This window comes from Pseudomonas sp. ICMP 10191 (genome assembly GCF_001467335.1).
Lineage (GTDB): Bacteria > Pseudomonadota > Gammaproteobacteria > Pseudomonadales > Pseudomonadaceae > Aquipseudomonas > Aquipseudomonas cerasi.
The window spans coordinates 115,344-173,014 of record NZ_LKGW01000013.1 but is presented as its reverse complement, the minus strand read 5'-3'; the positions used below and the strand labels follow the sequence as shown (position 1 = coordinate 173,014).

Genomic DNA, 57,671 nt, shown 5'->3' with positions numbered 1-57,671 from the left:
ACCCGGTGCTCGACGAGCTGTCGAAGGTCAAGGTCGACGATATGACCCCGCGGCAGGCGCTGGATTTGCTATACACATTGCAAACTCGCCTGTGACGCGAAGCGTTACATACTGTTAGAATCCCGCGCGGTTTGGGACGCTCTCGGCTTTTAGCCTGGTCGAGGCGTTTTTCGAGCCGCGTGAAAATGCAGCGAACCATCGGTAGGTAGCAGGGACAGGTAGCAGACGCCGCAGTCTTACCGCTTCAAGGCCACCCACCAAAAGCACGTGTTTTCATAGGGCCGGGAAACCTCCCGAACCTGGCACCCCTGTCTGGAAGGGCTCTGCCGCAGCCGCCTGAGGAGAAAATTAGAAATGACCTTCGTCGTCACCGACAACTGCATCAAGTGCAAGTACACCGACTGCGTAGAAGTCTGTCCGGTGGACTGCTTTTACGAAGGCCCGAATTTCCTGGTGATCCACCCGGACGAGTGCATCGACTGCGCGCTCTGCGAGCCAGAGTGCCCTGCCGTAGCCATTTACTCGGAAGACGAGATCCCTGCCGGCATGGAAAACTTCATCGAGCTCAACGCCGAGCTTGCCGAAGTCTGGCCCAATATCACCGAAAAGAAAGACGCTATGCCGGAAGCGGCAGAGTGGGATGGCAAAACCGGCAAGATCGCTGATCTGGAACGCTAGATTCCAGACAGACAAAAGGCCCTCAAGAGGGCCTTTTTTATTGAATGCGCTTTTCTGCAGACAAAAAAAGGGGCGGTATGACCCGCCCACGTTTTTCCCTGATCCCTGTATTCCCTTGTCATCATCCTGATGAATCGCATCCCGCGATGTCCTTGACCGTCATCCTTGATGGCCCGTGCCTGTCCGTTGGCACAGCTTCGATATTAGAGATTTAACCCTGGAGAGCAACACCCGAAACGCTCCAGAATATTTCCCGGTCGATTGTCTTACAGGATTAAACCTTTTCAAAAACAAAGCCTTGCAACGAAAAAACCGTGAAATTGGCGACTAGCCTTACTCCGATTACCTGAATGACTTACAGCAAGCGTGCGCAATGACTTACAGGCTTTGAACCTTCCAAGTACACCGACCGCGAGATTGAACAGGCAAAACCGTATTGGCGGGTCCCGTGAGCAGCAATATTGAAATGACGAAAGACATATAAAAAGGCCGATATACACACACTGTGTTATATCGGCCCTGGATGGATGCTGCAGAGGGGGGATTACTGGAAGAGGGATTCGCTGGACAGACCATTTTTCTCGAGGATCTCACGCAGACGCTTGAGTCCTTCAACCTGAATCTGCCTTACACGCTCACGCGTCAGGCCGATCTCAAGCCCTACATCTTCAAGCGTGCTGCTTTCATGCCCGCGCAAACCGAAGCGGCGAATCACCACCTCGCGCTGCTTCTCGGTCAGTTCAGACAGCCATTGATCGATACTCTGTGAGAGATCGTCGTCCTGCAGCAACTCGCAGGGGTCTGTCGGACGGTCGTCGGTCAAGGTATCGAGCAGCGTCTTGTCCGAATCCGGGCCCAGCGAAACGTCCACTGACGAAACACGCTCGTTCAAGCCCAGCATGCGCTTGACCTCGCCTACCGGTCTTTCCAGCAGGTTGGCGATCTCTTCAGGAGAAGGTTCGTGATCCAGCTTCTGGGTCAGCTCTCTGGCCGCACGCAGATAAACGTTCAGCTCCTTGACCACATGAATCGGCAGTCGGATGGTCCGCGTCTGATTCATGATCGCGCGTTCAATGGTCTGACGAATCCACCAGGTGGCGTAGGTAGAGAAACGAAAACCGCGCTCCGGGTCGAACTTCTCAACCGCCCTGATCAACCCCAGGTTGCCCTCCTCGATCAGATCAAGCAATGACAGCCCACGATTGACATAGCGTCTGGCAATTTTCACTACCAGCCGCAGATTGCTTTCAATCATGCGTTTGCGCCCGGCCGGATCTCCACTTTGCGACAGACGCGCAAAATGCACTTCTTCTTCCGGGGACAATAGAGGAGAAAAACCGATTTCATTGAGGTACAGCTGGGTAGCATCAAGCGCCCGCGTGTAGTCAATGTACTTGTGTTGTTTGAGCGATGTTGATTGCTTGACCTTGGTACGTCCCGAGACAGCGGCTGGCTGCTTCTCGTTTGACGCTTCCTTCAGGACAATGCCGGCTTCCATAAGGAGCACTTCATCATCGATGTCAAACTCCGGCGCTTCGTTGCCAAGAGCCATTGTTTTAGTCCTTTGGTGAGTTCGACCTCAAGCTCCAGCATCGCCTGGTTCCATGGCAACGCTTGAGCCTGTTCCTATTACGCCTGGAACAGGCTGGCAACTATCAACGACGTGGCAAGAATCCTAACGGATCTACAGGTTTCCCTTGGCGGCGAATCTCAAAATGCAGTTTCACCCGGTCAGTTCCTGTTGACCCCATTTCGGCAATCGTCTGCCCTGCCTTGACCTGTTGTCCTTCCCGTACCAAAAGCCTGCGGTTATGACCGTAGGCACTGACGTAGGTATCGCTGTGTTTGATGATGATCAATTCGCCGTAGCCCCGTAATCCACTTCCGGCGTAAACAACTGAACCATCAGACGCTGCCAAAACAGGCTGTCCCAAATCACCAGCGATATCAATTCCTTTATTCAAACTGCCGTTTGAGGAAAATTTTCCTATCAAAATGCCACTCGAAGGCCAGGTCCAACCTGTCGGGGACTTGCCGGCCGGGCCTGTCCCGGTGGTCGCCGAGGGAGGTATAACCACAGGTACAACCGCAACAGGTTTGGACATAACCGTGGTTTTGACGGATCCGGAACTGCTGGTCGTGGTTGACGTGGACGTCACTGGACGCCCGGCGCCCGACGTTGAAACCACGCTCGGTGTTGAAGAGGAGCGTCCGTCAAAGCGAATTGTCTGACCAGGCTTGATGGTAAACGGCTCCGGGATCTGGTTACGGGCAGCCAGCGCCTTCCAGTCCCAGCCGTAACGAAATGCAATGGAAAAAAGTGTGTCACCGCGCCTGACCACGTATTGGCCAGTGGTCACCGTCGGACGCTGGGCCACGGCATTGCCGTTGCGATCAACGACGCGAACGCCGCCTGAGGGCGAGCTGGAGCAGCCGACCAAAAGGACACTGAGAGCAATGCCAATCACCAGACGCTGATAACTTCTTGAAGACCTGAGCTGCTGAATGACTGTGAGACTCACCCGCCACTCCCTTTACTGGTGACTGAATTCAAAAAAGATGCCTATTGTGCCGTAATAGCGACGGGCAGCCAGTGATATCCGCTGAAAAACGCTGTTAAGTATCAATCAGCTGCATGGAAATGATGCCATCAGGCCATTCAACATTCCGGGCCGCGCGCTGTAGACAGATGACTGACGCCAGAATTCATTGTTTACCGCAGACAATCTTCAAGCGATGGGTCCATTGAGCAATGGCACGAAGCGCACAGCCCCCAGCACGTGCCGGGAAAAACCGTGTTCTTCACGGATGATCAGCATCAACTGCTGAACCTCCCCCGAGCCCACGGGAATGACCAGACGGCCTCCCGGTGCCAGCTGATCGAGCAATGCCTGCGGTACATCGGTTGCCACGGCCGTGACGATGATGCCGTTATAGGGCGCCAGGGCTGGCCAGCCTTCCCAGCCGTCACCCCAGCGGAACACCACGTTGCGCAGATTGAGCTCGACCAGACGTTCCTTGGCGCGATCCTGAAGCACCTTGATGCGCTCGACCGAGAACACTCGTTCTACCAGCTGCGCCAGCACAGCAGTCTGATAGCCTGACCCCGTACCGATCTCCATGACCTTGTCCAGCGGCCCGGCTGCCAACAGCAGCTCACTCATCCGCGCGACCATGTAAGGCTGGGAAATGGTCTGGTTATGACCGATGGGCAATGCGGTGTCTTCGTAGGCGCGATGCGCCAGCGCTTCATCGACAAACAGATGCCGTGGCGTCTTGCGAATGACGTCCAGTACCCGCTGGTTGGAAATGCCCTCTTCACAGAGGCGCTGAATCAGACGCTCGCGGGTACGCTGCGATGTCATTCCGATCCCTCGACGCAATAAATCATCCTGCTCGCGTGACATCAACGAAGTCCCTCCAGCCAGGTGTTCAGGCTGCTGAATCCGTCCTGATAGGTTCTATCCAGCTGCAACGGCGTGATCGATACATAGCCTTGTACGACCGCATGAAAGTCGGTCCCGGCGCCGCCGTCCTCGACATCACCGGCAGCAGCGATCCAGTAGCCAGCGCGGCCACGCGGGTCGACGACCTTGATCGGCGCCGCAGCGCGGGCACGATGCCCCAATCGGGTCAGTTGAATGCCGCGGATGTGCTCGAGCGGCAGGTTGGGAATATTCACGTTCAATACCGTGCGGGGTGGCAGGTCGAGTTGCTCATGGGCCTCGACCAGCAAGCGCGCGTAATGCGCCGCCGTCGCCAGATTATCCGGCTGACGTGACAGAAACGAAAAGGCAAACGACGGGCGCTGCAGAAAACGCCCTTCAAGCGCTGCGGCGACCGTTCCGGAATACAGTACATCGTCGCCCAGATTGGCCCCCAGGTTAATGCCTGAAACCACCATGTCCGGTTGCCGCTCCAGTAGCCCGTGAATGCCCAGATGCACACAATCGGTGGGCGTACCGTTGACACTGATGAAGCCGTTTTCCAGGGTGTGCGGATGCAAGGGCCGGTCGAGTGTCAGAGAACTGCTGGCACCACTTTTGTCCTGATCAGGCGCAATCACCACGCAGTCGGCGTAGTTCGCCAACGCCGCATGGAGCGCGACAAGACCGGGCGCATTCACCCCGTCATCATTTGATATCAGAATACGCATGAGCTGTCCGTCTGCCCAACCGGCACCAGATCGATGAGTTCGCGTACCAAGACGGTCGCAAAGCATCCGGGCGGAAGGACGAATTCCAGTTGCAGAATGTCAGACTCGGGATAATGCCACGTCAGCCGCCCAATGGGCAGTCGCAGGATGCGACGTTCGTGCTCCATGCCCGCTCTGACCAGCCAGTCACGCAACACGGATTCGTCATCGGCAACGGTATTTTCCAGCGCTGCCGTCGCACCGCCAGCTGGCGAAGGGCCTTCACCCCACTGAGGACCGGTGGGGTGCAGATCGAGGATCGCCAGACGAGGATCGCTGCATTCATCCAATCCGGCCGGGAAAAAACTGCGACTGTCGGTGAACGCAAGCAAATCCCCGACCTGAGCCTTCTGCCAGCTGCCATCGGCAACCCGGGCGGCCAACACCCGGTTGAACAGGTAACTGCGCGCCGTGGACAACAGTCGCGAACGCACGGCGCGCTGCTCAGGCAGCGCCTTGCGGGCGGCGTAATCGCGTGCCTCGCCAAGATTTCCGCCCTGATAGCCAAAACGCTGCGTGCCGAAATAATTGGGGATGCCCTGCCGGGCAATGGTTTCAAGGCGCTGATTCAACGCGCCCTGGTCTGCCTCCAGCTGAGTCAGACGCAGGGTGAAGCCATTGGCCGCATGGGCGCCACGCTGCAGCTTGCGTTTGTGACGACCGCTTTTGAGAATCTTCAGCGTGTCGTCCTGCGCAGCAGACAGATCAGGATCGGCCTTGCCCGGCAGTTGAATACTGAACCACTGTCGGGTCAATGCCTGGCGATCCTTGAGACCGGCGTAGCTGACTGTGCGCAACTGAACGCCCGCAGCCCGGGCCAGCCGGCGCGCCGCCTCTTCCGTGTTCAGGCCGCGTTTCTCGACCCATAGCCACAAGTGCTCGCCATCCCCGGAAAGCGGAATGTCCAGCACTTCATCGACCTGAAAGTCTTCGGCAATCGCCTTGAGCACTGCACGCCCCAGTGCATCGCCGTAAGCTCGCGGGCCCAGCAGTTCAAGTTCATTCATGCGCGCAGCAACAACGCAACGGCATGCACCGCGATGCCTTCTTCACGCCCGGTAAAGCCAAGCTTTTCGGTCGTTGTGGCCTTGACGTTGACCTGATCCAGCTCAACCTGAAGGTCTTCGGCGATCAATGCACGCATGGCATCGATATGCGGCGCCATTTTCGGTGCCTGAGCGACGATGGTCGCGTCGACATTACCGACCTTCCAGCCTTTGCCATGGATCAGCGTGAGGACATGACGCAGCAGCACGCGGCTGTCGGCGCCCTTGAACTGCGGGTCGGTGTCAGGAAAGTGCTTGCCGATATCGCCCAGCGCTGCGGCGCCCAGAAGCGCGTCGCTCAAGGCATGCAGCAGGACATCGCCATCGGAATGGGCCAGCAGGCCGAACCCGTGTGCAATCCGCACGCCGCCCAAGGTAATGAAGTCGCCTTCAGCGAAACGGTGCACATCATAGCCATGGCCAATACGCATAAAAAAACGCCCTGAAAAAAGTCAGGGCGTGATTCTACCTGCTTTGGCGCGCGTTAGCTGTTCAAGGCTGCAGCGTGATGCCTGAGATGGTCTTCGATGAAGCTGGCGATGAAGAAATAGCTGTGGTCGTAACCTGGCTGCATGCGCAGGGTCAGCGGGTAATCCGCAGCCTTGGCCGCCTGAACCAGCACCTCGGGTTTGAGCTGGTTGACCAGAAAATCATCACGATCGCCCTGATCGACCAGGGTCGGCAGTTTTTCGGACGCCTGCGCAATCAGCACGCTGGCATCCCACTCGCGCCAGCGAGAACGGTCTTCGCCCAGATAACGGGAGAATGCCTTTTGCCCCCAGGGGCAATCGATCGGATTACTGATCGGCGAAAACGCCGACACCGAGCGATAGCGGCCAGGATTGCGCAATGCGCAGACCAGCGCGCCGTGACCGCCCATCGAGTGGCCGCTGATACTGCGCACCTGCGACGCCGGGAAATGCCCCTCGATCAGCGCCGGCAGTTCCTTGACCACGTAATCATGCATTTGGTAATGCCGCGCGTAAGGCTGCTCGGTAGCGTTAAGGTAGAAGCCCGCGCCCTGACCGAAGTCCCAGGCGCCGTCAGGGTCATCTGCCACGTCGGCACCGCGCGGACTGGTATCAGGCGCCACGATGATGATGCCCAGCTCGGCTGCCAGTCGATGGGCCGCTGCTTTCTGCATGAAGTTCTCATCCGTGCAGGTCAGGCCGGACAGCCAGTACAACACCGGCAGTTTGCCGCCCTGCTCCGCCTGTGGCGGCAGGTAGACGGCAAACACCATGTCGCAACCGAGCACTTGAGAATGATGCTTGTAGCGCTTGTGCCAGCCGCCGAAACTCTTTTGGCAGGAAATATTTTCCAAAGGCATAGGGTTTCCTCCAGTTGCAGGCGTCAAGCCTCAGGCTGCAGGCATGGACCAGAGCATCCTGCTTGCTGCTTGAAGCCGAGCGCCTGCCGCTGCTCCTTAAAAATGAATGACCGTGCGGATGCTTTTGCCTTCATGCATCAGGTCGAATGCCTTGTTGATGTCTTCCAGGCCCATGGTGTGGGTGATGAACGTATCCAGCGGGATTTCACCGGTCTGCGCCATGTCCACGTAGCTTGGCAATTCGGTACGACCACGCACGCCACCAAATGCCGAACCGCGCCAGACGCGCCCGGTCACCAGCTGGAACGGACGAGTAGCGATTTCCTGACCGGCACCGGCCACGCCGATGATGACCGACTCGCCCCAGCCCTTGTGGCAGGATTCCAGCGCTGCACGCATCAGTTGCACATTACCGATGCACTCAAACGAGAAGTCGACGCCGCCATCGGTCATGTCGACAATGACTTCCTGGATCGGACGGTCGAAATCCTTCGGGTTGACGCAATCAGTCGCGCCCAGCTGTTTGGCGATTTCGAACTTGGCCGGGTTGATGTCGATGGCAATGATTCGAGCTGCCTTGGCTTTGACCGCACCGATCAATGCCGAAAGGCCAATACCGCCCAGGCCGAAGATGGCCACGGTATCGCCAGGCTTGACCTTGGCGGTGTTGAGCACCGCACCGATACCGGTGGTGACACCGCAACCCAGCAGGCAGACCTTTTCCAGCGGTGCCTGCTTGTCGATTTTGGCCACCGAGATTTCCGGCAGTACGGTGTACTCGGAGAAGGTCGATGTGCCCATGTAGTGGAAAATCGGCTCGCCCTTGTAGGAAAAGCGCGTGGTGCCATCCGGCATCAGGCCCTTACCCTGAGTGGCACGAATCGCCTGACACAGGTTGGTCTTGCCCGAGCGGCAGAACTTGCACTGACGGCATTCCGGGGTGTACAGCGGAATCACGTGGTCGCCGACCATCACCGAGGTCACGCCCTCTCCCACCGCTTCGACAATCGCACCGCCTTCGTGACCGAGGATCGACGGGAAAATCCCTTCAGGGTCAGCCCCGGACAGGGTGTAGGCATCGGTGTGGCAGACGCCGGAGGCTACTACTCTGAGCAGCACTTCTCCCGCCTTGGGCATGGCGACATCGACTTCAACGATCTCCAATGGCTTTTTGGCTTCAAAAGCGACAGCAGCGCGCGACTTGATCATCAATCTTCTCCGACGGGTAAAAACAAGGATTGCAGTGTAGTACAGTGCCAATTGACGAGTAATGCGGCTAAAAGCAAAACATTAATGCTGTACAGGGATAATCGATGTACACCAATCGCTGGGAAGGTCTGGATGAGTTCGTTGCCGTTGCAGAATGCGGGCAGTTCACGGCGGCAGCTCAGCGGCTCGGGGTCTCCTCGTCGCATGTGAGCCGTCAAATCGTTCGTCTTGAAGAGCGCCTGCAGACCCGTCTGCTCTACCGCAGCACACGCAAGGTCGCGCTGACGGAAGCCGGGCAAACCTTTCTGCACCACTGCCAGCGCCTGCAGGACGGCCGCGAAGAAGCTCTGCGCGCCGTGGGCGATCTGGCCAGCGAACCGAAGGGTTTGTTGCGCATGACCTGCGCGGTGGCCTATGGCGAGCGCTTCATCACGCCGCTGGTCACGCGTTTCATGGACGTTTACCCGCACCTGCGGGTCGATATCGAGCTGAGCAACGACACGCTGGACCTGGTTCATGAAGGCATGGACCTGGCGATTCGGCTTGGCCGGTTACAGGACTCGCGTCTGGTCGCGACCCGCCTCGCGCCACGGCAGATGTACCTGTGCGCTTCGCCGTCCTACATCGAGCGTTACGGCAGACCGCACAGCCTTTCGGAACTGAATCGCCATAATTGCCTGATAGGAGGCAGCGATACCTGGCAGCTTCAGCAGAACGGGCGTGAGTTTTCCCAGCGTGTACAAGGCAACTGGCGCTGTAACAGCGGCCAGGCCGTGCTGGATGCCGCGCTGCACGGAGTCGGTTTGTGTCAGTTGCCGGATTACTACGTGCAGAAACATCTCAACGACGGCACGCTGGTTTCATTGCTGGAGGCGCATCAACCGCCTAACACTGCAGTATGGGCGCTCTATCCGCAGCAAAGGCACCTGTCACCCAAGGTGCGCAAGCTGGTGGATTATCTTAAGGAGGGGTTGGCGATGAGGGATGAGTATCGCCAGTAGCGGAAACCTGGCGCCCGAACTTGCTGCGGCGCTGGCGCAGCCACTCCAGGTCTTCGGGACGCGTGACCTTGATGTTGTCGGAACGTCCCTCGATCAGGCGTGGCGACTGCCCCGCCCACTCGATGGCCGATGCCTCATCGGTGATGCTGACGTTAGAGACCAGGCTGTCCGCCAGGGCGCGATGCAGGGCACCAAGACGAAACATCTGCGGCGTGAAGGCTTGCCAGATCAGGCTGCGATCCACTGTTTCCAGCACGCGACCGCTGCTGTCGGCACGTTTGAGCGTGTCGCGGGCCGGCACGGCCAGCAGGCCGCCGACAGGGTCATCGGCCAGTTCGCCGAGCAGATTGTCCAGATCGCTGCGCGCCAGGTTCGGACGCGCAGCGTCATGAACCAGCACCCAGTCATTGTCACTGGCGCCCTGCGCATGCAGGTGCAGCAGCGCATTGAGTACCGAGCCTGAGCGCTCGCTGCCGCCGTCCACGCGCTGAATGCGAGTGTCATGCGCGCAGGGCAATGCAGCCCAGTAAGGGTCGTCCACAGCCAGACTGATCACCAACCCCTTGAGCCGGGGATGATCGAGAAAGCAAAGCAGGCTGTGTTCCAGAATTGTCAGGCCGCCCAGTGGCAGGTACTGCTTGGGACGGTCGGCTGCCATGCGAGCACCAATGCCCGCTGCAGGTATCACTGCCCAGAAGGCAGGAAGAAAGTCTTTCATCGCACCAACTTGATTATTGCGCGAGCTGGTAAAGGGTTTCGCCGTCCTTGACCATGCCCAATTCATGTCGGGCACGCTCTTCGACGGTTTCCAGACCTTTTTTCAATTCCATGACCTCGGCATCAAGCACGCGGTTGCGCTCCAGCAGCACCTGATTTTCAGCATGCTGGTCGGCAATCTGCTGAGTCAGGCTGGCCACTTGCGCAAGGCTTCCGTTACCGACCCAAAGGCGGTACTGCAAGCCAGCCAGCAACAGGAGCAGGACGAGGAACAACCAGTTAGGACTGCGCATTGAAATATCAGGTACCCAGTAAAAAAGACAGCAGAGCCAACGTGAACAACAAACGACTGAGGGCATTGAGCCTGACATAAGCCAGGCTCAATCACTCCAGATTACCGCGGAGCGTCAGCATCGGAGCTGCACGGGCAAGTCAGGGGACTCGAATCCGTGCAGCACTCTGCGTCTTTTTACCATCTATGGCTCAGCCGCGAAACTCGGCACGACCACGATACACAGCCTTGGAGCCCAATTGCTCCTCGATGCGCAGCAATTGGTTGTACTTGGACACGCGGTCGGAGCGGCACAGCGAACCGGTTTTGATCTGACCGGCAGAGGTGCCCACAGCCAGGTCGGCAATGGTCGAATCTTCGGTCTCGCCGGAACGGTGAGAGATGATCGCCGTGTAACCGGCAGCCTTGGCCATCTGAATGGCTTCCAGGGTTTCGGTCAGCGTGCCGATCTGGTTGAACTTGATCAGGATCGAGTTGGCGATCTTCTTGTCGATGCCTTCCTTGAGGATCTTGGTGTTGGTCACGAACAGGTCGTCACCCACCAGCTGGGTTTTCTCGCCGATCTTGTCGGTGAGGATTTTCCAGCCATCCCAGTCGGACTCGTCCAGACCGTCTTCGATGGAAATGATCGGGTGCTTGCGAGTCAGCTCGGCAAGGTATTCGGCGAACTCGGCAGAGCTGTATTCGCCCTCTTCGCTCAGTTTGTACTTGCCGTTCTTGTAGAACTCGCTCGCTGCGCAGTCCAGCGCCAGGGTCACGTCGGTGCCCAGCGTATAACCCGCATTGGCAACAGCCTCGGCGATAGCGTCGAGCGCTTCCTTGTTGGATGCCAGGTTAGGCGCGAAGCCACCTTCGTCACCCACTGCGGTGTTCAGGCCACGCGCCTTGAGGACCGCCTTGAGGTGATGGAAAATCTCGGTGCCCCAGCGCAGGCCTTCAGCGAAGGACTTGGCGCCGACAGGCTGGATCATGAATTCCTGGATGTCGATGTTGTTATCGGCATGCTCGCCACCGTTGATGATGTTCATCATCGGCACCGGCATGGAGTACACACCCGGGGTGCCATTGAGGTTGGCGATATGCGCGTACAGCGGCAGGTCCTGATCCTGTGCCGCCGCCTTGGCAGCTGCCAGGGAGACCGCGAGGATGGCGTTTGCGCCCAGGCTTGCCTTGTTTTCGGTGCCGTCCAGCTCGATCATCGCGTGATCCAGCGCCTTCTGGTCGACCGGATCCTTGCCCAGAAGCAGGTCACGGATAGGGCCATTGATGTTGGCCACAGCTTTCAGAACGCCCTTGCCCATGTAACGGCTCTTGTCGCCATCACGCAGCTCCAGCGCTTCGCGCGAGCCGGTTGAAGCACCGGACGGCGCGCAGGCGCTGCCGATGATGCCGTTATCGAGGAGCACATCTGCTTCCACGGTGGGATTGCCACGGGAGTCGAGAACTTCACGACCTTTGATGTCGACGATTTTTGCCATTGTTGTAAACACTCCAAGATTGACGAAAACGACGCAGCTGGGAAAACAATGCTCGCAATCAGACGCAGGAAAAGGCAGGTCTGAATGCGACAACCCCGTCACGGATGACGGGGAACGGCACTTTACCGGAGAACCCTGTTCAAGCGGTCTCTACGATCGGAAAACTCTTTACAAGTTCATCCAGGGACTTGAGTTGGGCCAGAAACGGCTCGAGCTTGTCCAGACGCAGGGCACATGGCCCGTCGCATTTGGCGTTGTCAGGATCCGGATGGGCTTCAAGGAACAGACCGGCCAGATTCTGACTGATACCGGCCTTGGCAAGATCCAGCACCTGGGCGCGGCGCCCGCCCGCAGAATCGGAACGACCGCCCGGCATCTGCAGGGCATGGGTCACGTCGAACAGGATCGGGTACTCGAACTGCTTCATGATGCCAAAGCCAAGCATGTCCACGACCAGATTGTTGTAACCGAAGCTGGAGCCCCGCTCACAGAGAATCAACTGATCGTTCCCCGCCTCTTCGCACTTGGTCAGGATGTGTTTCATTTCCTGGGGTGCAAGGAACTGGGCTTTCTTGATGTTGATGACTGCACCGGTTTTCGCCATCGCGACGACCAGATCGGTCTGCCGCGACAGGAAAGCCGGCAGTTGAATGATGTCGCAGACTTCGGCCACCACGGCGGCCTGATGAGGCTCGTGAACATCGGTGATCAGCGGCACGTTGAAGGTGCGCTTGATCTCTTCGAAAATACGCATGCCTTCTTCAAGGCCCGGCCCACGGTAGGAGTTCACCGAAGAGCGGTTGGCCTTGTCGAAGCTGGCCTTGAACACGTAAGGGATACCGAGCTTTTCGGTGACCTTTACGTATTCTTCACAGACCTGCATGGCCATATCCCGGGATTCGAGTACGTTCATGCCGCCGAACAGCACCATTGGCTTGTCGTTGGCGATCTCGATCGAACCTACGCGGATGATTTTCTGAGCCATGTCTGCAGTCCCTGTCAGGAATTTTTCTGATGTTGAGCCAATGCCGCCTTGACGAAGCCGCTGAACAGCGGATGACCGTCACGGGGCGTTGAGGTGAATTCCGGGTGGAACTGGCAAGCGACGAACCATGGATGATCCGGTGCTTCGACCACTTCAACCAGTGCGCCATCGCCCGAGCGGCCGGAGATCTTCAGGCCCGCCTCGATCAGTTGCGGCAACAGGTTGTTGTTCACTTCATAGCGATGACGATGACGTTCGACGATCACGTCCTTGGTGTAGCAATCGTGGACCAGCGAACCGGCTTCAAGCTGGCACTCTTGCGCGCCCAGACGCATGGTGCCGCCCAGATCGGAGCTTTCGGTACGGGTTTCGACTGCACCGGTGGCGTCTTCCCATTCGGTGATCAGACCCACTACAGCGTGTGCGCTGGTACGGTCGAACTCGGTGGAGTTGGCGTCTTTCCAGCCCAGCACGTTACGCGCGAACTCGATGACCGCGACCTGCATGCCCAGGCAGATGCCGAGGTACGGAACCTTGTTCTCACGGGCGAACTGAACGGCAGTGATCTTGCCTTCGACGCCGCGCAGACCGAAGCCACCCGGAACCAGGATCGCGTCCACGCCTTCCAGCAGGCCGGTGCCCTGGTTTTCAATGTCTTCAGAGTCGATGTAGCGCAGGTTGACCTTGGTGCGATTGGTGATACCGGCGTGGCTCATGGCTTCGATCAACGACTTGTAGGCGTCGAGCAGCTCCATGTACTTGCCGACCATCGCGATGGTCACTTCGTGTTCCGGGTTGAGCTTGGCGTCGACGACCTTGTCCCATTCGGACAGGTCGGCACCACCACATTGCAGACCGAAGCGCTCGACCACAAAATCGTCCAGGCCTTGCGAATGCAGAATGCCCGGGATCTTGTAGATGGTGTCCGCGTCTTCGAGGGCGATGACCGCACGCTCTTCGACGTTGGTGAACTGAGCGATCTTGCGACGCGAGGAAACGTCGATCGGGTGATCGGAGCGGCAGACCAGCACATCAGGCTGCAGGCCGATGGAGCGCAGTTCCTTCACCGAATGCTGGGTCGGCTTGGTCTTGGTCTCGCCGGCAGTAGCGATGTACGGCACCAGCGTCAGGTGCATCAGCATTGCGCGGCGTGCGCCGACTTCGAAACGCAACTGGCGGATGGCTTCAAGGAACGGTTGGGACTCGATGTCGCCTACGGTACCGCCGATCTCGACCAGCGCCACATCGGCATCGCCTGCACCCTTGATGATACGGCGCTTGATTTCATCGGTGATGTGCGGGATGACCTGAATGGTCGCGCCCAGGTAATCACCACGGCGCTCTTTGCGCAGGACGTGCTCGTACACACGGCCGGTGGTGAAGTTGTTGTTCTGGGTCATGGTGGTGCGGATGAACCGCTCGTAGTGACCAAGGTCCAGGTCGGTCTCGGCGCCGTCGTGAGTGACGAACACCTCACCGTGCTGGAACGGGCTCATGGTGCCTGGGTCCACGTTGATGTAGGGATCCAGTTTGAGCATGGTGACCTTGAGTCCCCGCGCCTCCAGGATGGCCGCCAATGAAGCCGAGGCAATGCCTTTCCCCAATGAAGAAACAACACCGCCCGTGACGAAGATGTAGCGCGTCATGAAAAACCCTAGAAGTCTGCGTTAAAGCGGTCAGAGCCGCCGGGGATAGCGAAGGAAGGCCGAAGCCCCCGATTACCGACAAAATTCACGGTGCACTCCCGAAACTGCTGCGTTGAAACCGACCGGCCGAAGCCAGTGTGGTGTGCGCTACATTTTAAGAATTACCCAGTAAATACTGGTTGGTAACCGGCAACTCATGTCGTTTCAAAAGAACCGACAGAAGCTGTATCAAGAAGGGAGCGTAGTCTACCTGAAAGGGCCTTTCAGCTCAAACTTTGGTCGCCGGTCGGCGCAACCCAGCGCAAACGCCAGTTTTCATTGGGCGAACCGTCCAGTCCAGGCAGGTTGGCGACGGCCAGCAGCACGTTATCGAGGTAGAGCAGCGGCAATCTGCCGCGCAGAAACGCCGGTACTGACTGCTCGTTGAGCAGGCGCTTGAGATCACGGCTGCCACGCCCGTCCAGGCGTAACACTTCACCGCCCTGCCGATAGCGGACTTGCAGACACCCCGACGGCGCCTCGCCTTCCAGAACCACGCGGCCATTGCCGGGCAAGTCCAGCGCCACACCAGGGTCCGTCCAGTCCATTGCCTGATGACAGAGCCGCTCCCAGGCAGCCGGCACCCACCAGATGCAGCCCTGCGCCCTGTGCAACGTTCCATCGGCGAGCCGCCACAGCGGACCCGTGTCCTGCGCCGCATCGCGCAACGCCTCCCAGCCAGCCCAGTGATCGGTGTCCGGCAGACGCGTCAGTGGCGCAAGCCAATGACGCACTGCATTGCGCTGCCGGGCTGCGGACAAAGCGGCAATCGGCCCGAGACTCAACACCGGCAGGCCAACCCAGCCGAACGACGTAGCCGCCTGAGCATTGGCAATATCCTGCAGCGCAAGCTCATCGAGCAATTGCTGCGCTTCGCCGAGGTGGTGTGCGGTACGTGCCAGGCTGGCGGCTGCCTGCGGCCATCTGGAGGTCAGCAACGGCAGTACCTGATTGCGCAGAAAATTGCGCGAAAACTGCTGATCGTCATTGCTGGGATCTTCGATCCAGTTCAGTCCATGTCGACGCGCGTAATCTTCCAGTTGCATACGCGATACATCCAGCAGCGGCCTCAGCAGATGCCCACGGCCCAGCACCCGCTGATCGGGCATGGCAGCCAGACCACGCACGCCTGCGCCGCGCAGCAGACGGAACAGCAGGGTCTCGGCCTGATCATCGCGATGCTGCCCGGTCAGCAGCACCTCACCCTCACCCAGCCGCTCAGTGAAGGCGCCGTAACGCGCCTGACGGGCAGCCTGCTCGAGACTTGCAGCGGGCTCGACCTGAACGCGAACAGACTCGAATGCCACGCCGAGCGCCTTGCAGACCTGCTGACAATGCTCTGGCCAGGCATCGGCAGCGGTCTGCAGACCGTGGTGCACATGGATTGCGTTGAGCGCAGGCAGGGTTTCGCGGCCGGCGAGTTCAGCCAGAAGATGCAAAAGCACGGTTGAGTCGAGGCCGCCGGAGAAACCGACATGCCAGACAGGCGCATTGCGCCAGGGGGCCAGAACTTGAAGAAGCCTGACAGAAAGATCATGACCGGCGCGTGATGGAGTGGTCATGGGTGTTTTTCACCGGTCTGGCGGGTTCGCACACTAAACGCTTCAGTGCTCAAGCCAGTCCTTTCGCGAACAGGTTCGCTCCCACGCCTTCCGGGCAGAAGCCCGCAAGACGTGGAAGCAATCGGGCGACGCAGCTTACAGACCGTAGCTCATCAAGCGGTCATAACGGCGGGCCAGCAGCTCATCGTTATCGAACTCCTTGAGCATCGCCAACTGACTGCTCAACTCTTCGCGAATCAAGGCAGCGGCGGCGACCGGATCACGATGCGCGCCACCCAGTGGCTCGGCGATGACCTTGTCGACGATACCCAGGCCTTTCAGGCGGTCAGCGGTGATGCCCATGGCTTCAGCAGCATCCGGTGCCTTCTCGGCGGTTTTCCACAGAATCGACGCGCAGCCTTCCGGAGAGATTACCGCGTAGGTCGAATACTGCAGCATGTTCAACTGGTCGCATACGCCAATCGCCAGCGCACCACCGGAACCGCCTTCACCGATAACAGTAGCGATGATCGGGGTCTTGAGACGGGCCATCACACGCAGGTTCCAGGCAATTGCCTCGCTCTGGTTGCGCTCTTCCGCGTCGATACCAGGATAAGCGCCCGGCGTATCGATAAAGGTCAGGATCGGCATCTTGAAGCGCTCGGCCATTTCCATCAGGCGGCAGGCCTTGCGATAGCCTTCGGGGCGCGGCATGCCGAAGTTGCGACGAACCTTCTCGCGCACTTCCCGGCCTTTCTGATGACCGATAACCATGACTGGCTGGTTGTCGAGACGGGCAATACCGCCGACGATCGCCGCATCATCGGAGAAATGACGATCACCGTGCAGCTCATCGAACTCGGTAAAGATGTTTTCGATGTAGTCCAGCGTGTAGGGACGACGCGGATGGCGCGCCATGCGCGCGATCTGCCAGCTGGTCAGGTTGCCGAAGATGCTTTCAGTGAGCGTCTTGCTCTTGTCTTGCAGCCGGGAGATCTCGTCGCCGATGTTCAGCGAGTTGTCATTACCCACCAAGCGCAGTTCTTCGATTTTGGCCTGCAAGTCAGCGATAGGCTGTTCGAAATCAAGAAAATTCGGGTTCATAGGCATCCGTCTTGGGTCGACGGCCAAGAGGCCGGCCGGTTGATCCGTCTGCGCCGTTCCTGTTCGGAACCGGCGCGTTCAGGTCGAAATTAAAATTCAGGGTTGAGCGCAAGTCGAGCCTGCGACGTTCAACGATACTGGAGAAAGACGTTCTCACGTCCGAACTGGTCACGCAGAGCTTGAATCAAGCTGTCCGCAGGATCAATCCGCCATGCTTCTCCCAATTGCAGCAATGCGCGGGCGTCCTGCCCCGTGTAGTCCACCGTGATCGGACAGGCACCGCGATGGCGCTTGCACAGATCGCCCAGCCAGCGCAGCCGGTCGCCCTTGAGCGCTTCGGCACGCACCGTCACACGCAGGCTCTCGGCCAGATTGGTGCGGGCATCCTCGATACTCATGACACGCTTGGCCCGCAGGCGCAGCCCGCCGGAGAAGTCATCATTACTGACTTCGCCCTCGACCACCACCATAGCATCGGTCTGCAACAGTGACTGAGCCGAGTGAAACGCTTCGGCAAACAGCGACGCCTCGATGCGCGCCGAGCGATCGTCCAGGGTAATGAACCCCATCTTGTCGCCCTTCTTGTTCTTCATGACGCGCAGGGCAATGATCAGGCCTGCGACCGTCTGGGTGTCTCTTGCGGGCTTGAGATCGATGATCCGTTGCCGGGCGAAACGGCGGATCTCGCCTTCATATTCATCGATCGGGTGCCCGGTCAGGTACAGCCCCAGGGTTTCCTTTTCACCACGCAGACGATCCTTGAGGCTCAGCTCACGGGTCTTGCGATGATTCGCATAAACATCGGCGTCCGCTTCGACGAACAGGCCGCCGAACAGGTCCGAGTGACCACTGTCGCGACTGCGCGCTGTCTGCTCGGCAGCCTGAATGGCCTCTTCCAGCGCCGCAAGCAACACCGAACGGTTACGATCGATATTGGCCTGATAAGCTTTGGGCTCGAGTTCGAAGTACGGCCCGAGACGATCCAGCGCACCGCTGCGAATCAGGCCATCCAGCGTTCGCTTGTTGACGCGCTTGAGGTCGACGCGGGCGCAGAAGTCGAACAAGTCCTTGAACGGCCCGTTCTGGCGCGCATCGGTAATCGCCTCGACCGGCCCCTCGCCTACGCCCTTGATCGCGCCAAGGCCATAAAGAATGCGGCCATCGTCACTCACCGTGAACTTGAACTCCGAGGTGTTCACGTCCGGCGCGTCGAGGCGCAGCTTCATCGTGCGCACTTCTTCGATCAAGGTCACGACCTTGTCGGTGTTGTGCATATCCGCCGATAACACCGCCGCCATGAACGGCGCCGGGTAGTGAGTCTTCAACCAGGCAGTCTGGTACGACACCAGCCCGTAGGCCGCGGAGTGGGACTTGTTGAAACCGTAACCGGCGAACTTTTCCACCAGGTCGAAGATGTTACCGGCCAGGTCCGGGTCGATGTTATTGGTCTTGCAGCCATCGATGAAACCACCGCGCTGCTTGGCCATTTCCTCGGGCTTTTTCTTGCCCATTGCGCGACGCAGCATGTCCGCACCGCCAAGGGTGTAACCGGCCATGACCTGAGCGATCTGCATCACCTGTTCCTGATACAGGATAATGCCGTAGGTCGGTGCCAGTACCGGCTTGAGGCCTTCGTACTGGTAATCGACGTGCGGATAGGACAGCTCGGCGCGACCATGCTTACGGTTGATGAAGTCGTCCACCATGCCCGATTGCAGCGGGCCGGGGCGGAACAACGCCACCAGTGCGATCAAGTCTTCCAGACAGTCGGGCTTGAGCTTTTTGATCAGCTCTTTCATGCCGCGCGACTCGAGCTGGAACACCGCCGTGGTCTCGGCGCGCTGCAGCAACTGATAGGTCGGCATGTCGTCGAGCGGGATGAACGCGATGTCCAGCGGTTCTTCGTTGACCTTGGCGCGGTCGCGGTTGATGGTCTTGAGTGCCCAGTCGATGATGGTCAGGGTACGCAGACCGAGGAAGTCGAACTTCACCAGCCCCGCAGCCTCGACATCGTCCTTGTCGAACTGGGTCACCAGACCGTCACCGGCCTCATCGCAATAGATCGGCGAGAAGTCGGTCAGCTTGGTCGGGGCAATCACCACACCACCGGCGTGCTTACCGACGTTACGCACAATGCCTTCGAGCTTGAGCGCCATCTCCCAGATTTCCGCAGCTTCCTCATCCACCTTGAGGAAATCGCGAAGAATCTCTTCCTGCTCGTAGGCTTTTTCGAGGGTCATGCCGACTTCGAACGGGATCATCTTCGACAGACGATCCGCCAGCCCGTAAGACTTGCCCTGCACACGCGCTACGTCACGCACCACCGCCTTGGCGGCCATGGAACCGAAGGTGATGATCTGGCTCACCGCGTTGCGACCGTACTTCTCGGCCACATACTCGATCACCCGGTCACGACCATCCATGCAGAAGTCGACGTCGAAGTCGGGCATGGAGACCCGTTCCGGGTTCAGGAAGCGTTCGAACAGCAGGTCGTATTCCAGCGGGTCGAGGTCGGTGATCTTCTGCACATAGGCAACCAGCGATCCGGCCCCCGAACCACGACCCGGCCCCACCGGTACGCCGTTGCTCTTGGCCCACTGGATGAAGTCCATCACGATCAGGAAGTAACCGGGGAAGCCCATCTGGATAATGATATCCAGCTCGAAATTCAGCCGATCGACATACACCTGACGCCTGGCTTCGTAATCTTCGGTCGTGTCCTTGGGCAGCAGGACTGCAAGACGCTCTTCGAGACCGTCGAAGGAGACCTTGCGGAAATACTCATCGATGGTCATGCCATCGGGAATCGGGAAGTTGGGCAGGAAGTGCGTGCCCAGCTTGACGTCGATGTTGCAGCGCTTGGCAATCTCGACGGTGTTTTCCAGCGCTTCCGGCAGGTCGCTGAACAGCTCGGCCATTTCTTCCGGGCTTTTCAGGTATTGCTGATCGCTGTAATTGTGCGAGCGACGCGGGTCGTCCAGCGCACGGCCTTCACCGATGCATACGCGGGTTTCGTGGGCTTCGAAATCGGCCTGTTTGATGAAGCGCACATCATTGGTCGCCACCAACGGCGCGCCGTGACGCTCGGCCAGGGCCACCGCAGCGTGCAGGTGTTCTTCGTCATTGGCGCGGTTGGTACGCTGCACTTCGATGTAGAAGCGGTCAGGAAAGACTTCCAGCCACTCGCGCAACAGTTCGTCGGCCTCCCCCGGATTGCCGCCGAGCAAAGCCATGCCGATCTCGCCTTCCTTGGCCGCGGAAAGCGCAATCACGCCTTCGCTGGCCTGCGCGACCCACTGGCGCTGAATGACGATCTGACCGTTGCGCTGGCCTTCGATAAAGCCTCGGGAAATCAGCTCGGTCAGGTTGCGGTAGCCCTGGGCATTCATGGCCAGCAGGCTGATGCGGCTGAGCGCGGCATCTTCGTCCCTGCCTGCCAGCCATAGGTCGACGCCACAGATCGGCTTGATGCCGGAGCCTTGAGCGGCCTTGTAGAACTTGACCAGCGAACACATGTTGTTCTGGTCGGTCACCGCCACGGCGGGCATGTTCATGCCGGTCAGCGCCTTGATCAACGGCTTGACCCGGACCAGACCGTCAACCAGAGAATATTCGGTGTGCAGGCGTAGATGAACGAAAGAAGCCGGCATGGTGATCCTATAAAACGCGAAAATACAAAAAACGAAGGGCAGGATTGTAGCTGGCCCGGAGTGAAACGTCAGTCCTGCAGCAAACCGGCTGACAACGGAAGCGAGCCGCCGAGCATCAGCGTGGCGCGCGCTTCATGGGCTGCACGCACCGGAGCGAAGGAACGCCGATGAATGGGCGTAGGCCCAAGCCGGGCCAGTGCTTCCAGATGCACCGGCGTAGGATAACCCTTGTGCCCACCGATGCCATAACCCGGATAGATGAGTTCAAACGCCGCCATTTCCCGGTCCCGGCTTACCTTGGCGAGAATCGATGCGGCGGCGATGGCGGGTACCTTGGAGTCACCCTTTACCACCGGCGCCGAAGGCACCGACAACTGCGGGCAGCGGTTGCCGTCGATAAGCGCCAGTCTGGGCGTGATACTCAACCCTTCGACGGCGCGCTGCATGGCCAGCATCGTGGCGTGCAGGATATTCAACTGGTCGATCTCTTCGACTTCAGCCCTGGCGATGAACCAGCACAGGGCTTTCTCCTGAATTTCGACGTAGAGCTTTTCGCGCCTGGCTTCGGTCAGTTTCTTAGAGTCATTGAGACCGAGAATGGGCCTGGTCGGATCGAGAATGACGGCGGCGGTTACCACTGCACCGCACAGCGGACCGCGACCCACTTCATCGACACCCGCCACCAGGTCCTCGACGAGGGTAAAATCCAGACCTGTTTGCATCATGGGCGACCTCACAGTGAAGGCGACCGTCCGAGCAGGCTCAATACCGCATCGGCGGCCTGATTGGACGCATCGCGGCGCAGAACCCGGTGAATAGCGTCAAAACCGGCGGTTTGCTCGCGACCGTCTTCGATCAATGGCAGCAGCGTACGCGCCAGGGCTTCTGGCGTAGCGTCGTCCTGCAGCAGTTCAGGCACCAGCAGACGCTGGGCCAGCAGGTTCGGCAGCGACACATAAGGGCTCTTGACCATTCGCTTGAGTATCCAGAAGGTCAGCGGCGCCAGGCGGTAGGCAACCACCATGGGACGCTTGTAAAGCAGCGCTTCCAGGGTCGCCGTGCCGGAGGCGATCAGTACCGCATCGCAGGCGGCCAGAGCAACGTGCGACTGGCCGTCGAGCAGCGTGACGGGCAAATCACGACCCTGCAGCAACTGTTCCACCTGAGCCCGCCGCTGCGGGCTGGCGCACGGCAGTACGAAGCGCAGGCCCGGGCGCCGGGCAAGCAACAGTTCGGCCGTGTCGAAAAACAATGCGCCCAGACGCCCCACTTCACCGCCCCGGCTGCCCGGCATCAATGCCACAACCGGCGTATCCTGCGCGAATCCCAGGCCAGCGCGAGCACCTGCACGATCGGACTCCAGGGGGATGGTGTCTGCCAGCGGATGCCCGACGAAGCGCACCGGTACGCCCTGCTCTTCGTAGAAACGCGCCTCGAACGGCAACAGGGTCAGCATCAGATCACAGCCTTCACGAATCTTCAGCACACGCTTCTGGCGCCAGGCCCAGACTGAGGGGCTGACGTAGTGCACGGTCTTGATGCCGGCGCGACGCAGCTGAAGTTCGATATTGAGCGTGAAATCAGGGGCGTCGATGCCGATGAAGACGTCCGGCTTTTCAGTGATCAGGGTCTGGACCAGCAGCTTGCGCCGGGCCAGCAGCTCGCGCAGTCGCCCGAGCACTTCAACCAGCCCCATCACCGACAGGCGTTCCATCGGGAAGAAGGACTGCATGCCTTCGGCTTCCATCAACGGACCACCGACACCAATGAAGCGGATATCGGGATGGCGCACCTTGAGGGCACGCATCAAACCGGATCCGAGGATATCGCCGGATGCTTCACCCGCGACCAGAGCGATACAGAGTGGACTGGTCATGATTAGCGAATGATGCCGCGAGTCGACGTCTGAATGGACTGAAGAAATATGGCCACTTCAGGAAACTGCGCCGCAGGCTCTGCCAGATCGGCCAGCGCCTGGCCGATGGTCAGCCCCTGGCGATAAACCGTCTTGTAGGCTCTGCGCAGCGCATGAATGGCTTCTTCGGAGAAACCCCGACGACGCATGCCCTCGAAGTTCATGCTGCGCGCCTCGGCCGGATTGCCAAACACCGTGACGAACGCAGGTACATCCTTGCCGATCGCAGTGCCCATGCCGGAGAAGCTGTGCGCACCGATATGGCAGAACTGATGGACCAGAGTAAAGCCCGACAGGATAGCCCAGTCATCCACATGAACATGGCCTGCCAGGGCGGTGTTGTTGACCAGAATCACGTGGTTGCCGATCACGCTGTCGTGCCCGATATGGGCATAGGCCATGATCAGGTTGTGATCACCCAGCGTGGTTTCGGCACGGTCCTGAACGGTCCCGCGGTGAATGGTCACGCCTTCGCGGATCACGTTGTGATCGCCGATGACAAGGCGGGTTTCCTCGCCCTTGTATTTCAGATCAGGCGTGTCTTCACCCACCGATGAAAACTGGTAGATACGGTTGTGCTTGCCGATTCTGGTTGGCCCCTTGAGGACAACGTGAGGACCGACAACTGTACCCTCGCCAATTTCCACACCGGGTCCGATGATCGACCAAGGGCCGACCTCAACATTGTCGGCCAGAACGGCCGTCGGATCGATGATTGCGCGAGGGTCAATCAAACTCATAGTTTGCGTTCCGCACAGATGATTTCGGCAGAGCAGACTGCCTTGCCATCAACGGTAGCCTTGCATTCGAACTTCCAGATCTGACGTTTGCTGCTCAGGAACTTCGCCTCAAGAACCAGTTGGTCGCCCGGCAGGACCGGCTGACGGAAACGCAGTTTGTCCGAGCCCACGAAATAATAGAGCGTGCCGTCCGAAGGCTTGGAGTCGAGCATCTTGAACGCAAGAATACCGGCAGCCTGCGCCATCGCTTCGATGATCAGCACGCCGGGCATGATGGGATGCTCGGGAAAGTGACCGTTGAAGAAAGGCTCATTGACGCTGACATTCTTGTAGGCGCGAATGTTCTTGTTCTCGATATCCAGCTCGGTCACGCGATCCACCAGCAGGAACGGGTAACGATGAGGCAGGTATTCGCGAATTTCTTTGATGTCCATCATTTCGAGGGGAAGCCTGTAGTAAAGATTAGGAGTGCGTCGCGACTGCGCAGCACCCCTCTACATCAAGGAGGCAGTTTATCGACTGAGCACGCTTGATATTAAAAAGGTATCAGCCATCAGATGAGCGATTATCAGCGCAGGTCACCGTCTCTATGGCCTTTTCAAGCTTTTGCAGACGTCGCGCCATATCATCGATTTTGCGCAGACGAGCTGCACTCTTGCGCCACTCGCCGGCCGGCTGCATGGCCGTACCGGACGAGTAGGAACCCGGCTCGGTAATGGAATGCGTCACCATCGTCATGCCGGTGATGAAAACACCATCACAAATCTCGATATGCCCTACCAGACCAACACCACCAGCAAGCATGCAATGCTTGCCGATTTTAGTGCTTCCGGAAATGCCGACACACGCGGCCATCGCAGTGTGGTCGCCAATCTGAACGTTGTGAGCAATCTGAATCTGGTTATCCAGTTTCACGCCATTGCCAATGCGTGTGTCAGCCAGTGCACCGCGATCGATCGCCGTATTAACACCGATCTCGACGTCATCACCCACGGTGACGCCGCCGATTTGTGCGATTTTCTGCCAGACACCCTTTTCATTGGCAAAGCCGAAACCTTCACCGCCCAGCACAGCACCCGACTGAATGACCACACGCTTGCCGATGCGCACATCGTGATAAAGCGTCACACGGGGTGCCAGCCAGCCGCCTTCACCGATCTCGCAGCGAGCGCCGATGAAGCAGTGCGCACCGATGGTGACACCTGCTGCAATGCGCACACCGCTCTCGATGACGGCAAAAGCGCCAATGCTGGCGGCAGGATCAACCAGTGCATCCTCGGCAATCAAGGCCGTCGGATGAACGCCTGCGCTGCTTTTGGGCTTGGGATCGAAAAAATGCGAAATACGGGCATAAGCCAGATAAGGATCCGGGACCAATAGCGCATCTCCGGTGTAGCTGTCGGCATCTGCGGGCTTGAGCAGCACGGCAGCAGCCTGGGCATCGACCAGGAATTGACGGTATTTGGATTTTGCCAGAAAACTGATTTGACCAGGGCCAGCCTCTTCTAAAGAGGCCAGCCCGGTGATGTCCTTGTCCTTGTCGCCACGTAACGTGGCACCAAGGAACTCGGCCAACTGACCGAGTTTGATGGTTATGCTCATGGTTACTTCAGCTGGTTCATGCGCTCGATGACCTGACGAGTCACGTCATACTGAGGCTTGACGTCGATCACCGCACCGCGCTCGAAAACCAGGTCGAAACCACCTTTCTTGATGACTTCTTCTACAGCCTGATCCAGCTTCGGCTTCAACTGCTTGAGCATTTCACGGTCAGCAACTGCCTTGGCTTCGTTCAGTTCCTTGGACTGGAACTGGAAGTCGCGGGCCTTTTGCTTGAATTCAAGCTCCAGACGCTCGCGCTCAGGCTGAGCCATCTTGTCGCCACCGCTGACCAGACGATCCTGGATACCCTTGGCGCTGCTTTCCAGACTTTTCAGCTTGGTCAGTTGCGGACCGAATTTTTTCTCGGCATCGACAGCGTATTTCTTCGCAGCGTCAGATTCCAGCAAGGCCATCTGATAGTTCAGTACCGCAATTTTCATGTCGGCGAATGCAGGGCTTGCGACCAGTACGGTTGCCAGCATTACCAGTTGAGTCAACTTACGCACAATACAACTCCTACAAAATTCGTTGCGTTATCAAAGATCAGACGCTTAGAAGGTCTGACCCAAGGAGAATTGGAAAACCTGCGTTTCGGCTTCGTCGTCCGGCTTCTTGATCGGCATCGCCAGAGCGAAGCTCAGCGGGCCGAGTGCGGTGATCCAGGTGACGCCGATACCCACAGAGCTAGCCATGCCGGAAAGGTCGATGTCGTTACATTCGACTTTCTTGCCTGACGAGCTTGTTCTGGTCGAGTCGCACTTGGTATCGAAGACATTACCCACGTCCCAGAACACAGACGTACGCAGCGAGCGCTGATCCTTGACGAATGGCAGCGGGAACATGACTTCTACACCACCCTGAACCAAGGCGTTACCGCCGAACGGCAGTGGATCCTGATCCGGGTCCGCCAATGTACCTGGCTTGGAACCATTACTAGGCGTACTGCGTGGACCAAGAGTGCTGTCCTTGAAGCCACGTACCGAGTTGAAACCGCCCGCGTAGTAGTTCTCGTAGAACGGCAGACCCGAGGTCGAACCGTATCCGTCACCGTAACCCAGCTCGGTGTGCAGACGCAGGGTGTAGTTATCGGTGATCGGATGGAAGTACTGAGCACGGTAATCCAGCTTGAAGAACGACAGGTCGCTGCCCGGCAAGGTGGATTCGAACACGAGGCTTTGCGAATGACCACGGGTCGCCAGAACGCCCTTGTTCAGAGTCGATTCAGACCAGCCAACCGAGCCCTTGAAGTTCAGGTACTTGTCGCCTTCCTTCTCGACGAAGTCAAAAATCTCGTCAACGGTGTACTTGCCGGTCTTGATTTCGTCCTGCTGGACGGTCAAGCCGTAGGTCAGGCGCGAAGTCTCGCTGATCGGGTAGCCGAGGTTGATACCGGCACCCAGGCTGTCAACCGCATAGCTTGCAACATCAACGTCGAGGTCATCGTAGTTGGTGGTGCGGTAGAACGCGCTGTAACCCAGGCTGACACCGTCCGGCGTGTAGTACGGATCGACGTAGCTGAAGTTGTAACGGCTCTGGTATTCGCTGCGGGTCAGACCGATGCTGACCTTGTTACCAGTACCCAGGAAGTTGTTCTGGCTGATCGAACCACCGAGGATCAGACCGGCGCTTTGCGCGAAGCCGACGCTGGCGGTGATCGAGCCGGACGCCTGCTCTTCAACGGCGTAGTTCACATCGACCTGATCGTCGGTGCCTGGAACAGGTGGCGTCTCGACGTTGACTTCCTTGAAGAAGCCCAGACGATCCAGACGGGTTTTCGACTGGTCGATCAGGTAGGTCGATGCCCAGCCGCCTTCCATCTGACGCATTTCGCGACGCAGCACTTCGTCTTCCGACTTGGTGTTGCCGCGATAGTTGATACGGTTGACGTAGGCACGCTTGCCCGGGTCGACGACAAAGGTGATATCGACCGTGTGGTCTTCGTTGTTCGGCGTCGGCACGCCGTTGACGTTGGCGAAGGTATAGCCTTCGTTACCCAGACGACGGGTGATCAGTTCGGACGTCGTGGTCATGACCTTGCGCGAGAAGACCTGGCCCGGCTGCACCAGCAACAGGGATTTGACCTGGTCTTCAGGGACCTTGAGGTCACCGCTCAGCTTGACCGACTTGACGCTGTACTTCTCGCCTTCGTTGATGTTGACCGTGATGTACACGTTCTTCTTGTCAGGCGTGATAGACACCTGGGTCGAGGCGATATCCATGTTGATATAGCCGCGATCGAGGTAGTACGAACGCAGACGCTCAAGGTCACCCGACAGCTTTTCACGGGCGTACTTGTCATCATTCTTGAAGAACGACAGCCAGTTGCTGGTCTTGAGCTCGAACAGGTCGGTCAGGTCTTCATCGGAGAAGACAGTGTTGCCCACCACGTTGATGTGTTGAATGGAGGCTACGGTGCCTTCATTGATGTTGATCTTCAGGCCTACGCGGTTGCGCGGCTGAGGAACGACCTCGGCGTCAACCTCGGCAGAGTAACGGCCTTGGGCAACGTATTGACGTTGCAGCTCGTTACGCACACCTTCGAGGGTTGCACGCTGGAAAATCTCACCTTCGGCCAGACCGGACTGTTTCAGCCCCTTCATCAGGTCCTCGGTGGAAATGGCCTTGTTACCCTCGATTTCGATACTCGCAACCGAAGGGCGCTCGACGACATTGATGACGAGCACGTTGCCGTCGCGACCCAGCTGGATATCTTGAAAGAAACCGGTTTTAAACAGCGAACGGGTAGCATCGACCAAACGACCATCGTCCGCCTGCTCGCCTACGTTCAGCGGCAATGCACCAAAGACACTGCCGGCGGATACCCGCTGCAGGCCGTTGACACGGATATCGGAGATGGTGAAGGACTCGGCGTGAACTTCAGCGATCATCAGTGCGGAAAGAACCGCAGTTAGCAGCAGACGTTTCATGAAGTCCTTTCTTATTCCAACTGGCAATAAACAAACTGCCGCAAAATGCGGCAGATTCGCAACTCGGCAACGCTTTACAGTCGGCCCAGATCGTTGACCAGCGCGAGCAACATTACGCCCACTACCAGACTGATACCGATCTGCGCCCCCCAACCTTGAACCTTTTCCGAAAGGGGACGACCACGCGCCCACTCGATCAGATAAAACAGCAAATGCCCCCCGTCCAGGACGGGAATGGGCAGCAGATTCAGAACACCCAGGCTAATACTCAGATAAGCGAGGAAGTTCAGAAAATCTCCGATGCCCGACTGGGCCGAAGCGCCCGCCACTTTAGCAATGGTTATCGGTCCACTCAAGTTTTTTACCGAGAGCTCGCCGAACAACATTTTCTTCAGCGAGTCCAGGGTCAGCACACTCATGTTCCAGGTGCGCTTCACACCCTCGGCCATCGCCGCGAAAGGCCCGTAACTGACCTCGCGCAGCATTTCCGGTGGCCAATCGACAGCTTTCACACCAGCACCGAGGTAACCCGCGGCAGCCTTGCCCTCGCCCTTGGCCGCGAGAGTCACCGGCACGTCCATTTGCACGCCGTCGCGCTCGATGCGCAGCGAAATCTTCGCCTCAGGACGCTCGCGTACCCGATCCACAACCTGTTGCCACTCATTGAGCGGCTGACCGTCCATCGAAACCAGACGATCACCTGTTTTAAGCCCCGCGCTCTGCGCTGGACCTTTCGGATCGATTTCTGCCAGCACCGGCAACAGCGCGGGACGCCACGGACGAATACCCAGCGACTTGATAGGATCAGGCTCTTCTGCGCCCCTCAGCCAGTCATTGAGTACCAGCTCACGGGAGGTGTCGACCGTAGAACCCTGATCCCTGACCTTCAAAGCGATAGTACCGCTTTCACCCAGACGACGGACCAGTTGCAGGTTGACCCCGGCCCAACCAGAAGTAGGCTCGCCATCGACAGCGACGATTTCCTGTCCAGCCGTCAGGCCAGCCTGCTGGGCGATACTTCCGGCCTCCACTGCGCCGATAACCGGACGCACCTGCTCACTGCCCATCATCGCCAGCACCCAGAAAAATGCGATGGCGAGAAGGAAGTTGGCTGTCGGGCCGGCGATCACGATGGCGATGCGCTGCCCTACTGTCTTGCGATTGAACGATTGGTCAGCGAGCTCGGGCGGAACATTACCCTCGCGCTCGTCGAGCATTTTCACATAGCCGCCCAGAGGGATGGCAGCCACCACGTATTCTGTGCCCTGACGGTCATGCCAGCGCAGCAGAGGCGTGCCGAAGCCTACTGAAAAACGCAGCACTTTGACGCCACAACGACGCGCCACCCAGAAGTGGCCGAATTCGTGGAAGGTCACCAGCACACCCAGCGCAATCAGGGTGCCGAGAATCATGTATAAAGCGCTCATCAGTCTTCTCCGGGTACCGACTGGTCGGCCAGTGTGTTAATCATTGCAGGCCTTCAGGCCCGCCGTTGACGCACCACATCAACCCTTTCACTCACACCCTGACGGGTTTTCAGGTCGCTATCGCCCGTGTCTCTCAAGCCATTGGCCTGCCAGCAAACGCGCCTTCGCGTCAGCTGCGAACACCGCATCCAGCCCTTCGACCGCAGTGACAGGCTCGTGATCGAGAACCTCCTCGATAATACCGGCGATTTCCAGGTAGCGGATACGCCCTTCGAGGAATGCCGCAACGGCCACTTCATTGGCCGCGTTGAGCATGGCAGGTGCACTGCCCCCAGCCTCCGCCGCCTGTCGGGCCAGCCGCAGACATGGGAATCGTTCCTCGTCCGGCGCCTGAAAATCAAGCTGGCCGATACGAAACAGATCCAGTGGCGCAACGCCAGAGTCTACACGCGCAGGCCATGCCAGTGCATTGGCGATGGGGGTACGCATGTCGGGATTTCCCAACTGAGCCAGCACCGAGCCATCGACATAGTCGACCAGCGAGTGGATCACGCTTTGCGGGTGAATGACCACCTCGACCTGATCCGGACGCGCATCGAACAGCCAGCAGGCTTCGATCAGCTCGAGCCCCTTGTTCATCATGGTTGCCGAATCGACGGAGATCTTGCGCCCCATCGACCAGACCGGATGGGCACAGGCCTGCTCTGGCGTAACATTCTGCAACTGCTCCAGCGGCGTTTCGCGGAACGGTCCGCCCGAGGCAGTCAGCATGATCCGCCGGACACCGACGGCACCCAGCCCGCGGGCGAAGTCGCCGGGCAGGCACTGGAAGATCGCATTGTGCTCGCTGTCGATGGGCAACAGCACAGCGCCATTTTGCCGAACAGCCTGCATGAACAGGGCGCCGGACATGACCAGCGCTTCCTTGTTGGCCAGCAATACCTTCTTGCCCGCTTCCACCGCAGCCAGCGTCGGACGCAAGCCGGCAGCCCCGACAATGGCGGCCATGACCGCATCGACCCGCGGGTCAGCGGCCACTTCGCACAAACCGCCCTCGCCGACCAGCACCCGGGTATCGAGCCCGGCAGCCGCCAGGTCATCCTGCAGTTTGCGGGCGACCACCTGATCAGGCACTACGGCGTATTGCGGCGTGTGCCTGATGCACAAGGCCAGCAGTTCGTTCAGACGGCTGAAGCCGGTGAGCGCGAACACTTGATAAAGCGTTGGATGACGGGCAACGACATCCAGAGTGCTCAGACCGATGGAACCGGTTGCACCCAGAATGGTAATTTGTTGCGGCCCACTCACATGACACCCCAGTCAGCGGCCCAGAGCAGAACGGCAAATACCGGAATGGCCGCCGTGAGGCTGTCGATACGGTCCAGCACCCCGCCGTGGCCAGGCAACAGATTGCTGCTGTCCTTGACCCCGGACTGGCGTTTGAACATGCTTTCGGTCAGGTCGCCAATCACCGAGATGAATACGATCACCGCTGCGCCGAAGAGCGCCGCAATGAACTGCGCAACTGTCCAGTCGCGGGAAAAGCCCACTGCTGCCGTGATGCCCAGACTGACCACCAGACCGCCATATACGCCCTCCCAGCTCTTGCCAGGGCTCACCTTGGGCGCAAGCTTGCGCTTGCCAAAAGCCTTGCCGGAGAAATAAGCACCAATGTCGGCGGCCCAGACCAGCACCATTACCGACAGAATCAGCCAGTTACCCAGCGGCCATTGCTTGATCAGAACCAGACCCTGCCATGCAGGCAGCAGAATCAGAAGACCGATGACCAGCTTGCACGCTGCACTTGCCCAGTGACTGCTCGAGTCCGGATAGGTAAGGACCAGAAAGGTCGCAACGCCCCACCAGATGACTGCGGCAACCAGCACCCAGGGCTCCAGCCCCGGCAGCAGGTACATGAGAAAAAGCAGAACAGCGACCACAGCCGCATAGCCGATACGCATCGACTGTGCGGCAAAACCTGCGAGTCGTGCCCATTCCCAGGCACCCAAAACCACGACCACCCCGATGAACAGGGCGAAGTACATGCCGGTCAGCAGGAAAAACCCGCACAAGGCGATCGGCAACAGAATGAGTGCCGTGATGATCCGTTGTTTCAGCATTAAGCCCGGGCTCCAGCTTCTACCTGTTCGCTGGTTTTACCGAAGCGACGTTGGCGAGAAGCGAAATCTGCCAGCGCAGCGCGCATGGCATCGTGTTTGAAGTCCGGCCAGAACAGGTCGGAGAAGTACAGCTCGGCGTAGGCCAGCTGCCAAAGCAGGAAGTTGCTGATGCGGTGCTCACCGCCGGTGCGGATGCACAGATCCGGCAACGGCAGGTCGCCGGTGGCCAGACAGGTCTGCAACAACTGGGGAGTAATGTCCTCCGGCTGCAGATGTCCGGCCTGAACCTCACGCGCCAGCCGCTGGGCGGCCTGCGCGATGTCCCACTGCCCACCGTAGTTGGCAGCGATCTGCAGCACGAAGCGGCTATTGCCGGAGGTGCGCACTTCCGCCTCGCGCATGGCCGCCTGAAGTTCAGGGTGAAAGCGCGAGCGGTCGCCGATGATACGCAGGCTGATCTCGTTTTCGTTCAAGCGCTTGGTTTCACGGCGCAGCGCCGTGAAAAACAGCTCCATCAGCGCACCCACCTCTTCGGCCGGGCGCTGCCAGTTTTCACTGGAAAACGCGAACAGTGTCAGCACTTCGACCCGGGCTTCAGCGCAGACCTCGATAACGGCCCGCACAGCATCGACACCCGCCTTGTGGCCTGCAACGCCTGGCAGCAGGCGCTTCTTGGCCCAGCGATTATTACCATCCATGATAATCGCGACATGGCGCGGCACCGAGGGCGTCATGGCCGGTTTTATCTTTTCCATGAAAGCGTCCGAAACCTTAAACAGCCATCAGATCGGCTTCTTTCTGCTTGACCGCAACTTCGATTTCCGCCACGAACTTGTCAGTCAGCTTCTGTATGTCGTCAGCCGCACGACGCTCTTCGTCTTCGCTGATTTCCTTCTCCTTGACCAGGTCTTTCAACTGGCTCAAGGCGTCACGGCGAATGTTACGGACGGCCACACGGGCATCTTCTGCGGCATCACGCGCCTGCTTGGTGAAGCCCTTACGGGTTTCTTCGGTCAGCGCCGGCATGGAGATCAGCAGCAACTCACCCAGGTTGGTCGGGTTGAAACCCAGACCGGAACTCTGGATGGCCTTGTCGACAGCGGCCAGCATGTTGCGCTCGAACGCTACGACCTGAAGGGTACGCGAGTCCTTGACGGTGACGTTGGCCACCTGGCTGAGCGGGGTATCGGCACCGTAGTAAGGAACCATGACACCACCGAGGATGCTCGGATGCGCTTTGCCGGTACGGATACGGGTGAACGCATGGGTCAGCGACTCCAGACTCTTCTGCATGCGGGTCTGAGCGTCTTTCTTGATTTCGTTGATCATTATTGTGCTTCCTCGATCAGGGTCCCTTCAGCGCCACCATGGACGATATTCAGAAGAGCACCCGGCTTGTTCATGTTGAAGACGCGCAATGGCATCTTGTGATCGCGACACAGGCAGATTGCGGTCAGATCCATCACACCCAGCTTGCGATCCAGCACTTCATCGTAGGTCAGATGATCGAACTTCTCGGCATTCGGGTCCTTGAACGGATCTGCAGTGTAGACACCGTCCACCTTGGTGGCCTTGAGCACTACATCGGCGTCGATCTCGATCGCTCGCAGGCAGGCAGCCGAGTCGGTCGTAAAGAACGGATTACCAGTGCCGGCAGCAAAAATCACCACTTCCTTCGAGCTGAGATGGCGCATGGCCTTGCGGCGGTCGTAATGATCGGTCACGCCTACCATGGAAATGGCCGACATCACGATGGCGGTGATATTAGCGCGCTCCAGCGCATCGCGCATTGCCAGGGCGTTCATCACAGTGGCCAGCATGCCCATGTGATCGCCTGTCACCCGATCCATGCCCGCAGCACTCAAGGCCGCGCCACGAAACAGGTTGCCGCCGCCGATCACCAGACCGACCTGAACGCCGATACCGACCAGCTGGCCGACTTCCAGCGCCATGCGATCCAGCACCTTGGGATCGATGCCGAACTCTTCCGAGCCCATGAGGGCCTCACCGCTAAGCTTGAGTAGAATGCGTTTATAGCGAGCCTGATAACCACTGCCCTGCTGAGCCATTGCGAATCTCTCCTGCGGCGTTTTCTGAAAAAAATCTGTGCGGGCTATTTCAAGCCTGCGCTTACTTTAGCTTGACGCTTTGCGCGCGTCGGGAGAATGCAGCCTTGTGGGCACAATCTCCAAGGAAAATTTCCCTTTCTCTTTCGACAAAGAGGCCGCACGCGTGAGCGGGCAGCCTCTTTGGGGCGACAGTTGAAAAACCGTCTTACTGCTTGGCGGCAGCCAGTTGAGCAGCCACTTCATCAGCGAAGTTATCAACTGGTTTCTCGATGCCGTCGCCTACTTTGAAGTAGGTGAAGGAAACGATTTCAGCGCCGGCTTTCTTGGCCAGATCACCGACCTTGACTTCCGGGTTCTTGACGAAGGCTTGCTCGACCAGGCTGGCTTCTGCCAGGAACTTGGTGATACGACCGCCAACCATTTTCTCAACGATGTCAGCCGGCTTGCCTTTGATCTTGTCTTCGTTCAGTTGCAGGAAGACATTCTTCTCGCGCTCGATCGCTTCAGCAGACACTTCCGAAGGGAACAGGAACTCAGGGTTGCTTGCCGCTACGTGCATGGCGATATCTTTGGCCAGCTCGACGTCGCCACCCTTGAGGGTAACAACTACGCCGATCTTGTTGCCGTGCAGGTAAGTACCTACAACATCACCTTCGATACGCTTCAGGCGACGGATGTTGACGTTTTCGCCAACCTTGCCGACCAGTACCAGACGTGCAGCTTCCTGAGCTTCGATCAACGGAGCAGCATCAGTCATCTTGTCAGCGAAGGCTTTTTCGACGCTTGCAGCAACGAAAGCCTTGAAGTCGTCTTGCAGGGCCAGGAAGTCGGTCTGCGAGTTGACTTCGATGATGACAGCGGCTTTACCGTCGTCCTTGATGGCGATAGCGCCTTCAGCAGCCACGTTACCTGCTTTCTTGGCGGCCTTGATGGCGCCGGAAGCACGCATATCGTCGATTGCTTTTTCGATGTCGCCGCCAGCCTTGGTCAAGGCCTTTTTGCAATCCATCATGCCTTCGCCGGTACGCTCGCGCAGTTCTTTGACCAACGCTGCAGTAATCTCTGCCATTTCAAAATCCTCTTGGATAGGTCTTCAACCATTCCACCCGACAGGCCGGGCGTGCAATTCTTGAAAAATCAGGGTGGCAGCAACACATGACAGCGAGGTCATGGTTACAGACCGACAAATCATTTCCTAGGTGGCAAAAAGGGGGCTAAGCCCCCTTTTCGCGTACTGAGTAAACGCCAGGCGTTTGTACTCAGCCTTCTACAGCAGCTGCAGCTGGAGCTTCTTCGACGAAAACGTCGGTGCCGCCAGCAACATTGTTACGACCACGGATAACAGCATCAGCCATCGAACCCATGTACAGCTGGATGGCGCGGATTGCGTCATCGTTGCCCGGGATGATGTAGTCAACGCCTTCCGGGCTGCTGTTGGTATCGACGACGCCGATAACCGGGATGCCCAGCTTGTTGGCTTCGGTGATCGCGATGCGCTCGTGATCAACGTCGATGACGAACAGAGCGTCCGGCAGACCGCCCATGTCCTTGATACCACCCAGGCTGCGATCCAGTTTTTCCAGATCACGGGTACGCATCAGGGCTTCTTTCTTGGTCAGCTTGGCGAAAGTACCGTCTTCAGCCTGTACTTCCAGCTCACGCAGACGTTTGATCGACTGACGGATGGTCTTGAAGTTGGTCAGCATGCCGCCCAACCAGCGATGGTCGACGTACGGCGAACCGCAACGTGCTGCTTCTTCAGCAACGATCTTGCCAGCGGAACGCTTGGTGCCGACGAACAGAATCTTGTTTTTGCCCGAAGCCAGGCGCTCAACGAAAGTCAGAGCTTCGTTGAACATAGGCAGGGTTTTTTCAAGGTTGATGATGTGAATCTTGTTACGCGCGCCGAAAATGTACTTACCCATTTTCGGATTCCAGTAACGGGTCTGGTGGCCGAAGTGGCAACCAGCCTTCAGCATATCGCGCATATTGACTTGGGACATAAATAGTTCCTTGATAAGTCGGGTTAGGCCTCCACGTATCCCAATGACCAACCAATGGCATCTGCCAAGGGCACCCAGGTCATCGTGTCGACACGTGTGTGGGTTTGTGCTTCAAGGACGGACCTTGGAAAGCGGCGCATTTTATATCATAAAAGGGAAGAGAACGGAACTCCCATCAAGTGCTTGTTTTGCGGTGACTTTGCAGCTTCATGGACAGCCTATAGAAGGAAGCGATGATTACCCGGCACCGGCGGTCTGATAGAATTGCGCCTTTGCGCACCAACCGCGTGCCTGCCACGCCGAGAGAATTCGTATGACCATCACCCTCAAAACCCCGGAAGACATCGAAAAGATGCGCATCGCCGGTCGCCTGGCCGCCGATGTTCTGGAAATGATAGCGCCGCACGTCAAGCCCGGTGTGACCACCGAAGAGCTGGACCGCCTCTGCCACGACTATATCGTCAACGAACAGAAGGCGATCCCGGCCCCGCTGAACTACAAGGGCTTCCCCAAGTCGATCTGCACCTCGATCAACCAGGTGGTCTGCCACGGCATCCCGAGCGACAAGAAGCTGAAGGACGGTGACTCGCTGAACATCGACGTCACCGTCATCAAGGACGGCTACCATGGCGACACCAGCAGGATGTTCCATGTCGGCACCGTTCCGGTATGGGCCGAGCGCCTGTCGAAGGTGACTCAGGAGTGCCTGTACAAGGCCATCGAAATCGTCAAGCCCGGCACGCGCCTGGGGGACATCGGTGCCGTCATCCAGAAACACGCTGAAAAGAACGGTTTCTCCGTGGTTCGCGAGTTCTGTGGTCATGGCATCGGCAAGGTGTTTCATGAAGAGCCGCAGGTCATGCACTTTGGCGAGGCCGGAACCGGTATCGAACTGCAGGAAGGCATGACCTTCACCATCGAGCCGATGATCAACCAGGGGCGTCCTGAAACCAAGATCCTCGGCGATGGCTGGACGGCGATCACCAAGGACCGCAAGCTCTCGGCGCAATGGGAGCACACGCTGCTGGTGACCGCCGACGGTTACGAAATCTTCACCTTGCGCAGCGACGACACCATTGCCCAAAAGGCTCCCTGACCCGAGTCTGCCCGGCTGAACCCATGCCCGTCACTTGCACAGCCCGACACGAGGAATACTGCTCAATGCCGCAAGTAGATCCAGACTTGTTCGATCGTGGCCAGTTCCAGGCCGAACTGGCCTTGAAAGCCAGCCCCATCGCTGCGTTCAAGAAGGCCATCCGCAAAGCGAGAGACGTCCTTGATGAGCGCTTCCGGTCGGGCCGTGACATTCGACGACTGATCGAGGACCGGGCATGGTTTGTCGATAACATCCTGCAAAAGGCCTGGGATCAGTTCGAATGGAGTGAAGACGCCGACATCGCGCTCCTGGCAGTGGGTGGCTATGGCCGCGGCGAGCTGCACCCGTACTCGGACATCGATCTGCTGATCCTGCTGGACAGCGACGACCACGAAGTTTTCCGCGAACCCATCGAGCGGTTTCTGACGCTGCTGTGGGACATCGGCCTGGAAGTCGGACAGAGCGTACGCTCGGTCAACGAATGCGCACAGGAAGGCCGCGCCGACCTGACCGTGATCACCAATCTGATGGAAAGCCGCACCATCGCCGGCCCCGAGCATCTGCGCCAGCGCATGCTGGAAGTCACCAGCACCGAGCACATGTGGCCGAGCAAGGAGTTCTTCCTCGCCAAGCACGCGGAACAGAAAAAACGTCACCACAAGTACAACGACACCGAATACAACCTGGAACCCAACGTCAAGGGTTCTCCAGGCGGCCTGCGCGATATTCAGACCATCCTCTGGGTAGCGCGACGCCAGTACGGCACGCTGAACCTGCATGCGCTGGCAGGCGAAGGCTTCCTGCTGGGCAGCGAAAACGCCCTGCTCGCCTCCTCTCAGGAGTTTTTGTGGAAGGTGCGTTACGCGCTGCACATGCTGGCCGGACGCTCAGAGGACCGGCTTCTGTTCGATTATCAGGTACGCATCGCCGGCTTGCTGGGCTATGAAGACAACGATGCCAAGCTGGCCATAGAGCGCTTCATGCAGAAGTACTACCGAGTGGTCATGAGCATCGCCGAACTCAGCGATCTGATCATCCAGCATTTCGAAGAAGTGATTCTTTCCGACGACAGCGGTACGGCACAGCCGATCAATTCACGCTTTCAGTTGCACGACGGGTATATAGAAGCTACCCACCCGAACGTCTTCAAGCGCACCCCGTTTGCCATGATCGAAATCTTCGTGCTCATGGCCCAGCATCCGGAAATAAAGGGTGTGCGTGCCGACACCATTCGTTTGCTGCGTGAACATCGTCACCTGATCAACGATGACTTCCGCAATGATATTCGCAACACCAGCCTGTTCATCGAGCTGTTCAAGTGCGAAATCGGCATTCATCGCAACCTGCGCCGGATGAACCGCTACGGCATTCTCGGCCTGTACCTGCCCGAGTTCGGCCATATCGTCGGCCAGATGCAGCATGACCTGTTTCACATCTATACCGTCGATGCGCACACGCTTAATCTGATCAAACACCTGCGCAAGCTGCAATACACCGAAGTGTCCGAGAAATTTCCGCTGGCCAGCAAGATCATGGGCCGTCTGCCCAAGCCGGAGTTGATCTACCTGGCCGGGCTTTATCACGACATCGGCAAGGGTCGTGGCGGTGATCACTCGGAGCTGGGCGCAATCGACGCACAGGCGTTCGGCACGCGCCATCATCTGCCTGCGTGGGACACCCGGCTCATCGTCTGGCTGGTGAGCAACCATCTGGTGATGTCGACCACCGCCCAGCGCAAGGACCTTTCCGACCCGCAGGTCATCCACGACTTTGCCCAGTTCGTGGGCGATGAAGTGCATCTGGATTACCTGTATGTGCTGACCGTCGCCGACATCAATGCGACCAATCCGACGCTCTGGAACTCTTGGCGTGCCAGCCTGCTGCGCCAGCTGTACACCGAGACCAAGCGAGCCTTGCGCCGCGGCCTGGAAAATCCGGTAGACCGCGAAGAACAGATTCGTCGCACACAGACTGCCGCGCTGGATATTCTGGTACGCAACGGCACCGATCCGGATGACGTCGAGCAGCTCTGGTCAGCGCTGGGCGACGACTATTTCCTGCGTCACACCGCAGGCGATGTGGCCTGGCATAGCGATGCAATTCTGCAGCAACCGGCCGACGGCGGGCCGCTGGTGCTGATCAAGGAGACCACGCAGCGTGAATTCGAGGGCGGTACACAGATCTTCATTTACGCCCCGGATCAGCATGATTTCTTCGCGGTGACCGTGGCGGCGATGGATCAGCTGAACCTGAACATTCATGACGCGCGTATTATTACGTCCAGCAGCAAATTCACACTCGACACCTACATCGTTCTCGACAATGAAGGCGGTTCGATCGGCAACAATCCGGAGCGGATTCAGGATATCCGCGAAGGCCTGACCGAGGCCCTGCGCAACCCGGATGATTACCCGACAATCATCAAGCGCCGCGTGCCACGGCAGCTCAAGCACTTTGCTTTCGCACCGCAAGTCACCATTCACAACGACGCCCAGCGTCCGGTGACCGTACTCGAATTGCTGGCACCGGATCGCCCCGGCCTGCTGGCGCGCATCGGCAAAATCTTCCTGGAATTCGACCTGTCCCTGCAAAACGCCAAGATTGCGACGCTGGGCGAACGTGTGGAAGACGTGTTCTTCATCACCGACGCCAACAATCACCCACTGTCCGATCCACAATTGTGCCGCCAGTTGCAGGATGCAATCGTCAAGCAACTGAGCGTCAACTCAGAGCCAGGCGGCGATTTGCGGATCAGCATATGAATACTCGGTCATACGAATCGACTCAACGCAGCTCATTGAGGAACACGTTCCATGAATAACGCCATGCAACTGCTTCAGCCTTACCCGTTCGAGAAGCTGCGCGCTTTGCTGGCCGGCGTAACGCCCAATCCGGAAAAGCGTCCGGTAGCGCTGTCGATTGGCGAACCGAAGCACCGCTCCCCCGATTTCGTTGCCAAGGCGCTGGCTGACAACCTTGATCAGATGGCGGTTTACCCGACCACGCTGGGTATTCCGGCACTGCGCGAAGCCATTGCCGGCTGGTGCAGCCGTCGGTTCGATGTGCCACAGGGCTGGATCGATCCGGCGCGCAATGTACTACCGGTCAATGGCACGCGCGAAGCGCTGTTCGCCTTCACCCAGACCGTGGTCAATCGCAGTGATGACGGCCTGGTGATCAGCCCGAATCCGTTTTACCAGATCTATGAAGGCGCCGCTTTTCTGGCCGGAGCCCAGCCGCACTACCTGCCATGCCTGAGCGAGAACGGTTTCAATCCCGATTTCGATGCCGTCAGCCCGGATATCTGGAAGCGTTGCCAGATCCTCTTTCTGTGCTCGCCGGGCAACCCGACCGGCGCACTGATTCCGGTTGAAACCCTGAAAAAGCTCATTGCCCTGGCTGACGAACATGACTTTGTCATTGCTGCGGACGAGTGCTACAGCGAGCTGTACTTCGACGAACAAACCCCGCCGCCGGGCCTGCTCAGCGCCTGCGTCGAGCTGGGCCGCAAGGATTTCAAACGCTGCGTGGTCTTCCACAGCCTGTCCAAGCGCTCCAATCTGCCGGGCCTGCGCTCCGGTTTTGTGGCGGGTGACGCGGAGATCCTCAAGGCCTTCCTGCTGTATCGGACCTACCACGGCTGCGCCATGCCGGTTCAGACTCAACTGGCCAGCATCGCGGCCTGGAATGATGAGGAGCACGTACGCGCCAACCGTGATCTGTACCGCGAGAAGTTCGCTGCGGTGCTCGACATCCTGAGCCCGGTGCTCGACGTTCAGCACCCGGACGGCGGCTTTTACCTGTGGCCGAATGTTGGTACCGATGACGCTGCATTTTGCCGCGATCTGTTCGTCGATCAGCACGTCACCGCAGTACCGGGCTCGTACCTTTCCCGCGAAGTGGACGGCGTCAACCCTGGCGCAGGCCGGGTGCGTCTGGCACTCGTGGCACCGTTGGCGGAATGCATCGAAGCGGCCGAACGTATCCGCGCCTTCCTGAGCAAGTAAAAGCCAAACCCAAAAAAATCACCCCGCCGCATGCAATGTGCGGCGGGGTAATTAGTTACCACCTCCCGCCCGCTGCGTGAACGTACTCTCAACCTTCATTTTTCATGCTTCCGGACACGGAGCGAATCACCATGAAGGCCAATCCCATGCCCGCATCCACTGCTCCCAAAGGCGTAAAACTGCCCGCATCCTGCTGCATGCGCAGCGCTGGAAATCACCAGGCTTCGTATGAAGCAGCGATTCACGAAAATCCCGCCAACGCGGCTATCAACCCTGCGTACAACTCGGAAACCGACGACACCGGCCAGCCAAGGCAGCAGGCGCGCCTGCTGGTTTCGTTCAGCAAATACTGGGCTCGCGGGCGAACCCTGAAAGTTCTTTTCCTTAAGAATCCTCCGGCCACCCTCACAGCCCCCATCGTGGAAGCGGCAAGCAAATGGCTGCCGCACATAAACCTGAAATTCGAGTTCGTGACGGACGGAGCGAGCGATATCCGAATTGGCTTCAATGAACATCTGAACTGGAGCGCCATAGGCACCGATACCCTGCTGGCCGAGCCTGATGAATCGACCATGGAGTTCAACGTCAAAGAACTGTACGCAGCGGACCTGAAACCAATGCCGGACCTGACGCGTATCGTTCTGCATGAATTCGGACACGCATTGGGCGCGGTTCACGAGCATCAACATCCGCAGGCAAACATCCCCTGGAACGAACCACTGGTGCGCTCACTGCTTTCGCAAACCGGGTTGAGTGACGAAGAGATCAATATCAATTTCTTCGACAGGTACGAGGCCGCCGATTTCCACCATTCGGCTTACGATCGTGATTCGGTCATGCATTTCGATATCCCCAACGGCCTGACCCTCGGCGATTTCGAGATCATCAATGTGGGCAAGACGCTCAGCAGCAATGATATCGCCGTGATGAGTGCCATCTACGCGGACCGGAGCAACTCGAAATTCGAAACGCCCTGACAGGACGGGACAGCGTTCGAACAGGTGCTGATCCTGCTGCAATCAACAGTGCGCCATACGTTTCGCACGTGTGGCGTGACCGCCTGAAAAAAGTGCTGACTATTCTCGGGTTCGCAGCTTTTCAGCCACCCAGCCGACCGCCCAACTGACAGGATCATGAGACTGCATGGGCAGCAACGGCTTTCCTTCACGGGCAGCCAGCCGGCCCTGGGCTTCGGCTTCACCGTGAATCCAGAGGGTACTTTGCTTGAATCCCTCGGCACGTTGACGCTCCCTGTAATAACGCTGCCGGACAAGCGCTTCCTGACGCTTCTTCTCTTGCTCAGACATAACGCACCCAAACTTCAAATGACGGGTAATAATTGCCCGCAGCAGCCAGCGACTCAAGCGTGAGCGGGTGAAGTTTTCTTAATGATGGTTAGCCTTATTATCTAGTTTCCGTTCAGTCTCCGTGCTGGCGCTGTCACAACACTGAACGGAATGACGTGGCATAATAGTCGGCTAAATTGCGAGGAGAGGACGTGGGGAGTATCGAGCAAGATCAGCCACCCCACCTTAAACAATGACTTACACTCTGTTTGGCATCAAAGCCTGCGACACGATGAAAAAGGCCCGTACCTGGCTCGATGAGCATTCGGCGAGCTACGAATTTCACGACTACAAGACCCAGGGCATCGACCGTGAGCACCTCGAGCAGTGGTGCAATGAACACGGATGGCAGGTTGTGCTGAACCGCGCAGGCACGACCTTTCGCAAGCTCGAAGACGGACAAAAGGCCGATCTCGACCAGGCGAAAGCCATAGAACTGATGCTCGCGCAGCCGTCCATGATTAAGCGTCCAGTGCTTGATCTGGGCAATAAAACCCTGATCGGCTTCAAGCCTGACCTGTATGCAGCGGCTTTACAGTAAGCCAGAGCGCTACTGAAAGCCCCTTGATAAAGCCACGAGGTATTTACATGTCCACCACCCTGTTCAGCCTGGCCTTCGGCGTCGGCACCCAAAATCGTCAAGGCGCATGGCTTGAAGTATTTTATGCTCAGCCTCTGATCAATCCTTCTGCGGAACTGGTCGCGGCCATCGCACCGGTTCTGGGTTACACCGGCGGCAACCAGGCAATCACCTTCAATGTCGATCTGGCCTACAAGCTGGCCGAAGCGGTCAAATCCGTGGACACGACTCAAGCCGCACTGCTGACTCGCCTGGCCGAAAGCCAGAAGCCGCTGGTCGCGACTCTGCTGGCTGAAGACGCCACACTGACGTCGACTCCCGAGGCGTACCTCAAGCTGCATCTGCTGTCGCACCGCCTGGTCAAGCCGCACGGTCTGAACCTGGCAGGCATCTTCCCTCTGCTGCCAAACGTGGCCTGGACCAGCCAGGGCGCGGTCGACCTGGTCGAACTGGCCGAGCGTCAACTCGAAGCACGCCTCAAGGGCGAGCTGCTGGAAGTATTCTCGGTCGACAAATTCCCGAAAATGACCGATTACGTTGTGCCGAGCGGCGTTCGTATCGCTGACAGCGCTCGCGTGCGTCTGGGCGCCTATATCGGCGAAGGCACGACCGTCATGCACGAAGGCTTCGTCAACTTCAATGGCGGCACCGAAGGCCCGGGCATGATCGAAGGCCGCGTTTCCGCCGGCGTATTCGTCGGCAAGGGTTCGGATCTGGGCGGCGGCTGCTCGACCATGGGTACGCTGTCCGGTGGCGGCAACATCGTCATCAAGGTCGGTGAAGGCTGCCTGATTGGCGCCAACGCCGGCATCGGCATCCCGTTGGGTGATCGCAACACCGTGGAGTCGGGTCTGTATGTGACCGCAGGTACCAAGGTCGCGCTGCTCGACGAAAACAATGAGCTGGTCAAGATCGTCAAGGCCCGTGAGCTGGCAGGTCAGACAGACCTGCTGTTCCGTCGCAACTCTCAGACCGGCGCAGTGGAATGCAAAACCCACAAGTCGGCCATCGAGCTGAACGAAGCACTGCACGCTCATAACTGATGCTGTGTGCGGGTTCGAGGCCGATGGCGTTGAACCCGCCTCCACACGCTGGACGAACAATGCCCCTCTTCTCTCCCTGGCGCAGCGACTTCCCCGCACTCGCCGCTCTGCAACGGCAAGGCCAGACCTATCTGGACAATGCCGCCACGACGCAGAAGCCTCAGGCGCTGATCGACGCCCTGACTCATTACTACACCAACGGTGCCGCCAACGTGCATCGTGCCCAGCATCTGCCCGGCGCGCACGCCACCCAGGCGTTCGAGGCCAGCCGTGGCAAGGTCGCCCACTGGCTGAATGCCGGTGAAAACGGCCAGATCATCTTCACCCATGGCGCAACGTCTGCGCTGAACCTGCTGGCCTACGGGCTGGAACATGAATTCGCTGCGGGCGACGAAATCGCCATCAGCGCGTTGGAACATCACGCCAATCTGCTGCCATGGCAGCAACTGGCTCAGCGACGCGGCCTGAAACTGGTAATTCTGCCGCTGGACATTGATGGCGTGATCGACTGCGATGCGGCAGCCAACCTGATCGGACCGCGCACACGCCTGCTCGCAGTCACCCAGCTCTCAAACGTGCTCGGCACCTGGCAACCCTTGGCCCGCCTCATCGCACTGGCCAAGACCCAAGGCGCACTCACCGTCGTGGACGGCTCACAAGGCGTGGTGCACGGACGCCACGATGTGCAGGCGCTGGGTTGCGATTTTTATGTGTTTTCCAGCCACAAACTGTACGGCCCGGAAGGACTCGGCGTGCTTTACGGACGCAACGAGGCGCTGCCCAGCCTCGCGCATTGGCAGTTCGGCGGCGAGATGGTGCTGACGGCCGATTATCAGCACGCGAAATTTCGTCCGGCCCCCCTGGGTTTCGAAGCCGGCACCCCGCCCATCGCCAGCGTGATCGGCCTGGGCGCTACGCTGGGTTATCTGGACAGTCTCGACCATCAGGCGGTTGCAGAACATGAAGCCAGACTGCACCGTCGCCTGCTCGAGGGCCTGCAGCAGCGGGACGGCATTCAGGTTCTGGGCTCGCCGGATCTGGCACTGGTCAGCTTCGTCGTCGACGGTATTCACAATGCCGATGTGGCCCACCTGCTGACCGAACAGGGCATAGCCGTACGCGCCGGTCATCACTGCGCGATGCCGCTGTTCAAGACCCTTGGCCTGCCCGGCGCGATTCGGGTGTCACTGGCGCTGTACAACGATTCGGACGATCTGCTGCAGTTCTTCAGCGCACTGGATCAGGCACTGGAGCTGCTTCGATGAGCCTGCCCGCATTGGCGCAAACTGCGCTCGACAGTTTTTCCCGGCAACAAGGCTGGGAACAGCGCGCGCGCCTGCTGATGCAATGGGGCGATCAACTGGCGCCGTTGAGTGACGAAGAAAGGACCGACGACAATCTGGTGCACGGTTGTGAAAGCAAGGTCTGGCTGACCGGCGAAGTCAGCGACGACGCCTGGCTGTTTCGAGCTGCGAGCGACGCTCGACTGATTCGCGGTCTGGTAGCGCTGCTGCTGGCGCGTGTCAACGGCCTGTCGGAGCGAGAACTGGCAGCCGTGGATTTACCTGACTGGTTCAATCGATTGGGACTCGCCCGCCAACTCTCACCCTCGCGCAGCAACGGCCTGAATGCCGTACTGCAGAAGATGCGCCATCTGACTCAAGCCTGATCGGGCGTTGCAGCCGCTGGCTTGACCCGCTCCGAAGGCCGTCGCGTGCCCGCCACCAACTTGTCCACTGCACGGGTGGCGGCAACCATGCCAAAGGTCGCGGTCACCATCATCACGGCACCGAAACCACCGGCGCAATCGAGCTTTACGCCCTCGCCGACGAATTTCTTTTCCAGACAAATGCTGCCATCCGGCTTGGGGTAGCGCAGTTGCTCGCTGGAAAACACGCAAGGCACGCTGTAGTGACGGTTCGGCGTACGTGAAAAACCATAATCCCGACGCAGGGTCGAGCGCACCTTGGAGGCCAGCGGGTCATTGAAGGTGCGGTTGAGGTCGGCGATCTGAATAAGGGTCGGATCGATCTGCCCACCCGCCCCGCCGGTGGTGACCATCTGAATCTTGCGTCGTTTGCACCAGGAAATCAGCGCAGCCTTGGCATTGACGCTGTCGATACAGTCGATCACGAAGTCCATGTCAGGGGTAATGCACTCGGCCATGGTGTCGCGGGTCACGAAATCAGCCACGGCGTGGACAATGCAATCTGGGTTGATCGCGCGGATACGCTCAGCCATCACCTCGACTTTCGGCTGGCCGACCGTACCGCCCAGCGCATGCAACTGGCGGTTGCTGTTACTGACACAGACATCGTCCATGTCGAACAGCGAAATCTCGCCCACGCCACTGCGCGCCATCGCTTCCGCCGCCCAGGAGCCCACACCGCCGATACCCACCACCGCCACATGAGCCGCGCGCAGGCGTGCCAACCCCTCGATGCCATATAGACGGGCGATACCCGCGAACCGTGGATCTTCTGCGCTCATGATCAATACCTCAAAAACCGGCGCGCATTATAGGGGTTTGTCGACGGCAAGACACCTGACTTGTTCCCGGCAGGCGAGGTCGTTGTCCGTTGACGAGCTGCCCCAGAGACTCAAGGGAAGTAAAAAATAATGATCTCAGAACGCGATCAACGCTGACTGCTTAAACGCCATACCGTTTTTGGAAAAGCCCGAGGAAAAGAGTCTAAGCATTGCAAACGGCAATGAACGAGGACGACTAAGGTTAATCAACGCGAAGGGAACTCGCGGCACCGGCGCAACAAGCATGGAGCACATTGCAGACATGGATGAATATTCAAACAAGGCAGGCACGTGGCTGAAAAACCTGTTCAAAACCAGGTTCAACTATCCGCCCAACTGGCCTGCAATGATCTCTGGCGTGGCCTACGCCCCTTTTCGACCGGGCCAAAGCCCCTACAAACAGATTTTTCCGACGCGTGATCAGATAAGACCTGCTGCTACTTCGAAGCATTACACGGAATATAAGAACTTACTCGGTGGGAGGGACATTGATGCATATCCCCGAACTCGCCGAAGCACTTGGCATGAATGTCACGCTTGGCGTGTGGATAACAGAGGATGAAACGCACAATATCGAGGAAATAAATGCAGGGATCGAACTCGCCAACCGTTACTCCAGCGTGCAACGCCTGGTCTTGGGAAATGAAGTCCTGTTTCGTGATGATGTTCCGATCGACCTGCTTATTCTCTATCTGCAGACCGCACGACGCGCCGTCAATGTGCCTGTTTCGACCTCCGAGATATGGACACAATGGTACGAGACGCCGGAACTCGTCAGGCATGTCGACTTCATTGCCGCCCATATTTTGCCTTTCTGGGAAAGCGTTTCAGCGCTGGACGCGACCGCGATCACTCTGGCACACGCGAACGAACTGAGAACGAGATTCCCCGACACCCCCCTCATACTTTCCGAGATTGGCTGGCCGAGCAAGGCCATCGCCAAGAGGCGGATGACGACCTCTGACGCAGAGCACTCGATATACCTGCGCAACCAGATTCCATTACTGGATCAGCACGGCCATGACTATTTCGTGATAGAAGCCTTCGATCAGCACTGGAAGACTGAAGAAGGTCTGCCCGGGCCTAATTGGGGTTTGTTCGATGCAAAGCGCAGATTAAAACTGCACATCAACGGCCCGGTAAAAATGCCGGTCAACATGCTCTCGGAAATACTCAGGCTTATCACCCGCCTTAAACCGGAGTCGTGGCCTACAGGCGCCTTGATAATCGTGCTGGCTTATTGCGTATTGTCAGGGTTCGGCATGCACTACTCACAGCCACTGCCCGCCTGGCTCGCGCTGCCTGTCGCCTTTATCTGGGCTGCCAGCGTGCTGACTTACGTGGGTATCGAAACGCACGAATTCCTCGAAGCCTGCTGGGGACCGGACACCCCACGGTCTTTCCGCCCCGTCCATCGTCCTGTTGGTCCCGCCCCGAAAGTTTCCCTGCATGTTCCGTGCTGCAACGAACCTCCGGATATGGTGAAACGGACCCTCGACTCGCTGCAAAAGCTGGACTACCCGGACTTCGAGGTGCTGGTCATCGACAACAATACTCAGGACCCGGCCATCTGGAAGCCTATCGAGCGATACTGTCAGCAGCTCGGCCCTCGGTTCCAGTTTTTTCATGTCAGTCCACTTCCCGGATTCAAAGCGGGTGCACTTAACTATCTCCTGAGACATACCGCTGAAGACGCAGAAGTAGTGGCAGTCATCGACGCTGATTACTGCGTCCATCGACAGTGGCTCAAACATATGGTGCCCCACTTCACGGACCCGAAGGTTGCAGTCATTCAATCGCCGCAGGATTATCGCGACGGTCACGAAAGCCTGTTCAAGTATTGCTGTCAGGCCGAGTACCAAGGTTTTTTTAACATCGGCATGGTGATCCGTAACGATCACGATGCAATTATCCAGCACGGCACCATGACACTGATCCGCCGATCAGCACTGGACCGACTGGGCTGGGCGGAATGGTGTATATGCGAAGACGCCGAACTTGGCCTGCGTATGCTGGAAAGTGGTTTCTCCACGGGTTACGCCGCTATCAGCTATGGCAAAGGGCTGACTCCCGATACGTTCATGGACTTCAAGAAACAACGATATCGCTGGGCATATGGAGCTATGCAGATCGTCAAGCGGCACGCCGGAAGCCTGATTGCAGGAAACTGCGAGTCCCTGAGCGCGATGCAACGCTACCATTTCATCGCGGGGTGGATGCCGTGGGTGGCAGAAGGAATGAACTATCTGTTAACGCTGGCTGCGTTGGCCTGGTCGATGGCAATGATCCTTAAGCCCGAGACTTTCGGGCCGCTGCCATGGATATTTTCCACGTCGTTGATACTGATGTTTGCCCTGCGCTCGTTAAAGATGATTGTGCTCTACCGGCAGTTGGTCAGCACACATACCAAAGAGGCACTGGCGGCGATACTGGCCGGCATGGCGCTTTATCCGACCTTGGGCAAGGCAGTGCTGGCGGGGCTTTTCACCTCGGCAATGCCTTTCTACAGAACGCCCAAACATACCTCTGCAAACCGGATCGGACAAAACCTGCTCGATGTAAGGGAAGAACTGTCTACCTTGGCGATCTCCTGGATCGCGATTGTGCTTTTGCTCACAGGCAGGGCATCCATCGATACGAATTCCGGTTTCTGGATAACCATGCTGTTCGCACAATCACTCCCTTATCTGGCAGCCATTACCATGGCAATCCTGTCCGCTCGCGCAACTCGCCCCGCCCCATCCACAACCTGACCTATTCACAGCGCACGATAAACGACGGCCTCAGGTCGTCGTTTTGCTTTAAGATATCTGCCTTTTCGCGCCCAAAGTCTTGCTACCGGAGTTCTGTACATGACGGCCCCAGCCGACCTCTCGCCCACCCTCCAACTCGCCTGCGATCTGATCCGCCGTCCTTCAGTGACGCCGGTCGATGCCGATTGCCAGACCGTGATGATGCAGCGCCTGGGCGATGCCGGCTTCAAGCTGGAGCCAATGCGTATCGAAGACGTCGACAACTTCTGGGCCACCCACGGCACCACCGACGGCCCGGTGCTGTGTTTCGCCGGTCATACCGACGTGGTTCCGACCGGTCCGCTGCAGAACTGGCAGAACGACCCGTTCGATGCGTTGATCGACGAGCACGGCATGCTCTGCGGGCGCGGCGCGGCAGACATGAAAGGCAGTCTGGCGGCCATGCTGGTGGCGGCCGAGCGCTTTGTCGCCGATCATCCTGATCATAAGGGCTCGGTGGCATTTCTGATCACCAGCGACGAAGAAGGCCCGGCGCATCACGGCACCAAGGCTGTCGTAGAGCGCCTCGCGGCCCGTAACGAGCGTCTGGACTGGTGCATCGTCGGTGAGCCTTCGAGCACCACACTGGTCGGCGATGTGGTCAAGAACGGTCGACGCGGCTCGCTGGGGGCCACGCTGACGGTGCGCGGCAAGCAAGGCCATGTGGCTTACCCGCATCTGGCGAAGAACCCGATTCATCTGGCCGCGCCGGCCCTGGCCGAACTGGCCGCCGAGCACTGGGACCATGGCAACGATTTCTTCCCGCCGACCAGCTTCCAGATCTCCAACCTGAACGCTGGCACCGGCGCCACCAACGTCATCCCGGGCGATCTGGTGGCGGTCTTCAACTTCCGCTTTTCCACCGAATCTACCGTCGAAGGCTTGCAGCAGCGCGTTGCCGACATCCTCGACAAGCATGAACTGGACTGGCACGTGGACTGGGCATTGTCCGGCCTGCCATTCCTGACCGAGCCGGGCGCGTTGCTGGACGCCGTGTCCTCAAGCATCAAAAGCGTCACGGGCCGTGACACCAAAGCCTCGACCAGCGGCGGAACCTCCGATGGTCGCTTCATTGCCACACTCGGTACCCAAGTGGTCGAGCTGGGGCCGGTCAACGCGACGATCCACCAGGTCAACGAACGTATTCTGGCCAGCGATCTGGATGTGCTGACCGAGATCTACTACCAGACCCTGGTCAAGTTGCTCGCCTGATGCTGACCTGCCCGATCTGCTCAGCGCCGCTCAGCACTGCCGACAACGGCGTTGTGTGCCCGGCCAATCATCGCTTCGACCGCGCCCGTCAGGGTTATCTGAACCTGTTGCCGGTGCAGCACAAGAACAGCCGCGACCCTGGCGACAATCAGGCCATGGTCGAGGCGCGACGCGACTTTCTCAACGCCGGGCACTACGCTCCGGTAGCCCGACGTCTGGCTGAACTGGCCGCCGAGCGATCCCCCGCGCATTGGTTGGACATCGGCTGTGGCGAAGGTTATTACACCGCGCAGATTGCCGAAGCCTTGCCTCATGCCGATGGCTATGCGCTGGACATCTCCCGTGAAGCGGTCAAGCGCGCCTGCCGTCGTGACCCAACGCTGACCTGGATGGTCGCCAGCATGGCGCGTGTGCCACTTCCGGATGCCAGTTGCCAGTTTCTGGCCAGCGTGTTCAGCCCGCTGGACTGGCAGGAAGCCAAACGCCTGCTGACCCCAGGCGGCGGACTGATGCGGGTCGGCCCGACCAATGAGCATCTGATGGAGCTGCGTCAGCGGCTCTATGATGAAGTGCGCGATTATGCCGATGACAAGCACCTGTCGCTGGTGCCGCAAGGCATGCAGCTGCAACACAGCGAAACCCTGCGCTACACGCTGAAGCTGATCGACGGCCAGTCCCGCGCCGATCTGCTGGCCATGACACCGCACGGCTGGCGCGCCAGCGCCGAACGTCGGGCAGCGGTCATCGAGCAACCAGGACCTTTCAAGGTCACCGTTTCCATGCGCTACGATTATTTCGTGCTGCAATAAGCATTCAACAGAGGCCCCCATGCGCCAACCCGATATCGAGATTTACCTGAAAGACGAAGACGTCGATCACAAGGCCATCGCCCAATGGCTCGGCGACGCGCTGGGCTCCTGCAGCGAATGGAAGCAGAAAGGCCAGACCTGGAAATGCACAGCGGGCAGTGTGGCCGTCACCTGGCTGCCCAAAGCGGTCGGCAAATGGAACAGCCTGCACCTGGACAGCGATCAGACCCCGTGGGAAGACGACATCGCCTGCGCCCGCGCTGCATTCAAGGCCTTGAACGTTGAAGTACGTTGCGCCCCGGGCACCTGGGTTGAAGAAGAAAGCGACGAGACTGCCGATCGCTGGATACGCGTGAGTGCCGACGGCGAAGAAGAGATAACCTGGCGAACCTCGTAGGATTTTTCGCTGCGACGTTGCCGATGCGTGCCGTCGTGAGGTGAACCCGGCTCGGTGCGCGGTCATTCAGACTTGATCCGTTCAGCCGGCATACGGCGCTTTTGCCGATCGCTGCGGGATACGTCACACTGGCGCCCATCCAGGGCAATCGCCCGCCCCTCACTCAGCAGAAGCCGTATGACCCGTTCTCCATTCCGTCGTCTTGTGTTCGGCACCCTGCGCCGGTTGTTGTATCTCTGGGTTCGCTCGGAAACCATCAATCAATCGTCTTTCACGCTGAATCTGGACCGCAGTCGCCCGGTGTTCTATGCGCTGCAATCGCCGTCGATCAGCGATCTGGCAGTGATCGACACAGAATGCCGCAAGGCCGGTCTGCCTCGTCCGGTGCTGTCGGTGGCGGTCGGTAACCTGATTGAGCCCGCCGCATTCTTTTACCTGACCCCCTCCCCTGACTGGCTCGGTCGCCAGGACAAGCGCGGTGCGCCCCCGACGCTGGAGCGTGTGGTTGCAGCCATCAGCCAGAACCCCGGCGAAGACGCGCAGATCATCCCGGTCAGCGTGTTCTGGGGCCAGTCACCTGACCGCGAGTCCAGTGCCTGGAAGCTGCTGTTTGCCGACAGCTGGGCGGTGACCGGTCGCTTACGCCGTCTGGTCAGCATCCTGATTCTGGGCCGCAAGACCCGCGTGCAGTTTTCTGCGCCGATTCACATGCGCGAACTGGTGGGTGAAAACAAGGGTTACGAACTGACGCTGCGCATGACTCAACGTCTGCTGCGCGTGCATTTTCGCAACCTGAAAAGCGCCGTGATCGGCCCGGACGTTTCGCACCGGCGCACGGTGGTCAAGGGTCTGCTGGATGAGCCACTGGTCAAGCAGGCGATCATCGAAGAGGCCGAGCGTGAACACATCACCCAGGAAAAGGCGCGGGAACGGGCACTGAGCTACGGCAACGAGATCGCCTCGGACTACACCTATTCGGTGATCCGCTTCATGGAAGTGGTCCTCAGCTGGTTCTGGAACAAGATCTACGATGGCATCAAGGTCAGCCACATCGAAGGCGTTCAGGAAGTGGCGCCGGGACATGAGGTCATTTATGTACCTTGCCACCGCAGCCATATCGATTATCTGCTGCTGTCTTACCTGCTGTTTCGCAACGGCCTCACGCCGCCGCACATCGCCGCCGGCATCAACCTGAATATGCCTGTGGTCGGCAGCCTGCTGCGACGTGGCGGGGCATTTTTCATGCGCCGCACGTTCAAGGGCAACCCGCTGTATACGGCGGTGTTCACCGAGTACCTGCACACGCTGTTCATCAAGGGCTTTCCGGTCGAATACTTTGTCGAAGGCGGCCGTTCGCGCACCGGGCGCATGCTGCAACCGAAAACCGGCATGCTCGCCATCACCCTGCGCAGCTTCCTGCGCAACTCGCGGATGCCCATCGTCTTCATTCCGGTGTACATCGGCTACGAGCGTGTTCTGGAGGGCCGCACCTACCTGGGCGAGCTGCGCGGGGCAACCAAGAAGAAAGAGTCGATCTTCGATATCTTCAAAGTCATTGGCGCGCTGAAAAAGCGCTTCGGCCAGGTCTCGGTGAACTTCGGTGCGCCCATCAAACTGGCCGAGTTCCTTGATGGCGAGCAACCGGACTGGCGTGAACAGCAACTGGACCCGCAATTTCGCCCCGAATGGCTGAGCGAGACCACGCACCGCCTGGGTGAGCGTGTGGCCCAGCACCTGAACGAAGCCGCTGCCGTCAACCCGATGAACCTGGTTGCCGTGGCGTTACTGTCGACGCAAAGGCTGGCGCTGGACGATCAGGCCATGGAGCGGGTTCTCGACCTGTATCTGACCCTGCTACGCGCCGTTCCGTACTCCCCGCACACGACGCTGCCCGAAGGCGACGGCCGCTCGCTGATCGAGCATGTCAAAGGCATGGACCTGCTCGCCGAGCAAAAAGACGCGCTGGGCAAAATTCTGTACCTGAACGAGCAGAATGCGGTGTTGATGACCTACTACCGCAACAACGTTCTGCACATCTTCGCCCTGCCGTCGCTGCTGGCGAGCTTTTTCCAGAGCTCGTCGCGCATGACCCGCGATCAGATCCTGCGCTACACACGTGCGCTGTACCCGTTCCTCCAATCGGAGCTGTTCATTCGCTGGCCGCTGAACGAACTGGATGAGGTGGTCGATCAATGGCTCGCTGCGTTCGTGGAACAAGGTCTGTTGCGCTTCAAAAAGGACGCCTACGTGCGACCCGAGCCCAGCTCGCGCGAGTTCGTCTTGCTGACCCTGTTGTCACGCGCCATCGCCCAGACCCTGCAGCGCTTCTACATGGCGATCGCCTTGTTGCTCAACAGCGGGCAGAACACGCTGAGTCCCGAACAGCTCGAGGACCTGTGCACGGTCATGGCCCAGCGCCTGTCGATTCTGCACGGCCTCAATGCGCCGGAGTTTTTCGACAAGAGCCTGTTCCGGCACTTCATCCAGACCCTGCTGGACCTGGGCGTGCTGCGCAAGGACAGTGCCGGCAAGCTGAGCTATCACCCGATGCTGGGCGAACTGGCGGAAGGGGCGGCCAAGCGCGTATTGCCTGCCGAAATCCGTCTTTCGATACGGCAAGTGGCCTTGCACAGCAACGAAGAGGAGCAGGATGTGGGAACTGATCAAGGCGCAGCGTAGTGATTTTCCGTAATCTGGCAGGGATCTTTAGACGAGTGTTTTGTGCTGTCTGGACCCTGCTAGGTTTGGTTTGCACCAATGACTGGTGCCTATCAACTCAGGCAGCCTGCTGATCCGTTCAACACCGACTGCTCCCTTCAAAGGTGCGCCTCGGCGCGCCGTTGTCGTTTCACAAAGCTTCATCCCCTCGACATCGATTGACGTCCATCGCTACCGGGTGCAAGTGCCTGTCGCGACTTCCTGATACGCTTGCTCATGCACCGCACCACTATCGCCCCGGGTTCAGGTCAGAACCCACTTCAACAAGGACGCTCTCATGCTTCGTTTTTCGTTCTCCCTGGCCGGCCTGTGCGCTGGCCTTCTGCTGTCGGCCAACGTTTTCGCCATGTCGTTGAGCGACCTCTCGCAATCGGACGCAACCGGTGGACTCAAGGATGCCCTGACTCAGGGCGCACAGGTCGCCGTCAAACAGCTCGGCGTTCCCGGTGGTTTCAGCAAAAATGAAGAGGTGCGCATCGAGCTGCCGGGCAAACTCGGCCAGATCGCGAAGAAGATGAAAATGCTGGGCATGGGCACTCAGGTCGATCAGCTGGAAACCAGCATGAACCAGGCCGCCGAAGCCGCCGTGCCTCAAGCTCAGGCACTGCTTGTGGATGCAGTGAAGAAGATGAGCGTAACCGACGCCAAGGCCATTCTCAGCGGCGGCAAGGACTCGGCCACCCAGTACCTGAGCAGCACCAGCCGCGAGCAGATCCGCGCCAGGTTCCTGCCTATCGTCAAGAAGTCCACCGATCAGGTGGGTCTGGCCCAGAAGTACAATGCCTTTGCCGGCAAAGCGGCGGCGCTTGGTGCGCTTGACAGCAAAAGTGCCAACCTTGAAGGCTACGTGACCGAACAAGCGCTGAACGGGCTGTTCGAAATGATCGCCAAACAGGAAGAAAGCATCCGCGCCAACCCTGCTGCTGCCGCTACGGGCCTGGCGAAGAAGGTATTTGGCGCGCTTTGAGTATAAGGTCTGCGCCTGTATTCACGGGCGCCTCTGCGTTTGACTCGGGCCCGGGCCGTTGAGAATAGGCGCTATGCACCGCTTTCCTCTGCGGCTGCCTTGGGCTTCAAGGCCTTCTTCGGGTAAATGTCGTAGCGGCTGGATTTGCCGTCCAGCGCATAACCTGGCTTGAGGCCGTCGATGCAGGGGGCCTTGCGCGGGCGTTTGACCACCACGCGGTGGGTGGCAAGCGCCAGTGCTGCCTCAAGCAACGCAGGCGCGTCCATGTCATCACCGACCAATGGCCGGAACAGACGCATTTCCTTTTTCACCAGTGCGGTCTTTTCCCGGTGCGGAAACATCGGGTCCAGGTAGATCACCTGAGGCGGCTCCCCTGTCCAGGCACGGATGATATCGATCGAGTTGCCGGTCAACAGGCGCATCCGGGCGATGATAGAACCGACATCACGATCACCGCGCCCACGGGCCAGACCGTCTTCCAGCAATGCAGCGATGATCGGCTGACGCTCGATCAGACTCATGTCGCAACCGAGACTCGCGAGCACGAACGCATCCTTGCCAAGGCCTGCCGTTGCGTCCAGCACGCTGGGGCGAATGCCTGGCTGAATACCGACCGCTTTGGCAATCATCTGCCCGGTCCCACCACCGAACAGCCGCCGGTGAGCGACTGCGCCCTCGACAAAGTCGACACGTACAGCGCCCGGTGCATCATCGCCCAACTGCTGCAATTGCAGCCCGTCGTCAGTCAGTTGCAGTGCAAAATCAGCGTGCGCATCGCTCAACGGCAGGCCCAGGCGCTGCGCCCATTGCGCCGCCTGCTCCTGCTCGCCAACGGCCAGGGCTTCGACCCGGATACGACTGCCTGCTTGCTGCTCAATCATTGCGTCTACACACTCAAAAATTGTTAATGATCGGCAAAGTCTGCCGATAACCAAGTATCCGGCATTTTGCCAGACCCAAGGCCAGTACTGATCGCTATGTCAGAGATTGTTCAATCATCCATCGGCTATTTGTCGCACTCAGGCGACTTTAGCGTACGCAACAGCCGCACACTGGGTGGTGTGACACAGCTGTGGTCGGATGCATTTGCCCGGGCGATGGCGGATCAGGTCAGTGAAAGCGCTTCAGTACCCGTACACCCGACGGCTGTTGAGGTGGATGTAGAAACAGGCGAGCCGGTCGCTGGCGCCAAAACCCTGAGCAAGATCGTCGAGCAACGCACCTGCCCGGTCACCGATACAGAGGTCAAGCCTCCAGAGCCGCTGTTCCTGCCGATTGCCGAGTTTGACCTTGATCTGCTGCCTCCGCCTGCAGAGCCGTTCAGCATGGCTGAAATGATCGAACAGCAACGCCATCTGGAGTTCGAGAGCCACTGGGTACGCCCTACCGTTCTGAACCCTTATGACGATAGCGTCAAACCAGGCCCAGGCCCGCAGCCACGCCCGCTGCATCTGCCGATTGCCGAATTCGAATGGGAACTGGCCGACAAGCCTGCCCAACCTCTGGATGAGCAGACCATCGCCGCCCAACAGCGCCAGTTCGACTACGAGAACGGCTGGGCACGTCCGCTGATCCTGCAGAACCTGCGCATGGCGGCATAAGCCCGAACACTTACCTGCACACCGACCAGCGCCCCATGTCGACGTGAAAATGATCGCGATGCGTAGCGTTGTACTCAGGCCCGAGCACCGTGCTGAAGTTTTTGCAGGCACCGTCACGTAACAGCCTCAGAAAACGCCCCTTTTCCCCCTCGTCGCCCCAATCCTTGAGAACAACGATGCGCTGACCGTCTGCCAGGCGAAAACCTGCCATGTCCAGCGCATTGGCCGTGGCGTGCTGGCTGAGCCGAGCATTGGCGCGGTTGTAGATGTTGCGGCAGGCAAAGCTGCCCAAATGATCGATCCGCGCTACCCGCTGGCCGAAAACAGCCTGGGCGGCGGGTTGCAAGGTGTGAATATCAAACAGCGCATAGGCGACCGCCAACGGGCAACTGGCCAGAAAGCTGCTGCTCAGCGCCACGTCGCCACCCTGAATGCGCAGGGTATTTTCCAGGGGGCAACGGGCAGAAGGATCACTGTCGGCCTGGCGACTGAAACGCAACCCTGACGAACTCAGCACCTGATCGCACAGCGCGGGATCATTTTGCAGTCGCGACAGCTTGTAAGACGTCAGAAAGTTGGGCTCGGCCCGCACATCCAACGGCGCCCACGGGTTCCAGCGCTCGGGTACATCGACCCAGCCGCGCCAGACGGCGAACGCCCCCATTGCACAGAGCAGCAGGAATACCAGCAGCACGCGCATGCTTAACCCTTGACCCGCGCAACGGGTGCGAATCGAACAGAAAATCTGTGAACAGGAACAAAACAGCGCAGTTGCGAATCCATAAGCGGGCTCTCCACAAGGTCGGACTCTGTCAGCCCACACCTGGAAGACCTCAGAGCAAGCCCAACTGTTCCACCTG

General features: G+C 58.8%; 53 protein-coding genes and 1 pseudogene (2 of these 54 cut by a window edge). 18 read left to right on the top strand and 36 right to left on the bottom strand.

The genetic code is table 11. From position 1 onward, the window contains the following. Both mutS and fdxA read left to right on the top strand, forming a co-directional pair. On the top strand, positions 1-95 hold the 3' portion of the coding sequence (gene mutS / locus AO388_RS03055) for a DNA mismatch repair protein MutS (RefSeq protein ID WP_161937152.1). 2,473 nt of this gene lie to the left of the window's left edge; only the last 95 of its 2,568 coding nucleotides appear in the window; its start codon lies beyond the left edge, outside the window; the stop codon is at positions 93-95. 259 nt (positions 96-354) lie between these two features. Continuing rightward, positions 355-678: a ferredoxin FdxA gene (gene fdxA, locus AO388_RS03050; RefSeq protein WP_003433347.1), complete on the top strand. Its 324-nt coding sequence runs from the start codon at positions 355-357 to the stop codon at positions 676-678. 544 nt (positions 679-1,222) lie between these two features. On the opposite strand, the gene rpoS is transcribed toward fdxA, so the two are convergent. The 8 genes from rpoS to AO388_RS03010 form a co-directional block, all read right to left on the bottom strand. Continuing rightward, positions 1,223-2,230: an RNA polymerase sigma factor RpoS gene (gene rpoS / locus AO388_RS03045; protein WP_003364793.1), complete on the bottom strand. Its 1,008-nt coding sequence runs from the start codon at positions 2,228-2,230 to the stop codon at positions 1,223-1,225. A 103-nt stretch (positions 2,231-2,333) separates the two neighbouring features. Continuing rightward, the gene (locus tag AO388_RS26740; RefSeq protein WP_003364795.1) at positions 2,334-3,200 is read right to left on the bottom strand and encodes a peptidoglycan DD-metalloendopeptidase family protein; all 867 of its coding nucleotides are present in this window, start codon (positions 3,198-3,200) and stop codon (positions 2,334-2,336) included. A 207-nt stretch (positions 3,201-3,407) separates the two neighbouring features. Beyond that, positions 3,408-4,043: a protein-L-isoaspartate(D-aspartate) O-methyltransferase gene (locus AO388_RS03035; RefSeq protein ID WP_003364797.1), complete on the bottom strand. Its 636-nt coding sequence runs from the start codon at positions 4,041-4,043 to the stop codon at positions 3,408-3,410. Positions 4,044-4,084: 41 nt separating this feature from the next. Further along, on the bottom strand, positions 4,085-4,834 hold the full coding sequence (gene surE, locus AO388_RS03030; protein WP_003364800.1) for a 5'/3'-nucleotidase SurE: 750 nt from the start codon (positions 4,832-4,834) through the stop codon (positions 4,085-4,087). Beyond that, a complete protein-coding gene (gene truD, locus AO388_RS03025; protein ID WP_058416025.1) occupies positions 4,822-5,880 on the bottom strand; it encodes a tRNA pseudouridine(13) synthase TruD in 1,059 nt (352 codons plus the stop codon). The genes surE and truD overlap by 13 nt, the downstream gene beginning before the upstream one ends. Next, positions 5,877-6,350: a 2-C-methyl-D-erythritol 2,4-cyclodiphosphate synthase gene (ispF, locus tag AO388_RS03020; RefSeq protein WP_003364807.1), complete on the bottom strand. Its 474-nt coding sequence runs from the start codon at positions 6,348-6,350 to the stop codon at positions 5,877-5,879. Before ispF ends, truD begins: the two co-directional genes overlap by 4 nt. A gap of 53 nt (positions 6,351-6,403) precedes the next feature. After that, the gene (gene fghA, locus AO388_RS03015) at positions 6,404-7,249 is read right to left on the bottom strand and encodes an S-formylglutathione hydrolase (RefSeq protein ID WP_003364809.1); all 846 of its coding nucleotides are present in this window, start codon (positions 7,247-7,249) and stop codon (positions 6,404-6,406) included. Positions 7,250-7,345: 96 nt separating this feature from the next. Beyond that, the gene (locus AO388_RS03010; protein ID WP_003391047.1) at positions 7,346-8,458 is read right to left on the bottom strand and encodes an S-(hydroxymethyl)glutathione dehydrogenase/class III alcohol dehydrogenase; all 1,113 of its coding nucleotides are present in this window, start codon (positions 8,456-8,458) and stop codon (positions 7,346-7,348) included. A 104-nt stretch (positions 8,459-8,562) separates the two neighbouring features. Between AO388_RS03010 and AO388_RS03005 the strand changes: the two genes are divergently transcribed. Next, a complete protein-coding gene (locus tag AO388_RS03005; protein WP_003433355.1) occupies positions 8,563-9,459 on the top strand; it encodes a LysR family transcriptional regulator in 897 nt (298 codons plus the stop codon). On the opposite strand, the gene ispD is transcribed toward AO388_RS03005, so the two are convergent. The 23 genes from ispD to rpsB form a co-directional block, all read right to left on the bottom strand. Further along, positions 9,419-10,177 (bottom strand): 2-C-methyl-D-erythritol 4-phosphate cytidylyltransferase, encoded by a 759-nt coding sequence (gene ispD / locus AO388_RS03000; protein ID WP_003433358.1) that lies wholly within the window; start codon positions 10,175-10,177, stop codon positions 9,419-9,421. The genes AO388_RS03005 and ispD overlap by 41 nt on opposite strands. Positions 10,178-10,190: 13 nt before the next feature. Further along, the gene (gene ftsB, locus AO388_RS02995) at positions 10,191-10,469 is read right to left on the bottom strand and encodes a cell division protein FtsB (protein WP_003314315.1); all 279 of its coding nucleotides are present in this window, start codon (positions 10,467-10,469) and stop codon (positions 10,191-10,193) included. A 190-nt stretch (positions 10,470-10,659) separates the two neighbouring features. Further along, a complete protein-coding gene (eno, locus tag AO388_RS02990) occupies positions 10,660-11,946 on the bottom strand; it encodes a phosphopyruvate hydratase (RefSeq protein WP_003339565.1) in 1,287 nt (428 codons plus the stop codon). 139 nt (positions 11,947-12,085) lie between these two features. Beyond that, positions 12,086-12,931, bottom strand: coding sequence for a 3-deoxy-8-phosphooctulonate synthase (gene kdsA, locus AO388_RS02985; RefSeq protein WP_003314314.1), 846 nt, complete (start codon positions 12,929-12,931; stop codon positions 12,086-12,088). Between the two features lie 14 nt (positions 12,932-12,945). Further along, a complete protein-coding gene (locus AO388_RS02980; RefSeq protein ID WP_003364819.1) occupies positions 12,946-14,577 on the bottom strand; it encodes a CTP synthase in 1,632 nt (543 codons plus the stop codon). Between the two features lie 263 nt (positions 14,578-14,840). Beyond that, positions 14,841-16,178 carry a tRNA lysidine(34) synthetase TilS gene (gene tilS, locus AO388_RS02975; protein ID WP_058416024.1) on the bottom strand — a complete coding sequence of 446 codons (1,338 nt, stop codon included), beginning with the start codon at positions 16,176-16,178 and terminating at the stop codon, positions 14,841-14,843. Positions 16,179-16,313: 135 nt separating this feature from the next. Then, the gene (gene accA, locus AO388_RS02970; protein ID WP_003364825.1) at positions 16,314-17,261 is read right to left on the bottom strand and encodes an acetyl-CoA carboxylase carboxyl transferase subunit alpha; all 948 of its coding nucleotides are present in this window, start codon (positions 17,259-17,261) and stop codon (positions 16,314-16,316) included. A gap of 128 nt (positions 17,262-17,389) precedes the next feature. After that, entirely contained in the window at positions 17,390-20,911 is a 3,522-nt protein-coding gene (gene dnaE, locus AO388_RS02965) for a DNA polymerase III subunit alpha (RefSeq protein WP_003433366.1), read from the bottom strand. A 68-nt stretch (positions 20,912-20,979) separates the two neighbouring features. Then, on the bottom strand, positions 20,980-21,633 hold the full coding sequence (rnhB, locus tag AO388_RS02960) for a ribonuclease HII (protein WP_058416034.1): 654 nt from the start codon (positions 21,631-21,633) through the stop codon (positions 20,980-20,982). 11 nt (positions 21,634-21,644) lie between these two features. Further along, on the bottom strand, positions 21,645-22,787 hold the full coding sequence (gene lpxB, locus AO388_RS02955) for a lipid-A-disaccharide synthase (protein WP_003364834.1): 1,143 nt from the start codon (positions 22,785-22,787) through the stop codon (positions 21,645-21,647). Positions 22,788-22,789: 2 nt separating this feature from the next. After that, positions 22,790-23,566, bottom strand: a complete 777-nt coding sequence (gene lpxA, locus AO388_RS02950) for an acyl-ACP--UDP-N-acetylglucosamine O-acyltransferase (protein ID WP_003364836.1) — start codon at positions 23,564-23,566, stop codon at positions 22,790-22,792. Beyond that, positions 23,563-24,003 (bottom strand): 3-hydroxyacyl-ACP dehydratase FabZ, encoded by a 441-nt coding sequence (gene fabZ, locus AO388_RS02945; protein ID WP_002554719.1) that lies wholly within the window; start codon positions 24,001-24,003, stop codon positions 23,563-23,565. The genes lpxA and fabZ overlap by 4 nt, the downstream gene beginning before the upstream one ends. Before the next feature lie 109 nt (positions 24,004-24,112). Next, positions 24,113-25,168, bottom strand: a complete 1,056-nt coding sequence (lpxD, locus tag AO388_RS02940) for a UDP-3-O-(3-hydroxymyristoyl)glucosamine N-acyltransferase (RefSeq protein WP_003364838.1) — start codon at positions 25,166-25,168, stop codon at positions 24,113-24,115. A 2-nt stretch (positions 25,169-25,170) separates the two neighbouring features. Continuing rightward, entirely contained in the window at positions 25,171-25,674 is a 504-nt protein-coding gene (locus AO388_RS02935; RefSeq protein WP_003364839.1) for an OmpH family outer membrane protein, read from the bottom strand. A 45-nt stretch (positions 25,675-25,719) separates the two neighbouring features. Then, the gene (bamA, locus tag AO388_RS02930; RefSeq protein ID WP_003433375.1) at positions 25,720-28,095 is read right to left on the bottom strand and encodes an outer membrane protein assembly factor BamA; all 2,376 of its coding nucleotides are present in this window, start codon (positions 28,093-28,095) and stop codon (positions 25,720-25,722) included. A 74-nt stretch (positions 28,096-28,169) separates the two neighbouring features. Further along, entirely contained in the window at positions 28,170-29,522 is a 1,353-nt protein-coding gene (gene rseP / locus AO388_RS02925) for a sigma E protease regulator RseP (RefSeq protein WP_003364845.1), read from the bottom strand. 117 nt (positions 29,523-29,639) lie between these two features. Beyond that, positions 29,640-30,830 (bottom strand): 1-deoxy-D-xylulose-5-phosphate reductoisomerase, encoded by a 1,191-nt coding sequence (gene ispC / locus AO388_RS02920; protein WP_003364848.1) that lies wholly within the window; start codon positions 30,828-30,830, stop codon positions 29,640-29,642. Further along, positions 30,827-31,642, bottom strand: coding sequence for a phosphatidate cytidylyltransferase (locus AO388_RS02915; RefSeq protein ID WP_003415535.1), 816 nt, complete (start codon positions 31,640-31,642; stop codon positions 30,827-30,829). Before AO388_RS02915 ends, ispC begins: the two co-directional genes overlap by 4 nt. After that, positions 31,642-32,397 (bottom strand): polyprenyl diphosphate synthase, encoded by a 756-nt coding sequence (gene uppS, locus AO388_RS02910; protein ID WP_003433380.1) that lies wholly within the window; start codon positions 32,395-32,397, stop codon positions 31,642-31,644. Before uppS ends, AO388_RS02915 begins: the two co-directional genes overlap by 1 nt. 16 nt (positions 32,398-32,413) lie before the next feature. Continuing rightward, entirely contained in the window at positions 32,414-32,971 is a 558-nt protein-coding gene (gene frr, locus AO388_RS02905; protein WP_003433381.1) for a ribosome recycling factor, read from the bottom strand. Continuing rightward, entirely contained in the window at positions 32,971-33,711 is a 741-nt protein-coding gene (gene pyrH, locus AO388_RS02900) for a UMP kinase (protein WP_003364856.1), read from the bottom strand. The genes frr and pyrH overlap by 1 nt, the downstream gene beginning before the upstream one ends. Before the next feature lie 205 nt (positions 33,712-33,916). Beyond that, positions 33,917-34,780: a translation elongation factor Ts gene (gene tsf, locus AO388_RS02895; RefSeq protein ID WP_003364858.1), complete on the bottom strand. Its 864-nt coding sequence runs from the start codon at positions 34,778-34,780 to the stop codon at positions 33,917-33,919. Between the two features lie 190 nt (positions 34,781-34,970). Beyond that, positions 34,971-35,714 carry a 30S ribosomal protein S2 gene (gene rpsB, locus AO388_RS02890; RefSeq protein WP_003314293.1) on the bottom strand — a complete coding sequence of 248 codons (744 nt, stop codon included), beginning with the start codon at positions 35,712-35,714 and terminating at the stop codon, positions 34,971-34,973. Positions 35,715-36,027: 313 nt separating this feature from the next. Here rpsB and map point away from each other — a divergent pair, with 313 nt between their 5' ends. The 4 genes from map to AO388_RS02870 all read left to right on the top strand — a co-directional run bounded on the left by map (position 36,028) and on the right by AO388_RS02870 (position 41,794). After that, positions 36,028-36,810: a type I methionyl aminopeptidase gene (gene map / locus AO388_RS02885; protein WP_003391089.1), complete on the top strand. Its 783-nt coding sequence runs from the start codon at positions 36,028-36,030 to the stop codon at positions 36,808-36,810. A 65-nt stretch (positions 36,811-36,875) separates the two neighbouring features. Then, positions 36,876-39,572, top strand: coding sequence for a [protein-PII] uridylyltransferase (locus AO388_RS02880; protein ID WP_003433386.1), 2,697 nt, complete (start codon positions 36,876-36,878; stop codon positions 39,570-39,572). A 51-nt stretch (positions 39,573-39,623) separates the two neighbouring features. Beyond that, positions 39,624-40,817: a succinyldiaminopimelate transaminase gene (gene dapC, locus AO388_RS02875; RefSeq protein WP_058416023.1), complete on the top strand. Its 1,194-nt coding sequence runs from the start codon at positions 39,624-39,626 to the stop codon at positions 40,815-40,817. Positions 40,818-40,948: 131 nt separating this feature from the next. Further along, positions 40,949-41,794 (top strand): matrixin family metalloprotease, encoded by an 846-nt coding sequence (locus AO388_RS02870; protein ID WP_054080753.1) that lies wholly within the window; start codon positions 40,949-40,951, stop codon positions 41,792-41,794. 99 nt (positions 41,795-41,893) lie between these two features. On the opposite strand, the gene AO388_RS29120 is transcribed toward AO388_RS02870, so the two are convergent. Then, positions 41,894-42,124 carry a hypothetical protein gene (locus AO388_RS29120; RefSeq protein ID WP_003314288.1) on the bottom strand — a complete coding sequence of 77 codons (231 nt, stop codon included), beginning with the start codon at positions 42,122-42,124 and terminating at the stop codon, positions 41,894-41,896. A 232-nt stretch (positions 42,125-42,356) separates the two neighbouring features. Between AO388_RS29120 and AO388_RS02860 the strand changes: the two genes are divergently transcribed. The 4 genes from AO388_RS02860 to AO388_RS02845 are packed head-to-tail and all read left to right on the top strand — an operon-like array spanning position 42,357 to position 45,455. Further along, positions 42,357-42,704, top strand: coding sequence for an ArsC family reductase (locus tag AO388_RS02860; protein WP_003364871.1), 348 nt, complete (start codon positions 42,357-42,359; stop codon positions 42,702-42,704). A 47-nt stretch (positions 42,705-42,751) separates the two neighbouring features. Next, on the top strand, positions 42,752-43,786 hold the full coding sequence (gene dapD / locus AO388_RS02855) for a 2,3,4,5-tetrahydropyridine-2,6-dicarboxylate N-succinyltransferase (protein ID WP_003364873.1): 1,035 nt from the start codon (positions 42,752-42,754) through the stop codon (positions 43,784-43,786). A 59-nt stretch (positions 43,787-43,845) separates the two neighbouring features. Continuing rightward, positions 43,846-45,051 (top strand): aminotransferase class V-fold PLP-dependent enzyme, encoded by a 1,206-nt coding sequence (locus tag AO388_RS02850; RefSeq protein WP_058398131.1) that lies wholly within the window; start codon positions 43,846-43,848, stop codon positions 45,049-45,051. Further along, complete coding sequence (locus AO388_RS02845; RefSeq protein ID WP_003364878.1) at positions 45,048-45,455, top strand: SufE family protein; 408 nt, start codon at positions 45,048-45,050, stop codon at positions 45,453-45,455. The genes AO388_RS02850 and AO388_RS02845 overlap by 4 nt, the downstream gene beginning before the upstream one ends. Here AO388_RS02845 and tcdA read toward each other — a convergent pair. Continuing rightward, entirely contained in the window at positions 45,446-46,276 is an 831-nt protein-coding gene (gene tcdA, locus AO388_RS02840; RefSeq protein WP_003433397.1) for a tRNA cyclic N6-threonylcarbamoyladenosine(37) synthase TcdA, read from the bottom strand. The two genes, AO388_RS02845 and tcdA, sit on opposite strands and share 10 nt — an antisense overlap. Positions 46,277-46,559: 283 nt before the next feature. On the opposite strand from tcdA, the pseudogene AO388_RS02835 reads away from it, so the two are divergent. The 6 genes and pseudogenes from AO388_RS02835 to AO388_RS02810 all read left to right on the top strand — a co-directional run bounded on the left by AO388_RS02835 (position 46,560) and on the right by AO388_RS02810 (position 55,210). After that, positions 46,560-49,068, top strand: a pseudogene (locus AO388_RS02835) (glycosyltransferase family 2 protein). A gap of 99 nt (positions 49,069-49,167) precedes the next feature. Next, complete coding sequence (dapE, locus tag AO388_RS02830) at positions 49,168-50,319, top strand: succinyl-diaminopimelate desuccinylase (protein WP_003433402.1); 1,152 nt, start codon at positions 49,168-49,170, stop codon at positions 50,317-50,319. Continuing rightward, positions 50,319-51,128, top strand: coding sequence for a putative RNA methyltransferase (locus AO388_RS02825; RefSeq protein WP_003433405.1), 810 nt, complete (start codon positions 50,319-50,321; stop codon positions 51,126-51,128). Before dapE ends, AO388_RS02825 begins: the two co-directional genes overlap by 1 nt. A 19-nt stretch (positions 51,129-51,147) precedes the next feature. Next, positions 51,148-51,525 (top strand): hypothetical protein, encoded by a 378-nt coding sequence (locus tag AO388_RS02820; RefSeq protein WP_046719794.1) that lies wholly within the window; start codon positions 51,148-51,150, stop codon positions 51,523-51,525. Positions 51,526-51,702: 177 nt separating this feature from the next. Beyond that, positions 51,703-54,204: a glycerol-3-phosphate 1-O-acyltransferase PlsB gene (plsB, locus tag AO388_RS02815; protein WP_058398134.1), complete on the top strand. Its 2,502-nt coding sequence runs from the start codon at positions 51,703-51,705 to the stop codon at positions 54,202-54,204. Between the two features lie 316 nt (positions 54,205-54,520). After that, positions 54,521-55,210, top strand: coding sequence for a DUF4197 domain-containing protein (locus AO388_RS02810; protein WP_058416021.1), 690 nt, complete (start codon positions 54,521-54,523; stop codon positions 55,208-55,210). A gap of 71 nt (positions 55,211-55,281) precedes the next feature. On the opposite strand, the gene AO388_RS02805 is transcribed toward AO388_RS02810, so the two are convergent. Further along, a complete protein-coding gene (locus AO388_RS02805; protein WP_003364894.1) occupies positions 55,282-56,091 on the bottom strand; it encodes a class I SAM-dependent methyltransferase in 810 nt (269 codons plus the stop codon). Between the two features lie 96 nt (positions 56,092-56,187). On the opposite strand from AO388_RS02805, the gene AO388_RS02800 reads away from it, so the two are divergent. After that, positions 56,188-56,811, top strand: a complete 624-nt coding sequence (locus AO388_RS02800) for a hypothetical protein (RefSeq protein ID WP_003364895.1) — start codon at positions 56,188-56,190, stop codon at positions 56,809-56,811. Between the two features lie 10 nt (positions 56,812-56,821). Here the strand turns inward: AO388_RS02800 and AO388_RS02795 are convergent, their stop codons facing one another. Together AO388_RS02795 and AO388_RS02790 are read right to left on the bottom strand one after the other, a co-directional pair. Then, positions 56,822-57,511 (bottom strand): extensin-like domain-containing protein, encoded by a 690-nt coding sequence (locus AO388_RS02795; RefSeq protein ID WP_003364896.1) that lies wholly within the window; start codon positions 57,509-57,511, stop codon positions 56,822-56,824. A 133-nt stretch (positions 57,512-57,644) separates the two neighbouring features. Then, positions 57,645-57,671, bottom strand: the 3' portion of a protein-coding gene (locus AO388_RS02790; protein ID WP_032609524.1) for a DUF72 domain-containing protein. It continues 837 nt past the right edge of the window; only the last 27 of its 864 coding nucleotides appear in the window; its start codon lies beyond the right edge, outside the window — the gene reads right to left on this strand; its stop codon occupies positions 57,645-57,647.

Coding starts and splice junctions, on each gene's coding strand:
- accA (WP_003364825.1), bottom strand. CDS start 17,261: ATGAACCCGAATTTTCTTGATTTCGAACAGCCTATCGCTGACTTGCAG.
- uppS (WP_003433380.1), bottom strand. CDS start 32,397: ATGGAAAAGATAAAACCGGCCATGACGCCCTCGGTGCCGCGCCATGTC.
- fdxA (WP_003433347.1), top strand. CDS start 355: ATGACCTTCGTCGTCACCGACAACTGCATCAAGTGCAAGTACACCGAC.
- fabZ (WP_002554719.1), bottom strand. CDS start 24,003: ATGATGGACATCAAAGAAATTCGCGAATACCTGCCTCATCGTTACCCG.
- ispD (WP_003433358.1), bottom strand. CDS start 10,177: ATGAAAGACTTTCTTCCTGCCTTCTGGGCAGTGATACCTGCAGCGGGC.
- rseP (WP_003364845.1), bottom strand. CDS start 29,522: ATGAGCGCTTTATACATGATTCTCGGCACCCTGATTGCGCTGGGTGTG.
- tilS (WP_058416024.1), bottom strand. CDS start 16,178: ATGACCACTCCATCACGCGCCGGTCATGATCTTTCTGTCAGGCTTCTT.
- AO388_RS02810 (WP_058416021.1), top strand. CDS start 54,521: ATGCTTCGTTTTTCGTTCTCCCTGGCCGGCCTGTGCGCTGGCCTTCTG.
- kdsA (WP_003314314.1), bottom strand. CDS start 12,931: ATGGCTCAGAAAATCATCCGCGTAGGTTCGATCGAGATCGCCAACGAC.
- AO388_RS02980 (WP_003364819.1), bottom strand. CDS start 14,577: ATGACGCGCTACATCTTCGTCACGGGCGGTGTTGTTTCTTCATTGGGG.
- pyrH (WP_003364856.1), bottom strand. CDS start 33,711: ATGGCTCAGCAGGGCAGTGGTTATCAGGCTCGCTATAAACGCATTCTA.
- AO388_RS02870 (WP_054080753.1), top strand. CDS start 40,949: ATGAAGGCCAATCCCATGCCCGCATCCACTGCTCCCAAAGGCGTAAAA.
- AO388_RS02880 (WP_003433386.1), top strand. CDS start 36,876: ATGCCGCAAGTAGATCCAGACTTGTTCGATCGTGGCCAGTTCCAGGCC.
- ftsB (WP_003314315.1), bottom strand. CDS start 10,469: ATGCGCAGTCCTAACTGGTTGTTCCTCGTCCTGCTCCTGTTGCTGGCT.
- rpoS (WP_003364793.1), bottom strand. CDS start 2,230: ATGGCTCTTGGCAACGAAGCGCCGGAGTTTGACATCGATGATGAAGTG.
- AO388_RS02850 (WP_058398131.1), top strand. CDS start 43,846: ATGCCCCTCTTCTCTCCCTGGCGCAGCGACTTCCCCGCACTCGCCGCT.
- AO388_RS02800 (WP_003364895.1), top strand. CDS start 56,188: ATGTCAGAGATTGTTCAATCATCCATCGGCTATTTGTCGCACTCAGGC.
- map (WP_003391089.1), top strand. CDS start 36,028: ATGACCATCACCCTCAAAACCCCGGAAGACATCGAAAAGATGCGCATC.
- eno (WP_003339565.1), bottom strand. CDS start 11,946: ATGGCAAAAATCGTCGACATCAAAGGTCGTGAAGTTCTCGACTCCCGT.
- AO388_RS02915 (WP_003415535.1), bottom strand. CDS start 31,642: ATGCTGAAACAACGGATCATCACGGCACTCATTCTGTTGCCGATCGCC.
- AO388_RS03005 (WP_003433355.1), top strand. CDS start 8,563: ATGTACACCAATCGCTGGGAAGGTCTGGATGAGTTCGTTGCCGTTGCA.
- plsB (WP_058398134.1), top strand. CDS start 51,703: ATGACCCGTTCTCCATTCCGTCGTCTTGTGTTCGGCACCCTGCGCCGG.
- surE (WP_003364800.1), bottom strand. CDS start 4,834: ATGCGTATTCTGATATCAAATGATGACGGGGTGAATGCGCCCGGTCTT.
- rpsB (WP_003314293.1), bottom strand. CDS start 35,714: ATGTCCCAAGTCAATATGCGCGATATGCTGAAGGCTGGTTGCCACTTC.
- fghA (WP_003364809.1), bottom strand. CDS start 7,249: ATGCCTTTGGAAAATATTTCCTGCCAAAAGAGTTTCGGCGGCTGGCAC.
- AO388_RS02825 (WP_003433405.1), top strand. CDS start 50,319: ATGCTGACCTGCCCGATCTGCTCAGCGCCGCTCAGCACTGCCGACAAC.
- AO388_RS02860 (WP_003364871.1), top strand. CDS start 42,357: ATGACTTACACTCTGTTTGGCATCAAAGCCTGCGACACGATGAAAAAG.
- tcdA (WP_003433397.1), bottom strand. CDS start 46,276: ATGAGCGCAGAAGATCCACGGTTCGCGGGTATCGCCCGTCTATATGGC.
- dapD (WP_003364873.1), top strand. CDS start 42,752: ATGTCCACCACCCTGTTCAGCCTGGCCTTCGGCGTCGGCACCCAAAAT.
- AO388_RS02845 (WP_003364878.1), top strand. CDS start 45,048: ATGAGCCTGCCCGCATTGGCGCAAACTGCGCTCGACAGTTTTTCCCGG.
- dnaE (WP_003433366.1), bottom strand. CDS start 20,911: ATGCCGGCTTCTTTCGTTCATCTACGCCTGCACACCGAATATTCTCTG.
- bamA (WP_003433375.1), bottom strand. CDS start 28,095: ATGAAACGTCTGCTGCTAACTGCGGTTCTTTCCGCACTGATGATCGCT.
- lpxB (WP_003364834.1), bottom strand. CDS start 22,787: ATGACCAGTCCACTCTGTATCGCTCTGGTCGCGGGTGAAGCATCCGGC.
- AO388_RS02805 (WP_003364894.1), bottom strand. CDS start 56,091: ATGATTGAGCAGCAAGCAGGCAGTCGTATCCGGGTCGAAGCCCTGGCC.
- AO388_RS29120 (WP_003314288.1), bottom strand. CDS start 42,124: ATGTCTGAGCAAGAGAAGAAGCGTCAGGAAGCGCTTGTCCGGCAGCGT.
- dapE (WP_003433402.1), top strand. CDS start 49,168: ATGACGGCCCCAGCCGACCTCTCGCCCACCCTCCAACTCGCCTGCGAT.
- lpxD (WP_003364838.1), bottom strand. CDS start 25,168: ATGAGCATAACCATCAAACTCGGTCAGTTGGCCGAGTTCCTTGGTGCC.
- frr (WP_003433381.1), bottom strand. CDS start 32,971: ATGATCAACGAAATCAAGAAAGACGCTCAGACCCGCATGCAGAAGAGT.
- rnhB (WP_058416034.1), bottom strand. CDS start 21,633: ATGCAAACAGGTCTGGATTTTACCCTCGTCGAGGACCTGGTGGCGGGT.
- dapC (WP_058416023.1), top strand. CDS start 39,624: ATGAATAACGCCATGCAACTGCTTCAGCCTTACCCGTTCGAGAAGCTG.
- lpxA (WP_003364836.1), bottom strand. CDS start 23,566: ATGAGTTTGATTGACCCTCGCGCAATCATCGATCCGACGGCCGTTCTG.
- tsf (WP_003364858.1), bottom strand. CDS start 34,780: ATGGCAGAGATTACTGCAGCGTTGGTCAAAGAACTGCGCGAGCGTACC.
- ispF (WP_003364807.1), bottom strand. CDS start 6,350: ATGCGTATTGGCCATGGCTATGATGTGCACCGTTTCGCTGAAGGCGAC.
- truD (WP_058416025.1), bottom strand. CDS start 5,880: ATGAATGAACTTGAACTGCTGGGCCCGCGAGCTTACGGCGATGCACTG.
- AO388_RS03035 (WP_003364797.1), bottom strand. CDS start 4,043: ATGACATCGCAGCGTACCCGCGAGCGTCTGATTCAGCGCCTCTGTGAA.
- AO388_RS02795 (WP_003364896.1), bottom strand. CDS start 57,511: ATGCGCGTGCTGCTGGTATTCCTGCTGCTCTGTGCAATGGGGGCGTTC.
- AO388_RS02820 (WP_046719794.1), top strand. CDS start 51,148: ATGCGCCAACCCGATATCGAGATTTACCTGAAAGACGAAGACGTCGAT.
- AO388_RS03010 (WP_003391047.1), bottom strand. CDS start 8,458: ATGATCAAGTCGCGCGCTGCTGTCGCTTTTGAAGCCAAAAAGCCATTG.